Genomic DNA, 57,671 nt, shown 5'->3' on the forward strand with positions numbered 1-57,671 from the left:
CTAACCTTCTGATCCGTAGTCAGATGCTCTATCCGTTGAGCTACGGGCGCATTATGTTGTTATTCAGCGACTCTGGGTAATTCCCTCGGTCCCTGCAACGAATAGATACTTTACTCAACCTGCGAAGTTTTACAAAATCACCTGTTCAAGCAACCTTTTTGGGCACTTATTCAAGTACATATCCGTTGCACATTAACAACAGGTTTCGTTGCGGTTACCCCGGTCTAACCGGCCCCCGGAGGCCGGCACCGGCGCGGACCGGAGAAACCGAGGAACTACTCGCCGCGGACCCAGCGGACAGCGTTGCCGAAGATGTCCTGCTCACCAATGCCCGGAATGTTGCGCATCAGGCCTTCGCGGAAACGCTCCGGGTGGCCCATCTTGCCCAGAATCCTGCCGTCAGCACTGACAATGCCCTCAATGGCGTAGCAGGAACCGTTCGGGTTGGCTGGCGCTTCCATCGTCGGCACGCCCTCGGCATCGCCATCGGTATCGACGTACTGGAAAGCGACCTGACCGGCCTCGAACAGGCGGCGAGCCTCGTCCTCGGAAACCACGAAACGGCCCTCACCGTGAGAAACCGGCATGAGGTGGATCTGGCCCGGCTCGAAACCGCGCAGCCACGGGGAATCCACGGTAGTCACGCGGGTGGTGGCGATACGGGAAACGTGACGCAGCTGGCGATTGTGGGCCAGGGTCGGCGAATCCTCACGGAGCTGCGCCGGGTCGCCATACGGCAGGAAGCCGGACTTGACCAGCGCCTGGAAACCGTTACAAATACCGAGCACAAGACCGTTGTCGGCCACAAACTCCTTGACGGCGGCTGCGACATCGTCGGAACGCAGGAACGCGGCGGTGAACTTGGCGGACCCGTCCGGCTCATCACCCAGGGAGAAGCCGCCGGAGAAGGCGAGGATATCGGCGTCCTGAAGCTTCTCGATAAACGCCTTCGTGTCCTCCGCGAGCATTGCCGGGGTCAGGTTGCGGATCACGTGGAACTCATAGGTAGCGCCAGCCGCGACGAACGCCTCGGCCATGTCGTACTCGGAGTTGGTACCCGGAAAGACCGGCAGCAACACGTGGACATCCTTCTTGCCCGGGCTCTGCAGGTCGGTCTCAGTCGCGCTGACCTGATTAGCGAACTCCGGCAGGGCCTCGCCCTCGTACTCATTGAGCGGGAAGACCTCACTGTATCCGGACTCCATCGCTTCCAGAGCCTCAGCGACAGTGAAGGACTCCTCACCGAAGCGCAGCGTGCCCGACTCGTCCGTAGCGCCAATCTTCACGGCACCCTCAACAGCCTGACCAGCCGGAACAGCCACAACGATGGAGCCCAGCGGAGCCTCCGGCAACGATGCCTCCAGGCCCACGCCGTTGCCCACAGCCATGTTCACCAAGGTCGCAGCCAGATCCGCATTGGCAACAGCCGAAGCAGCAGCCGGACGCAGCTCGCGCACAGCAGCAAACAGCTCGTTGAGCTGCTCGTAGTTCGGTTCCCCGGACTCGAGCGGCTTGTGCGCAAACAGGTAGAGGTCGAAGTTACCGGCCGGGATTGCAGCGGACACAGCGTCGGTTTCGTCCATTGCAGCGACCGCAAAGGTCACCAGTGTCGCCGGCACGTGCAGGTCCTCGCCGTAGGTGCCGGACATGGAGTCCTTACCACCAATGGCCGCAACCTGGAAGCCGTCCTGAGCCTCGAGCAGGCCGAGCAGAGCCTGCGCAACCTCGCCCCAGCGCTGCGGATCCTGGTCCAGGCGCTGGAAGTACTCCTGCACACTCAGCCAGGCGCCGCGCGGATCGCCACCGGCCGCTGCGAGCTTAGCCAGAGCCTCCACCACGGAGTAGGAACCCATGAGGTACGGGGACTCGTCGGCAAGCGATGGCGAGTAACCCCAGGTCATGATGGATGCGGTGGTCGTGCCGCCATCGACCGGCAGTGTCTGGATCGACGCCTGCTCGTCGGTCTTCTGCGACGCGCCGCCGTACGGCATGAGCACGGTGGAGCGGCCGACGGTCGAGTCGAACTGCTCGATCATGCCCTCCTGGGAGCCCGCCGTCGCCGCACGCAGCGACTCAAGCACGCTCGCCGGAGCCTGCTTTACGACGCCGCCCTCCGCAGCAACCATCTCGACGTTCTGGGCGCGGTCAGCGCCGTTGGTGTCAATGAACTCACGGGAGAGGTCGAACACGACCTCGTCGCCCATGAACATGCGCAGTCGACCGGTGTCGGTGATGTCGGCCAGTGCGACGGCCTCAATGTTCTCTTCGGCAGCGGCGGCGATGATGAAGTCGGCGTCCTCCGGGCGTACGACCAGCGCCATGCGCTCCTGGGACTCGGAAATTGCAATCTCGCGGGCATTCAGACCGGCGTACTTCAGCGGCACGCGCTCGAGGTGAATGTCGATGGAGTCCGCCAGCTCACCGACCGCAACGGACACGCCACCAGCGCCGAAGTCATTACAGCGGACAATCTTGGTGGCGACATCCTCGCGGCGGAACAGGCGCTGAATCTTGCGCTCGTTGACCGGGTTACCCTTCTGCACCTCAGCACCGGAACGGCCCAGCGAGTCCTCATCGTGCGCCTTCGACGAACCGGTCGCACCGCCGACGCCGTCACGGCCGGTTCGGCCACCGAGCATGATCACCACATCGCCCGGCGCGGGTTCGAGGCGCTTGACGTTGTCTGCCGGAGCAGCGGCGACGACGGCTCCGAGCTCCATTCGCTTAGCGACGTATCCCGGGTGAACCAGCTCGCGCACACCAGTGGTGGCCAGACCGATCTGGTTGCCGTAGGAGGAGTAGCCGGCTGCGGCACGAGAGGAAATATCGCGCTGTGGCAGCTTGCCCTCGAGAGTCTGCTCGCGCGGGGTGTTGATGTCACCTGCGCCGGACAGACGCATGGCCTGGTAGACCCAGGAGCGACCCGACAGCGGGTCGCGGATTGCGCCCCCGAGACAGGTGGAGGCGCCACCGAAAGGCTCGATCTCGGTCGGGTGGTTGTGGGTCTCATTCTTGAACATGAGGAGCCACTTGCGGTCATCGCCCTCGACATCGACGTAGACGGAGCAGGCGTTAATTTCCTCGGAGACCTCCTGGTCCTCCATCACGCCCGTGCGACGCAGTTCGCGGCCCATGATGGTGCCCATGTCCATCAAGGTGCGTGGCTTGTGCGTGCGGCCGTTGAGCTCACGCAGCTCGTCGTAACGACGCAGCGCACGGTCGAGCTGCGCGGCAAAGCGCGGCTCGTTGTTCTCGATGGAGGTAAGCTCGGTATTGAAGGTGGTGTGGCGGCAGTGGTCCGACCAGTAGGTGTCCAGCGCGGACAGCTCAACTTCAGTCGGAGTGCGGCCCTCGGAGCGGAAGTAGTCCTGGATGGTCTTCAGGTCGGCCAGCGACATGGCCATGCCGTCGGCTGCGAGCAGCTCGGCCAAGCCTTCGTCATCCAGCTCGGTGAAGCCCGGGTACTCCTTCAGCGGCTCAATCTCGCCCATGCTCGGGCGACGCAGGACGCTCAGGTTCTTCTCCCCCGACTCGACCGGGTTAATGAGGAAGGAGCGCACGGCGTCATTCACCGGTGCGTCGAAAACGTAGAGCGTGGCCGAGGTGATCTGCGCGCGGGTTTCCGGGCGGAGCAGACGCAGGGCCTGCTCGGCGGCATCGGCACGCTGGTCGTACTGGCCAGGAAGTGGCTCGACAGCAAGGTAGTTCCCCAGCTCGGCGGGGGCCGGGAGCTCGGCCAGCTCGTCGACACGCGAATCAGCAACTACCGACTCACGCAGCGCGACGAGATCCTCCTCCGTCGCATCGAAAGCATCGTAGAGATAGTAGATTGCCACCTCACCGTCCTGGCCGATCGAGGACAGCAGCGTCGCTTCCTCATTGCGGAACTCGGGCTTACGGCGAACGGCTAGACGGGCGTCCATCAAGGCTCCTATCGAAATACGGGGAGGGCAACCGGGGTTCAAGTCTATTCCAACTGTTCAGGATAGGAAAATGTCCCTCGGTACGCGAGGTGGACGGCGCGGGGCGGAAGCCCCGATTGACCAAGTACAAGGCCAGGCTAATCGGATTCGGCCAGGCAAAGGCTGCGCGGGGGTGTTGGAGGTACGGCCGTGGCGGCTCAGGGAGGTGGTGAGTCGGGCGGCAGGTCCGGGTTGGTGCCTGTTATTGCACGTTGTTGCCTGTGCTGCGCGTTGCTACCTGTTGCTGCGCGTTGTTGCCTGTGCTGCGCGTTGCTGAAGCAAGGGAGCTGGTTCGTTGTCTTATCGATGCATAGTTCACCCATCGATTCGCTATAGCCTGGCCACAAGTGAACAGCGCATCGACAAGTGCATACGTAGCACCCACAGCGCGCGCATAAGTGGCGCAAAACCATCGACAGGTCACGAGAAACCATCGATAAGTGACCGAACCCTGGCCACAAGTGAAGGACCGCGCTGCCCCGCCCCGCAATGCCTCGGCTTGCGCTGCACTGCCAGGTAATAAATACAAAAAGACCCGCACCTACAAGGTACGGGTCTGAACTGGTGCGCCCGAAGGGATTCGAACCCCTAACCTTCTGATCCGTAGTCAGATGCTCTATCCGTTGAGCTACGGGCGCGTGTGGCGGAGGCGAGAGGATTCGAACCTCCGGCCCGTCGCAAGACAGGCAACTCCTTAGCAGGGAGCCCCATTCGGCCGCTCTGGCACGCCTCCAAAACCACTGGCATCGATCCCGCTTCAGCAAAGCTGTTCGCCATTGCGTTGACAAGACCAAATAACCGCAGCCAATCCTACAGAACACAAGAATTGAAAAGCAAAACACCCGCGAAGCCACCGAATACGGCACCACAAATAGCGACCACACCTTGGGATTTTGCGGGGATTTTGTACTGCCCAATCCGGGCCATGTTCTACAGTTAGGCCTATGACCAACGATGCATCTTCAGTTCAGCCCAAAACTCGCGCCGACCTCGAGCAGGTTCCGGCCTATGTCCCGGGCAAAGCTGTGCCCGGCGCGCTGAAGATCGCGTCCAATGAAATGACTCAGCCGCCGCTGCCCGCGGTGGTGAAGGCCATCTCGCAGACCATTTCCGACCCAACTACCAGCCCGAACCGCTACCCGGACATGGGCGCGGTTGACCTGCGCACTAAGCTCGGCGAGCACCTGGGGCTGCCTATGGAACAGGTCGCGGTCGGTTGCGGTTCCTCCGCTCTGTGCCTGCAGCTCGTGCAGGCGACCTGTGCGGATGGGGATGAGGTCGTGTTCCCGTGGCGCAGCTTCGAGGCCTACCCCATCCTCGCTCGCGTCGCCGGGGCTACTCCGGTGCCGGTGCCGCTGGATGCACAGGGCCGCAATGACCTCCCGGCAATGGCCGCCGCTATCACCGACCGCACGCGCCTGATTTTCGTCTGCAATCCCAACAACCCAACGGGCACGACCGTCACTCGCGAGACATTCGCGGAGTTCATGGCGCAGGTTCCGGGCGATGTTGTGGTCGCTCTCGACGAGGCCTACATCGAGCTGGTGGACGAGGCCACTCATGCCGCTACCCCGTTGGCACACGAGCTGCTGGATACCTACCCCAACCTGGTTGGCTTGCGCACATTCTCCAAGGTCTACGGCCTGGCCGGGCTCCGCGTGGGCTACATGTTCGGCCCGGAGCAGCTTGTGGAGGCCGTGAATAAGGTCGCTATCCCCTTCTCCGTAAACACTCTCGCGCAGATCGCCGCGCTCACTTCGCTGGACGCACAGGAAGAGCTCACCGCCCGCATCGCCGAGGTCCGCGCACAGCGCGTCGCCGTCACCGAGGCCATCAACGCCGCCACCGGCCGCGAGACGGTGCTGCCGAACTCGCAGGCCAACTTCATTTGGATCGGCGAGGATCGGATTGCCGATCTCTCTTTGCTTGACGACGTCTCCGTGGCCACCACCACGGATCTCGGTGACTTCCTGGCAAAGCGCAACATTCTCATCCGCTGCTTTGCCAGCGAAGGTGCCCGCATCACCATCACTACCGAAGAAGAGACTTCGAAGCTGCTGGCTGCGCTAGGAATTGAGCACTAGCAGCTATCGCTCAGCTAGCAGGTGCCAGCGCGGCCAGTGGTCGCGCCACCACTGCGCTCAATCGCCTTTGCGATGCGGTCGAGCATTTGCTGGCCGGTCTCATAGGTGCCGTCGTCAGGCTGGGCTGCGATAGCGACACCAACGAAGGTGCCCGGCTTTTTGCCCGGCAAGTAACCGAACTGTCGCACCAAATAGATACCCTCATCATCGGGACCCCAACCACCCTTGAAGTGGGCACCAGGGATGCGTCCGAGGCCGTAGGACTGTTCCTCGGCAATCTGCCCCATGAGGTCAGCGACCTGTGGTCCCGCCTCGATGCACTGCAGATTGGCGCCGAAGGTCGCCTGGTCACGCAAATCCCACTGCGTCTGTCCGAAGACTGTGTATTCCGCGCGGATGCGGTCAGTGCCCATGACGGTGCGGGTATCGTGCCCCTCTCGGAGAATCTCATCGGTGGTCGCGCCCGCGGTCGCGTCATCGCCCAGGGAGTACCACAAGGACTCAGCCGCGTCGTTGTCGGAAACCGTGACTGCAGCTTCCACCTGGGGGTCCACCCCGGATTGACGCACGTAGGCCACGGCGATTGGCACCTTGGAGGTCGACCAAGCCGGACCAGTCTTAAAGTCACCCGTCGAAACCACCTGGGAGTCGTTGTTCGGTGTTGCCAGAGCGGCGCCGGCCAGACCGCCGAATTCCTTTTGCGCGGACTTCACGGCCTCGACAACTTCGCGAGGCATCTCACCAGGCACAACTTTTCCATCGGAGGATGCGCCGCTGGGGCCGTCGTCAAGCGGATTGGACAGCGTCGGCGACGGCATGGCCGACGAGTCGGAGTCCGTGTCGATGGTGCAGGCGCTGAGGCCGAGCGTGACGACGGTGGTTACAGCGAGAGCTACTCGGAGGCGTTTAGACAATGTGCACCGTCGCATTCGTACCGCCGGTGCAGGTGACGACCTCGCCGTTATCGCGGCAGGTCATGGTGTAAGTCTTGCCAGTTGTTGGACTGCTAGCGGTGACGGTGCCGCTGAGCTGCTTTGTAAGCTGATAATGCTCAACGAAGGCATTGCGCACGTTGGTGGCAAACGGGCAGGTCGTGATATTACCGCCAACATCTTCTGCATATACCAAGTTCAAATCACCCGGATCACCAGAGCCGGAGCAGTGGCGCCAACTCGACGGCGGCTGGAACCCCTCAGCGCGATGCTTCTGCTCAGTGCCCGACGTGGTAGAGGAATCCTCGGTACTAGCGGACTGAGCTGGCTGGGATTGGGATGAGTTGCTGCTGGCCGAATTCACACCCCTCGAATCGGAGAAGTAGAAGTAGGCCATTGCGCCGACAAGGAGGGCGACCGCAATGATTGCCAGGACAATGACTGCGATGGTCAACCCCTTGTTGCCGCTGCTCGGGTCAGCAGCCGGACCAAGCTGCGGACCGGGGACATAGGGAGCGGGGCGGTATGGTTCCGACTGCAATGGCTGGAAGCTCTGCGTTTGACTCTCGGGTTGCCCCCACTGCGGTTCTTCCACCGCACTCCACGCATTTGCTGGCGCATCTGCAGAGGGTTGATCATCTGACGTGTACGGATTAATGCTCCACTCACCGAACGAGTCGTCCGAGTGGTTACTCCGATTCGTTGCCATTGTTCGACCTTTTCCCTCAATACCGTCCGCCATTATGACGCTGAAATTATGTTGCAGCAAGACCGAGCTTACCGGTTCTGGCAACCCGCCCATACTGTTCCGGGGTTGTCGGCAAAAATCCCGAAGGCCCGCCTACCCACCCCAATCTCAATACCCGCCCCAGCCTCAACACATATGTCAACTTTTGAGGGAAATGAGAAACCCCCAGTAGAACAACTACTGAGGGTTTCCATCTGCGGAAGCAGGGGGATTTGAACCCCCGGAGGTGTGACCCTCGCTGGTTTTCAAGACCAGTGCATTCGGCCGCTCTGCCATACTTCCAACGCCAACATCATAACCGCATACCGTCGTTAGGCAGCAAACGCCCTCATAACAGCCCTTGCCAGTACCTTTCACTAGCCCCTCATCCCAAACCACACCCCAAGCATCCACCTCTGCAGACATAACTATTTTTGCCAATTACAAAAGAGTCGGAAATACCGCGTGCAGAACTAGTTTTTGCATTACCTTTGAAGACTATGAAGGCAATCATTCAGACTGATCTTTCCAACCCCCGAGCCCTGGAATGGGCCGATGCTCCGGAGCCGACTCTCGAGGATGGGCAGGTACTGGTCAAGGTCAAGGCCGCTGGCGTAAACCGCGCTGACCTGCTGCAAGCCGCTGGCCACTACCCGCCGCCCAAGGGCGTGACCGACACCCTCGGCCTGGAGTGCGCCGGTGTCATTGAAGAGGTCAAGGGCGACTCTCAGGGCTGGAAGGTCGGCGACGAGGTCTGCTGCCTTCTCTCTGGTGGAGCTTACGCCGAGAAGGTCGCAGTGCCGGCCGGGCAGATTCTCCCGCTGCCGCATGGCTACTCCTTCACCGAGGCCGCATCCATCGTCGAGGTTGCCTGCACGGTGTTCTCGAATGTCGTGATGATTGCCGGCCTGAAGGAAGGCGATTTGCTGCTGGTTCACGGTGGCGCGGGCGGCATCGGCACCTTCGCCATTCAGATGGCCAAGCAGCTTGGCGCTCGCGTCGCAGTCACCGCCGGTTCGGCGGAGAAGTTGGCTAAGTGCAAGGAGCTCGGCGCCGACATCCTCATCAATTACAAGGAAGAGGACTTCGAGGAAATCATCACAGCTGAAGGCGGTGCCAATGTCATTCTGGACATCATGGGCGCAAAGTACCTCGACCGAAACGTCAAGGCTCTGGCGAAGGACGGCCACCTGGTGATCATCGGCATGCAGGGCGGCGTAAAGGGCGAGCTCAACATCGGCCGCCTGCTGAGCAAGCGCGGCTCGATTACCGCCACCGGTCTGCGCTACCGCGATCTCGCGGACAAGGCGCGCATCGTCAACGCCACCGAGGACACCGTCTGGCCAATGCTTGCCGACGGCACCGTCACCCCTCAAATTCATGAGGTCATGGAGATGCGCGACGCAGCCAAGGCCCACGAGCTGCTCGACAGCGGTGCGGTCAGCGGCAAAATCGTGCTGACCGTCTAACTAACCGAGTGAGGCAACAGCGCGCACAAGTTGGTCAATGTCGTGCGGCGTGTTGAACGGCTGGAGGCCGACCCCCACGGCACCTCCAGCCTCGTCAATGCCCATAGCCTCCAGCAGTGGAGATTCATATGCATCAACAATGCTGGTCACGAGGCCATTATCCAGCAGCCTGTCCACGACCACCTTCGCCGACACCCCATCGACGAGGAAGCTAATGCGCGGAATGTGCTGCGTCCGCGTCACACTCGCGAAAGAATCATCTTCGGTATCCATGCCGATGATGTACACCCGCGGCAGGGTCATCAGCGCCGCAATCAGGCGTTCCGACAGCGTCGTCAAGTAGCGAGAAACCTGCGGCATCGCTGTTTCAATGCGATGCCTACGCGAGCCCCTCGCCGCACTATCCAGCGACGCCAGGTGCAGCACCGACTCCGACACACCACCGAGCAGCGCCGGCGACACCGGCGAAACCTCGATCCGTTCGACACCGCGCGCATTCGGCACATAGCTTAACGACGTCATGCGCTCGAACATCTCAGGATTCTTGAATACCAATGCCGCGACCTCGGGCCCGCCCAGCACGGAGGTGTCGACCAACATAATGTCGGCGCCCAGTTTGCTCATCGATACATCGCGGTAAGCGGCAATATCTGACGCATCGACCAATACCCAGGCGTTGGACTTCGCATGCACACGCCGAGAAATATCAGCTACCGGCGCGACGGTGCCAACGTACGGATCCGCAGCCGGAACGACGACGAGGCGCGTGTGCTCATCCACAAGATCATCAAACTGCCAGGACGGCAACGCACCTGAGGACAAGTCCGCTTCAGCAACGCGGACCTTAGCGCCGTAGAGATTGGCAGCGCGACGCAGTGGCGCATGCACAACCTGCGAACCGATGCGGGAAATCACCAGATTAGAACCGAGCGATAGGCGGCGACTCATAGCGGACGCGAACTGCTCCATGAGCACCTCACGCGACGAGCCCAGCACCACACCTGCGACCGGACCACCAGTGAGGTCCGCAAAGGCCCGGCGCGCACTGGCGGTCAGCTCATCCGCAGCGGGAACGCCTGAGCTGCGCGACTGGCCATGAGCCCCCGCTCCGGTCTCACCGGGAAGGGACTTCTGTGCGCTGCGGAATGCAGAAATCATCGCAGCCTGGACACGCTCGGGCACCTGGGTGCGTTGACCCGCATTGAGGTACGTCCATCCGTCGGAAAGCGACGAGTATGCACCCCTGGTTGTTGGCACATCGAAGGCCATGAAAACCCTTTCCCGGTTTCGAATTCAAGCTGCGATATCTATTTCAGAATTAACTGTGCAATCACCCACACATCGAGCATCCACGCATCGAACCGTGTATCAATCGCCCATCTTAGTTAGAGCCAATTCTAACGAAGCAATCCCCCATAGGGGAACCCTTAATCCCTTTTAGTATCTACTTAAAATTAGCTGAATTTTTCCGGCTTCTAGCCACATGGAAGCGCACCCAAATGTAAACGATGTGCACCACCCACATGCCAAAAAGCAGTTACAGCGGCGATTGTATGTAAGTTTCCCAAGGGCTCATAACCGGCCACACAACCGGCCATATAAGCTCCACTTACAGCTACCAATGGTGACTGCCATTCAGCGCCGCTACGTGGAAGAATGGCGCGCCCGGCACCGTCGGAATTCAGTCTAGTCCGCCCTAGCTAGTAGTTTGGAGACGTGACTAACGCAGAAAACGATCGCCAACTCGCAGATACAGCCAACCGATCTGTCGAGACTGTGCGCAATGACTCCGCTCTCCGCACGGAGGAGACCCTCCGCCGCGACATTGCGCGAATGATTGATGCGACGGGTGAGGCACCGGCTTTCAAGTCGCGTTCCCGCACCATAGGCGCCGCCTGGCGCGACCTAGTTACCGGCTTCGGGCAGCGCGAGCTGTGGCTACAGCTGGGCTGGCAGGACATCAAGCAGCGGTACCGCCGTTCCACACTCGGCCCGCTGTGGATCACCATTGCCACCGGCGCCATGGCCCTGGCACTCGGCCTGCTGTACTCCCTGCTGTTCCAGCAGGACCTAGCGTTCTTCCTGCCACACGTGACCGTTGGCCTGATTATCTGGGGCTTCATCTCCGGCTGCGTGCGTGAGGGAGCAACCGTCTTCATTGAAAACGAAGGACTGATTAAACAGCTGCCCAGTGCGCTAAGCGTCCATGTTTACAGGCTGGTGTGGCGCCAACTGCTCTTCCTGGCTCACAACATGGTGATCTGGCTGATTCTCGTGCTGGTCTTCCGGCCGGATTTGGGCTGGAACTTCTTCCTGGTTATCCCGGCAATGGCGCTACTGGTGGTCAACGGTGTGTGGGTGACCATGTTCTTCGGCATCATCGCTACGCGCTACCGCGACGTGGCTCCCCTGCTGGATTCCCTGATTCAGCTGGTGTTTTACATGACTCCGATTGTGTGGACCACCAAGACGCTGGAGGAACAGGGCGGCGCCGTCGCTGAACGCGCACGCATCGCGGAGATTAACCCGCTGTTCCACTACCTCGAAATCATCCGCGCCCCACTGACCGGCCAGCCGGTGGATACCTACCACTGGTGGGTCGTCCTCGCCTGCACTGCAGTTGGCCTGCTACTGGCACTCGGGGCCATGCGGCTGTGGCGCTCCCGCGTGAGCTACTGGGTTTAGGCCGCAAGGGCCGTCGTAAAGCGAATAGAACTAGCAAGGGATAAGCATGGTCAGCATTGACACCTACAACGCGTGCGTTGACTTCCCCATTTTCGACGCCAAATCGCGGTCGATGAAGAAGGCGTTTCTCGGCGCCGCGGGTGGTGCGATTGGTCGCAATGACTCCAATGTCGTGGTCATTGAGGCGCTGAAGGACATCAACATCCACCTGCGCGAGGGCGACCGTGTCGGCCTGGTAGGTCACAACGGCGCGGGTAAGTCCACGTTGCTGCGACTGCTGTCGGGCATCTATGAGCCCACGCGCGGTGCTGCCGATGTGCGCGGACGCGTGGCTCCGGTGTTCGACCTCGGTGTCGGCATGGACCCGGAGATCTCGGGCATGGAGAACATCATCATTCGCGGCCTCTTCCTGGGGCAAACGCGCAAGCAAATGAAATCCAAGCTCGACGAAATTGCAGAATTCACCGAACTCGGCGACTACCTGCACATGCCGCTGCGCACCTACTCCACCGGAATGCGCGTGCGCCTGGCGCTCGGTGTGGTCACGTCCATCGAGCCGGAGATCTTGCTTCTCGACGAAGGCATCGGAGCCGTCGACGCCGCATTCATGGCGAAGGCCCGGACAAAGTTGACCGAATTGGTCGACCGCTCCGGTCTGCTGGTGTTTGCGTCGCACTCGAATGAGTTCCTGGCGCAGCTGTGCGACACGGCGCTGTGGATTGATCACGGTACGGTTCGACAGGCAGGGCTTGTCGACGAAGTGGTCGAGGCCTACGAAGGTAAAGAGGCCGCCGACCAGGTGCGCAACGTGCTCGCACAGCGGCGGCAGTAGCTCGGCGGTGGCTCGGCTGCGGTTCGCGGGTCGCTCGGCTGCGATGTGGCAGCGGCCGTGCGGGTGGCTCGCGGGTAGATTGCGGGTAGATTGCGGGCGGCGCGGGTGGTTAGTGAATTGCTCACCCGGGGCAACATGGCAAGATAGACAGCAATAAAAACAGTAATAAACGGTACGTCCCCGATGGAGAACGAAGTGAGCGAAAACTCGGCTGACCACCCAAAGCACGATGAGGCGACAACGGCCGCAATCGTGGTAACTCACAACCGCATCGAGGACCTGCGTCAATCGCTTCCCATCGTTGCCAGCCAGACCCACATGCCGAAGTGGCTCATCATTGTTGACAATGGCAATGATCCGAAGGTCAAGGAGCTCGCTGAGAAGGTGGTGGCGCGGCAGTCGTCGGCAAGCGGGTTAGCGCCAGAGATCCACTACTTCGGCTCCAAGACGAACCTCGGTGGTGCCGGCGGCTTCGCGCTGGGCATGCTAACTGCACTGTCACTGGGCGCGGAGTGGATTTGGTGTGCCGATGACGACGGCCGCCCGGAGGACTCCTACGTGCTGAAAGCGCTGCACAGCTGCGCGCGACGCCACCAGCTCGACGCTGTCTCGCCGGTGGTCTGCGACATTAAGGCCCCGAACAAGCTGGCATTCCCCCTGCGCCGCGGGCTGGTGTGGCGCCGTCAGCGCGAGGAACTTTTCGAAAGCGGCATCAACCCCAAGCTCCCGGCAGTGCACGACGCCGAAGGCACGAAGTGGTTCACCAACTTCGCAGTTCAGAAAGCTGCGACCGGGCTCGAACTGCCGAGCGACCTCGAGACCATCGACGGCAACCACGACCTTCTGCCCGGCATCGCGTCCCTGTTCAACGGCGCGCTGTTTAGTGCCCGCTCGCTGGAACAGCTCGGCGTTCCCGACTACCGCCTGTTCATCCGCGGCGACGAGGTCGAATTCCACCGCCGTCTGGTCCGCTCCGGCCTCCGGTTCGGCACATGCTTGACGACGGCCTACCTGCACCCCTCCGGATCGGGTGAATTTGTGCCCATTCTCGGTGGCAAGATGCACACGCAGTACCCGACCGATGACTTCAAGCGTTACTTCACCTACCGCAACCGCGGCTACCTGATGAGCCAGCCCGGCATGCGCAAGCTCATGCCACAGGAGTTCCTGCGTTTCGGCTGGTTCTTCCTGGTCCAGCGTCGCGATGTCCGCGGCTTCTACCGCTGGTTCAAGCTTTTGAAGCAAGGCCGCGCGGAGAACTTCGAGCGCTTTGATCCGAAGTCGACGTAGTTCGGGCTGTTGGGGGGGGGCTGGTTGGGGCTGACTGGGCTTGCGGCGCTGGCGTTGGGGTTGCGGCGCTGGGGTCGGTGGGGCCGAGGTTGCGGCGCTGGCGTTGGGATTGCGGCGCTGGGGCTGGTGTGGCTGGTGGGGCCGAGGTTGCGCTGGCCTGCATATTTGACCTCACCCGGGTCGTGTAGTCCGCATTTCGAGTGCTCAGTGCGCAAAAGTGTTACCTAACCCCTGGTTCCCTTCTACTCCACTGACATATCGATGAGGTATTCACTCATCGATGCGCTACAGCCTGCGCATAAGTGAATAGTCCTACGATAAGTGCGCGGGCCAGGCCAACAGCATGGCCATAAGTCCTGAAATGTCATCGACAAGTGACGGGAAGTTGGCCATAAGTCCCGGAAAAACATCGATAAGCTCCAGGAAATTGGCCATAAGTGAGCACGACGGCCAGAAAGCGTCGATGAGTCTTGAAAAACCGTCGATAAGTGGCGGGAAGTTGGCCATAAGTCGCTGGAAATCCGAGCCAATCCGCTCGAAATCGTTCCAAGCCTTGTCAGCGCAATCGCAACAGATCAGCAGCTGAACTTAGCTGGAGCCACGCGAGGTCGATGCATTTTCCAGAAGCTGCAAACGCTGCTTACGCTGCTGGATTCTGGACTCACGAAGCTGCCGATCTTTGTACGGGACAGCGGCTTGACGAAAACGCCCAACCTCGGGTGAAAATACCAATCCACCTGCCTGAATACGCTGCCTCTGCCGAATAGCGAACTGTCGCAAGACCTCCACGCAGTCCCCATTAATGACCTGTGACCATTGGAAGCGGAGTACATCTAAGTGGAGGTTCCTCAGACGCTTCTCGCGAGCTTGCTCTGCCAGAAGTACAGTCTCAGTGGCTGCTATCCCGCCACCGGAATACTTAGTCAGCCCATCGAACTCAATAATCAAATTCAGATGAGGCACATAGAAATCGACGCGCCCAATGAATCCTTCACTGTCATAGAACTCGACTTGCTGCATGAGCACGCATTTTTCGTCGTAAAGCGTGGCAATTCCTGAGTCGATTATGCATTTCTTTGTTATTGACTCACCGATGGTTTCGCTGTGTTCGCTGGCAGTTCGGAGTAGCTCACGGGCACGACGGGTCCCCGGCGAACGTGGGTAGTTTGTGAGGACTGTATGCAATTCTTCGAGGGCACACCACTGTCGTAGTGCGGTGTCAACGATGATTGGCCCGTTTTCGGACTCGCTGGTGCGGCAAATATCGATGACGGTTTTCGGCACATCGGTAACGCAGCGCCCACCAATGCGAACGATGTCTTGTTCGAGAATTTTGCCACCGACATGGCGCAATCCGCCGCCAGGTCGGCGCAGGCCGGAATTGGCAAGCGCGATTGTGGCATTTCGAACAAGCAACGGAATCCCATGCAACGCAGCGGCTGCTTCGCCTGTAATGATTGTCCCGGAACCCGGCTTGACCAGTGCCTTTATCTGCAGTTGAAAACGTTCAAATGCTGACAGCGCATTCCAGCGAGAGCACTCGATGTAGGTGCCGTGCGCCAGTCTGAGCAGGGATTTATCTCGAATACTTGTGCTTTCGACGTGGCCGTGCAGATTATCCAGCTCTGACTTGGCACTGACATATTCACAAGGATGCTTGATTTGCTTCTGCGCAGCCGCGTGGATGAGGCCATCGGCGTCGTAAGTCCAGATGGGCATTGGTATTCGGCACTCCCCGAGGCTAGTTGCAGCTTGGCTGCAGGAATTGGGTTCAGTGCCTTTAGTTATTGCCGACTCCGTGAAAATTGGCAGCAGAAAAGCCGCCGAATTGCCCGTTTCTGTGGACAATTTGGCGGCTGTGGATAACTAGCTGCAGATACCGAACTGTGGCTTACTTACCCCTTGGCGCCGTCCTCAGCTGCGAGTCCGAACGGAATTCCAGTGTCGGACGGCCAATACTTCTCGTCAGCGGAGAAGCTAATCGTTGCCTTTTCTCCGTCACTGTGGAGATTTGGGTTAATCACGACATGGTCAATAGTGCGTGTCTCAAGTTCATTACTTCCTGCGAGCTTGGCTGTCACTTCAGTTGGCTGGTCAAGAACCAAAATCGCAAATTGTCGATCGTCGGCAATATGGGGGTTGGGATCCTCAAGCTGCTGATAAGCGAGAACCTCGGCTCGATTCTGGAAAATCTTCACCGTGCCGGTCACCGTCTGCTGGCCACTGGTGCCATTGCTCGACCCCTGCGGACTAGAATCCGAAGCCCCAGACTGCGAACCCGAACCCGAGTCCGAGTCCGAACCAGACCCAGACCCCGCAGCCTGCTGCCCCGCCGTCGGATTCGGTCCACCGTTGGCACCGTCACCACCATCAGCGCCAGCACCCGCCCCCGAGCCCGAGCCCGGCGCGCAGTCATTACCAGCAGCAATGGCCTCGACGATATTCAGGTTGCCAGCCGGAATCCAGTTAAACTGTTCGAACTCCCCGGCACCCGGATTCGCAGGCGTTTCCACCAGCTCATTGCCCTGGCGCGTCACCAGCAAATCTTCCTGATTACGTCCGCCTCTCTCTGCAGAAAACGAGAACATACCCGGCTGCCCAGTAGCTCGCTGAAGGGCGCGACGTACACCGCCCGCAGAAGCCGCGCCGTCATGATAGGAATTCTGAAACTGAATTTCCTGGCCGTTTTCGTCGACGCCGTAGACACCAATCGCATCAATTTCGGCGCTCATCGCACTTGTGCCGTAGTTCAGCACCAGCTCGGGCACGCACCCATCATCAAGATGCACGAGCGCATACGACATCGCCCCACCAGGACTAACTTCACCGACAAAAGTCTGCAGCGGCGCCGGATTCGCCAGCACCTGCTTGTACACAACGACGGCCTTCTCCGCCTGCGCATCGCCATTTTCGCTTGACGACGACACACTGCTCTCAGCAGCCGCCGAATCGCCACCTCGATCCCTGGACATCGTGACAAACAGGAACACGACCATTGCAAGGATGATTAGTACCAGCAGCACCAGAATGGTGATGAGCTGTTTGCGTGTTTTGTCGCCTGTGTTATTCGGGGGCGTGGGAGTAGTCATGCGAGGCGAGACTCCGTTTGAAAATTTATGAACTTTTAAGGTGAATAAACAATATTAAAGCCAGAAGCTGGCGGACTTCCTGCTATCCGCCGATTTCTGCACTTTAGGGGTTAACCCCGCCCAGGCTCAGCCCAATCTCAGCAAGACTACTCGCCCTGGAAGAACTTCTCCCAGTTGTCTTCACTGGTCAAGGACGGCACGGCGGCGCGCCACTGCTCAGCAATGTCATCCCACTTGGAGGACAGTTCGCGCATGAGGCTGATGGTTTCGGCACGCATGGACTTTTCCTTAGCCAGGTCGCGGACCAGGTGACGCACACCGTTCTGGGAGGCGTCGGTGACCCAGACATCGTCGAAGGTGGAAATGTGCCACCAGAAGGAGTCCTCGAAGGCCACGGCCACCGGACCCGGGCGCTTCTTTCCCATCTGCGTGTACGCAAGCCGCTTGGCCATCGTCTTGTTTTCGCTGGAAATCTCGTGTGACGGCGGGCGAACCGGAGTCAGACCACCGGGCATCTCGTGCATCGGCAGCAGCTCAGTCTCCGAGAAGTTCTTTCGACCAGCAGAAATGCGGGCGAAGTCGCCCTGCGATGCGTTCTTCAGCACCTCCGGGCCACGCAGCAGGTCACGGACGGCTTCCATCTGAGTCCAGGCCAAGCCGTAGCGCATGGAGACCAGGTTCGAGAGGATTCGTCGTGAAGCGACGTTGACCATGTCCTTCGCGGTGACATCGCCGTGCATGGTGGCGGCGATGAGGGAGTTGCGCAAGCCGAAGTACTGGGCGGCGTTTTCGATGTCCTTCCAGTAGAAATCGGCGTGCCAGACGGCTGCGCCCGGAATGGTGTCGGTCGGGTAACCGGCCTTGGCAGCGCGGAAACCGTAGTCAATGTCGTCGTACTGGAAGAACAGCGGCAGCGCCAGGCCGATCTTTTCAATGACCTCGGACGGCACCAGGCAGGTCCACCAGGCGTTGTAGTCAACGCCCAGGCGACGCAGCTGGTGGTACTTGCGCACGTCCACGTCGGCGTAACCGAACTTGGGGTCGTTCTCCTCGACGGTTAGAGTCTTCCAGTTGTAGGTCTCGCCGGTACGGAAAAGGCTGGTCGGGTTGAATAGGAAGAGCATCTGCGCGCCGAGCAGCATCGGCTTTTCCGCGCACACAGCCAGAGCGGATAGGCGCAGGGTGGTTTCGGGCTCGGGGCGGATATCGTCGTCGGTAAGCAGCACCATGCAGTCGCCCGCAGCGGTGGCGTCGCGCATGCCGCGGGAGAAACCGCCGGCGCCGCCGAGGTTCGGCTGGTGGACAACGTTCAGGCGCTCGCCGAGAATCTCCTTGGCCTGGATGAAGTCGGCTTCATCGGCCGGGTGCTGTTCGCCCTGGTCAACGACGCGGATTGTGCGAACGCGCTCAAGAGCTGGCAGGTCCTCAGCCAGCGTGGCGACGGTTCGAGCACAGTCAACCGGTCGGTTGTAGGAGCAAATGACCAGGTCGGTCGGAATATCACGCTTGATAGCCGACTTGGGCACGACATAGCGGACATCTGAAATTTTTGCGCCCGCATCATCGGTGTCGAAGCGCAGGTGAATAGCACCGCCATCGGCGAAGCGATCCAGCGGAACAGTCAGACGTACCTCTTCATTTGCGGAGCCGGACATCGGCGAGTGCTCCCCGGTCCAGTTGCCATCGGCATCTGCGCCACCGGCTGCCCAGGAATCCTCAAGGCGGAGGTGCCCACCAATGTCCTCGGTGTAGGCCAGCACACGCGCGGAGCCAACCACGCGCGCACGGATTTCGACCTGCTTAATTGAGGTCCAGCGCTGCCAGTAAGAGGCTCGGAAGCGACCGAAGTAGGTATCGGTGCGCACTACGGTGTGGCGGCCCATCGTGATCGAGTTACGGGTGGCCTGCACAGAGCTGTCGTAGGCGCCAACGCCTTCGACTCGGTAGTACAAATCCGGCTCCACCCAGTCTGCGGGCGGAGCAAACAGCACGCGCTGAATAGTCAGCATGTCAACATCGGTTTCGGCGGTCAGCTGAGTGGATTCCTTATTAGAAGCAGTCGAAGTCACGTCCCCCAGCGTATCGCGCTATTTCACACGGAAGATGAATACACGCTGAATGATGAAGTTAATTACCGTCGCAACGCCCTGCGCAACGACGAACGCACCGAACTGTGCCCACTGCGCGTTCCAATCCCAGGCCTCAACAAGCCAGGGCTGCAACGCGTTAAAGATGCCGACCTGCGTCGCGTAAGTAATCAGGTACAGCACCGCAACTGCCAGCACCTTCTTCGCCGAGGACTTCGACTTGAATGTCCAGCGACTGTTGATGATGTACGCCGTAATCGTGCCGAAAATCCAGCCAACCGTCTTACCCCAGAAGTTGGTCGCCCCGAAGACATTGAGCATGATGAACGTCAGGCCGAAGTCCACCACCGCCGCAATAACGCCGGAGATAATAAAGCGCATCATCTGCACTTTTAGACCATGCTCGTCCTTGACATCCGTCGCCATCGGCACCGCGGCCGAGTCCTCTACGACAAAGCCACTTTCGTGGGAGCCGTTTCCGAGCTTGCCGTTTTCGCGGTTCCGGTTCTCATTTGCTGATTCATTCGCTGACACGCCTAGAAATTCTAGGCCACCGGCCAGCTAACAAACAGCCAGCGCGAGCATGAAGAGGCAATAAAGAGGCCGCAAAAACTAGCGCCGCAGCGCCTCACGCAGCAGGTCCAGCCGCTCCACCGGCGAGAGCGCATCCTCCCCAGCTAGCCCCAGCGCGCTCATCTCCGCCCAGCTAGCCGCCGCCAATTCCTCAACGTCCCCGCCGGATAGCGGGAGGCCCTCATCGCTCTCCCAGCCGAGACGCTCCATGACATGCGCCGCCACATCATGCCGCAGCTCATCCGAGGTCAGCGCCGCCAAACACAACAGCTCCACCAACGCCGCGTCGTGCCCGGCTGGGTCTTCCGCGGCGTCCTCTATAGGCAATGCACGCAATCGCTTGACGACGCTCTCCCCCGCCTCCCCGGTCAATTGCAGCGCGGTTGATCCCGACCTCTGCAGGTCCAAAGCCTGTAGCAAGGGCACGAATTCAAACACCCCCGACCTTTCGATGATGTCCACGACATCCGCGCGAGCGGTGGCCAACGTATTTTGAATAGAGTCCCGTCCGGTCAATTCCCTATTGATTGCGGCAATATCTACCGGCTCCTCCGCATCCACATCCCCCAGTGCGCGGATAGAACCCGAGCCACCGATGCACAGGGCATCCGGGGTGGCCCCATCACGGGCAAAAGCTTCCCTGACCTGCAGCGTATGCTCCCACAGGCCCCACTGCCAGATAAGGGTATCGCCGGGGCTTTGCAGCACCTCGGCAACTGTGGTGGACAGAGGAACATCAACGACTCCGACCGCTGTGGGTTTGCCGCCAGTCGCCAGCTGCGCCGCGGACTCCACCGCAGAGCCCGGCAGGTGAAACTTTGTCGGCACGCTTTCGTCGCCCCACCCAAAAATGACCGCTAACACGCGGGACAGGCTCCGCAAATCCATCTGATCATTGATGCCGAAGACGCGGTGCGCACTGCACGGTTCTTCTTCTAAAGAGGCACCGATAATGAGCGTAGCCGGTTCCGTGGCCACGCGAACGCCTGGGAAGGCGACAACGTTATCGGTCTGTGCTGCCATACCCCACAGCGTACGCAGGAAAAATAAGGTGGGCTGGAGCGCGAAAACTCGCTACAATGCGGGCGTTTTTACCAACGGAATCTGGCGCGGCTCCGCACCCCACGGCTCTGCCAAGTACTTGCGACGCAGGCGCTGCGACTCCACAGCCATCCACTGCGCCACCAGCTCCTCCACACCGCGGGCAAGCCCCAGCACCGGGCCTGCGACCTCTTCGCCAACATGCGGGAAGTCAATGACCTCCACGTCGTTGACCTTGGGAAACCGCGGCTCCGTCAGATTTCCCTTGCCGGGCTTGGCCTTCTCTTCCTTCGCGGCAGCGCGCAGCTGTCCGATGTGGTCACGAATACCGGCCACCGATGCCGGCAGGTCCACCACCGTGGCCCCCGCCTGCTCAATCGCCTTCGATAGTAGGTCCGCCCCCTCAGCCCCCTCAGCACTCTCAACCGCAGCCGCGGCACCGCCGTCACTATCGTCAGCTGTCACCAGCGCAACAAAGCAACCGGTGAGCAGATTGGTGGCGGTCTCCAGGGCTCCGTCGTCAAGCGGACCCACCAGCCATGCACCCGACAACCTCTCGCCTGCAAAGGACGGCGAGAGCTCCACATGCCAAATGACAACGGGCGATGTGGAACTACATACAGCAAGGGTCTGCGGAGTGGTAACAGGCGTGGACGTCATGAGGTTGATGGTATCGCGAGTGGCGGATTCGAAGCGGGGTAGCCTGTATCGCATGTTCGACTTTTTTAAGAAGAAGCCGCGCGAAACCATCAACATGGCCGCCGAGTACACCAATACCCCGCTGTCGAACCAGATGGTCATGCTGTTCGCCGAGGAACTGCCCATCCTCGACAGCGCAGAGCGCGCACAGGTCTACCGCGCACTCGAGGCCTACGACGGCCCGCAGATTACTTCGCAGGAAATGCTGCCGGAAGAGATCCGAAAAATTATGGATCTATAGCCCCTCCGTACATTTCGCTCGCTTTCCGACGGCCCGTGCGCGGCCTCAAGCGTGACCAACACCTCGGAGCGTCACGGGCGACGGAGCCGGTGCAAGGGGGTAGCCTAGCCTTGATGTCCACTAACACTAACGGCAAGTCCAGCACCGATGCTTCGAACGGTGCCTACGGAGCCGTACACACAGAAGCCAGGACCCTAACCGGTTGGGGTCGTACTGCCCCCGCTAAGTCCCAGGTGCTGTCGACGCCGGACTTGGATGAAATCGTTAACGCCGTCAAGGCTGTCGCAGACCAGAACTCCGACAAGCCTGCCCACCTGCGCCGCGGTGTGATTGCCCGCGGTATGGGCCGCTCCTACGGCGACCCCGCCCAGAACTCGGGCGGTCTTGTCATCGACATGCAGAAGCTCAACAAAATCCACTCCATTGATCAGGAGTCGGCGATTGTTGATGTCGACGGCGGTGTCACACTGGACCAGCTGATGAAGGCCGCGCTGCCCTACGGCCTGTGGGTGCCGGTACTGCCGGGTACTCGCCAGGTCACCATCGGTGGTGCCATTGGCCCGGATATTCACGGTAAAAACCACCACTCCGCAGGTTCCTTCGGCAACCATGTGCTGTCGATGGAGCTGCTGGTCGCCGACGGTCGTATTCTGCACCTCGAGCCGGAGGGCTCCGCGGATGACCCGGACGGCAAGCTGTTCTGGGCAACTGTCGGCGGCATGGGACTGACCGGCATTATTGTCCGCGCTCGGATCAAGATGACCAAGACCGAGACGGCCTACTTCATCGCCGATGGCGACATGACCCACACTCTGGACGAGACCATCGAGTTCCACTCCGATGGCTCCGAGGAGAACTTCACTTACTCCTCCGCGTGGTTCGATGCCATCTCGCCGGAGCCGAAGCTGGGACGCGCCGCAATCTCCCGCGGTTCGCTGGCAACCCTGGCTCAGCTGGAGGAATACGCCCCGAAGCTGGCCAAGGATCCGCTGAAGTTCAACGCTCCGCAGCTGGTGACCGTGCCGGATATCTTCCCGTCCTTCACCATGAACAAGCTGACAATGATCAGCATTGGTGAGCTGTGGTGGCTGAAGTCCGGTACCTACCGGAACCAGGTGCAAAACCTCACGCAGTTCTACCAGCCGCTGGATCTCATCGGTGAGTGGAACCGCGGCTATGGCTCCAAGGGCTTCCTGCAGTACCAGTTCGTTGTTCCGCGCGAGGCCGTCGAGCCGTTCAAGGAGATTGTCCGCGATATCCAGCGCTCCGGCCACTACTCGGCACTGAATGTGTTCAAGCTGTTCGGCGAGGGTAACCGCGCTCCGCTGTCTTATCCGATGCCGGGTTGGAACGTCTGCGTGGACTTCCCGATTAAGCCGGGTCTCGGCCAGTTCCTGGACGACCTCGACCGTCGCGTCATGGAGTTCGGCGGCCGCCTCTACCTGGCCAAGGAGTCGCGCACTTCCGCCGCTAACTTCCACCAGATGTACCCCGAGATGCAGAGCTGGCTGGACACCCGCAATGCGATTGACCCGCACGGTGTCTTCGCCTCTGACATGTCTCGTCGCCTGGAACTGCACTAAAAGAACCGAGAGGATTTGAGCCCCAATGATTAATGCTGTAGGCGCTGCCCAGTCCATCCTGCTGCTCGGCGGCACCAGTGAAATCGGTCTGGCTATTACCGCCGAGTTCCTGAAGAAGGGCCCGGCCAAGGTCATCCTGGCTTCCCTGCCAAACGATCCGCTGCGCGAGGCCTCCGCTGAGAAGATGAAGGCCGCCGGCGCTTCCGAGGTGGTCACCCTCGACTTCGACGCAACGGACTTCGACTCCCACCAGGAGGTCGTCGATAAGGCATTTGCCGACGGCGACGTGGACATCTGCATCGTCGCGTTCGGCATGCTTGGCGACGCCGAGGAGCTCTGGCAGAACCAGCGCAAGGCTGTCCTGGCTGCGAACATCAACTACACCGGCGCGGTGTCGATGGGTGTTCTGGTTGGTCAGAAGTTCAAGGCACAGGGTCATGGCCAGTTCATTGCCATGTCCTCCGTTGCTGGTGAGCGCGTGCGTCGCTCCAACTTTGTCTACGGTTCCACCAAGGCCGGTCTGGATGGTTTCTACCTGAACCTGGGTGAGGCCCTGGAGGAGTACGGTGTCAAGACCCTGGTTATCCGCCCTGGTCAGGTCCGTACCCGTATGTCCGCTGACGTGGACGAGGCTCCGTTGACCGTGAACAAGGAAGATGTCGCCAAGCTCGCAGTGAAATCCGTCGAGGCCGGTAAAACCCTGGTCTGGGCTCCGCCGGCATTCCAGCTAGTGATGATGGTGCTGAAGCACATCCCACGCCCGATCTTCAAGAAGCTGCCGATTTAAGAGCGCGTTTGGTCGACTCAATGGAACTCGGCGGGGCTAGGCAAGCTGGCCTACCCACCTTTAGCTCCGCCGTTCGTCGGAGTCCGGTTCCTGTGCAAAACTTGAGGGCATGGTAGACAAGCAGGCCGAAACCTCGAGCGCTGACACCACGGGTGCCGACACCGCTAGCGTCAACACAACGGGCACACAATCCTATAGTGAGCTGGTCGACGAAGACCGTTATGAGATCTTCAATGATGACCAGCTCTCCCTCAAGGCTGCCCTCCTCTACCTGATTGCTGCGTTTTTGGGCGGTTCAGTTATCGCTCTAGCGTCCTGGTTTGTGTTCCACCGCCTGTCGCTGCCGGCCTTTGGCGGCTCGCAGCTGACCAGAGCGGTGGCGACAGCGATGATTGTCATCACGCTGACACTCACCACCGTCCTGCTGTATTTCTTCGCCACCAAGGGCAAAGACAATCGCCCCCGGTGGCTAACGTGGTTGACGTACCTGATGGCTTACATGTCACCGGCCATTTTGGTGGTCTCTGCCGTCGGCTTACCGCTGGGCTCGACCAAGCTGTGGCTGGACGGCCTTTCTGTCGACCAGGAGTTCCGCACTGAATACCTCACCAGGATGGCCGCGGAGCCTGGCCTGCATGACATGTCGTACATCGACATCCCGTCTTTCTACCCCGCTGGTTGGTTCTTCCTGGGCGGACGCCTGGCCAATATCCTGGGCATCGCCGGCTGGGAGGTCTTCCAGCCCTGGGCGTTGATGACACTCGCCGCTGCTGGCTGTGTTTTGGTTCCAGTGTGGCAACGCCTGAGTGGCTCCCTGCCAGTAGCCACTGGCATTGCGCTGACAACCACGGCCGTCGCCCTGGCCACTGTCGCCGATGAGCCCTACGCCGCAGTCGTTGCTATGGGTCTTCCGGCGATGACCGTGATGGCCTGGCGCGGTCTCACCGGCGCTTGGTCCGCCATGTTTGGCGTGCTCGTCTTCCTGGGTATTTCTGCGACTTTCTACACTCTTTACACTGCCGTAGGCGCGCTTATCGTGGTCGTGTTGGCCGTGGTCGCGTGGACGTCGTCAAGCTCGTGGATGCCTGTAGTGCGCCTGATCATTATGGGCGTGGGATCGATGCTGATTGCGGCGACGGTGTGGGGCCCGTACATGCTGGCGGTTGCGACGGGGGCACCGCGCTCGGGCGCGACAGCGACGCATTACCTGCCGCCGGAGGGCGCGCAGTTGCCTTTGCCGATGCTCGCCGCCAGCGTGATCGGTGTGCTGTGTTTCATCGGTGTCGTGCGCATGCTGGTCAGCGCTACAGAGCCGGATGCCCGCGCGCTCGGCCTGGGCACGCTGGTGCTCTATGGCTGGGTAGTGGCCTCGATGGTGGCGACACTGCTCGGACGCACGCTGCTGGGGTTTCGCCTCACCGCACCGATTACGTTCATGTTGATCGCGGCTGGTGTGGTCGCGCTTGCCGACGCCCGTCTCAACGGAATCGAGAAGTACTGGCCGCAGGCGGCACCAGCTCACATTGCCAAGCGTGTTTCCGCGGTAATGGCGGCAGTCTTGCTGCTGGCGGGCATTGGCTACGCGCAGTCGATTCCGAATAAGTTGCATGGCGCCATCGACTTGGCGCATACCGACACCGACGGTAACGGCGAGCGCGCGGACCGCTTCCCACCGAATGCCGGGGCGTGGTACTCAGCGGTGGACCAAACGCTGAAGGAGGCTGGGCTCGATCCGGCCCAGACAGTGGTGTTGACGGATGAGAAGAATTTCCAGGCACTCTATCCCTGGTACGGATTCCAGGCACTGACCAGCCACTACGCTAACCCTCTGGGTGAGTTTGACCGCCGTAATCAGGCATTGGAGGAATGGTCGGAGATTCGCGACCCCGATGAGCTCGTGCAGGCAATGGACGAAACGCCGTGGCGCGGACCAGATGCCATTGTGCTGCGAGGCGAGGTTGAGACGCCTGATGGCGAGGATGCCGCTCCGCTGACGTTGGACATCGCGGATGATATCTATCCGAACAATCCGAATGTGGTCTTCCGGAGCTTGAATTTTGCCCGCTCTGCATTTGAGAAGCACTGGGAGCTAAACCAGGTCGGCCCGTTTGTAGTGGCGGTTCGCAAGTAGGTGTTGGCAAGTAGGTATTGGGCGACTGTCCCCTGCCACAAACGTGATTCCTGTTACTAATGTGGAAACTGTGATGTAACTTTCGCGTTGCAAACTCAAAGAAAAAGGCCAATTACCGTAGTATCTTTCCTTGTGACTGCCGAAACTAAAGAAATCAAAGAAAGTGTCGACGGCTCACCCGAAGTGACCATCGACCGCGTGGAGAGACCGCCTATGGACGGCCCCTCTCCTACGACGCTGACTCGTTGGACAGCGATTATCGCTGGAATCGTCGGTTTCATTTGCTTTGTCATCACACCGTTCCTCCCGGTCGTGAATACTCAGTCCTCCGTGTCTTGGCCTCAGCGCGACACACTGAACTCAGTGGATGCGCCACTCATGGCGCAGGCACCGTTGGACCTGAGCGTCGATTTGCCTCTGTCGCTGACGGATGAACTTTCCGACAAGCGGACAATCCTGTTGTCGACTATCCCGCCGACCGCGGATAAGCCGACCAAACGGGGCTTGATGGTGCGTTCGGGCAAGGACGGCCTCGACGTCATTCTGCGCGACAGCGTGGTGATGAGCCTGGATAAGAAGGAGCTTGCCAACAACAAGGGCAAGATCCTGGAGATCCGCTCAAACGAGCATGAGACCACCGTCAACATCGACGGCGCCAAGAACTCAGATGGTGAGAAGCTCACCGCCACCGCACAGGGCGATTACCGCCCGCAGGTCACCGGTATCTACACTGACCTGCCCGCTGACGGCGACGTGGCCAAGGCCGTAGCCGATGGGCTCAATGTCCACATGAACATCGACTCCCGCTACACCTCACACCCGACTGTGGTGAAGTACATCGTCATGTACTTGGGGCTGCTTCTGACGCTGGCTTCCCTGGTCGCGTTAGCTCGCATTGACCGTATCGACGGTTCCCCCTTCACTCCGCTGTTCAAGCGCGGTGCGTTGAAGCCGACTCCGCTGGACATCCTGGTTGGCACGATTTTGGTTGTTTGGCACTTCATCGGTGGCAACACCTCCGATGACGGTTACATCTTCACCATGGCGCGCGTCTCCGACGAGTCGGGCTACATGGCGAACTACTACCGTTGGTTCGGCGCTCCTGAGTCACCGTTCGGCAGCCCCTACTACGACCTGCTGTCGCTGATGGTGAAGGTGTCGACCTCGTCTCTGTGGATGCGACTGCCGGCGCTGCTGTCCGCACTGCTGGTGTGGTTCATTATTTCCCGAATGGTTATCCCGCGCCTCGGCGAGAAGATTGCCCAGCGCCGGGTGGCCTACTGGTCTGCTGCTGGTGTGCTGTTGGCCTTCTGGCTGCCGTACAACAACGGACTGCGACCGGAGCCGGTCATTGCTCTGGGATCCCTGCTGACCTGGGTATTTATCGAGCGCGCAATTCTAACTCGACGCCTGCTGCCAGCTGCAGTCGCAGTGGTTATCGCCACGCTGGCACTGGGCTCGGGCCCGACGGGCCTAATGGCAGTTGCTGCCCTGCTCGCAGGCATCCCGATGCTGGTGCGCATTGTCGTTGAGCGCCATAAGGCTCTCGGTGGTGGTTGGCAGGCCCCACTGATGCAGATTGCACCGTTCCTGGCTGCGGGCACCGCCATCTTGGTCGGTGTCTTCGGCGACCAGACTTTGGCCACGGTCCGCGAGTCCATTCGCGTCCGCAGCATCATCGGCCCGTCGGAGCCTTGGTACAACGAGTACGTCCGCTACTACTGGCTGGTGCTGCAGTCCGTCGACGGCGCCTTCCCGCGTCGTTTCCCGGTTTTGATTGCACTGGCGTGCTTGAGCATCACGATTGCCGCTCTGCTTCGTCACCGCACCGTTCCGGGGGCTCTGGCCGGTCCGTCGGCACGCCTGGTGTTCATGTTCATCGGCACCATGTTCTTCCTGACCTTCACGCCGACAAAGTGGACGCACCACTTCGGCGTATACGCGGGCATCGCGGCTTCCCTGGCAGCACTTGCCGCCATGGCCATTAGCCATTGGGTAGCAGGTAACCCGCGCAACCAGCTGTTCTTTGCCGGTGGTATCACCTTCATCCTCGCTTTCTCGCTGATGGGTATTAACGGCTGGTGGTATGTGTCGTCCTACGGTGTGCCGTGGTTCGACAAGACCATTCAGTTGCGCGGCCACCAGCTGGGTTCAGCGGTATTGGCTCTGGCCTTGCTACTGCTGCTGGCTGGTGCCGTAATGAACTTCGTCCAGGAGTTCCGTACCAAGCCGAAGTCGCAGGAAAAGTCGGCACGCGTGCGCCGCATCAATGCAGTTGCATCGTCCCCGATTGCGGTGACGACACTGTTGGTGACAATGTTCATGGTGGCTTCGCTGGGCAAGGGCGCAGTATCGCAGTACCCGGCCTACTCGGTCGCCGCGGGTAATATCCGCTCCTTGGCTGGTCAGACATGTAATCTGGCGAGCGATGTGCTGATGGAAACCGATCCGAACGATGGCTTCCTGAATACCGTCGATGGCAAGCCGCTAGCGGAATCGCTGCGCGGTGGCGACAAGAGCCGTGGCTTCGACCCGAACGGCGTCCCGTCAAACATGAAGGCCGAAGCTGTGGACACCAGCCAGAGCCAGGCAAGTACTGCCGACACTGATGATCAATCTTCTGATCCGGAAGCCACAGTTGAGGGCGGTTCCGCGTCGGGCACCGACGGCGGTAAGCGCGCCGACAAGGGTGTCAACGGCTCGCAGGTCGAGCTGCCATTTGGCTTGAATCCGGATAAGGTGCCGGTGCTTGGCTCCTACTCCGAGGACATTCAGCGTCCGGCAAGCCTGGAAACTTCCTGGTTCCAGCTGCCTGAGATTGACGAGGACCACCCGCTACTCGTCGTATCGGCGGCCGGCCGTATCTTCCACCACGACATCAACGGTGTTGCTCAGCCGGGTCGCAAGCTGGTGGCACAGTACGGTCGCAAGGGCGGCGACGAGGACGGCTTCGAGGTCCTCTCCGAGTCGGAGCCGATTGATATCGGCCCTGCTCCGACCTGGCGTAACCTGCGCTTCCTGACCGAGGAGATCCCAGAGGGAGCCACCGCTGTGCGACTGGTCGCGGAGGACAATGATGTCTCCGAGGATCAGTGGCTGGCGCTGACCCCGCCTCGCCTGGCCGAACTGCAGTCGATGACTGATGTCATCTCACCGGAAACTGCGACTATCCCGGACTGGCCGGTTGCCTTCCAGTTCCCGTGCCAGCGTCCGTTCGACCACTACGCCGGTGTCGCGGAACTTCCGGAGTACCGCATCACTCCGGACCGTGGTCTGAAGGTCGTCGGCTCAGATGTCTGGCAGTCGGTCGATGGCGGTGGTCCGCTCGGATTCTCCGACGCTGTGAATGAGGCTACGTCCGTACCGACTTACCTCAAGAACGACTGGCGCCGCGACTGGGGTTCCGTCGAGAAGCTCTCGCCGCGTCCGAATAAGGACAAGGTCAAGCCGGATGTCGCCGAAATTGAGTATGAAGATATCACTCGCTCGGGTCTATACTCGCCCGGGAAGATGATTGTGAAGGATCCCTAGGCGAAAGAGCCTCGGCGCTTCCTTCACCTAAGGAGCCCGAGTGACTGCACAAACCCGTTCCATCGTTGTCGCCGCAATGGTTGTGACTGACCCGGTGGGGCGGGTTTTGTGCGTTCGTAAGCGGGGTACGGATACGTTCATGCTGCCCGGCGGCAAGTTCGAGCCGGGTGAGTCCGTCGATAACCCGGAGGTCACTGCCGCGCGCGAGGTCTCCGAGGAGCTCGGCGTGGATATCGAGCGATCGCAACTGCGTCCGTGGAATATCGCCCGCGCAGCCGCCGCCAACGAGGCGGGCTTCGAGGTCGTCGGCCACCATGTGCGCTATGTCGGCGAGTTCACCGATGAGCTGGCGAACGTTCAGCCCCACGCCGAGATTGAAGAGGTCCGCTGGCTCGACCCCTGGCTGCCGACCGGGAAAATCGCCCCTATGCTGGCCGAGACCACTCTGCCGAAGCTCCGTGAAGAGCTGCCGCAGCTTGCCGCTGGCCGTGAACAGCCACAGCGCGCACTGTCGTCACTAACTGTTTTCTGCGGCTCCGGCTTCGGCAACGATCCCGCCTGGCGCGTCACCGCCGAACGCCTCGGCCAGACACTCGCGAAAAATCGGGTGGAGCTCGTCTACGGTGGCGCGGCGATTGGTCTTATGGGCACGGTTGCTAACGCAGCGCTTGACGACGGCGGCAGTGTCACCGGTGTCATCCCCGAGGTCCTGGTCAAGAAGGAAATTGCCCATCCGCGGCTGACTCACCTGGAAACTGTTGCGACTATGGCCGATCGAAAGTCGCGTATGTATGAGCTCGGCGATGCTTTTGTTGCGCTCCCCGGCGGTGCGGGCACACTGGAAGAGTTCTTCGAGGTGTGGACCCAGCAGCACCTGGGGATTCATGCCAAGCCAGTGGCGTTGCTGGGGCCTTCGGGATTTTGGGAGCCCCTGTTGGTGCTCCTGCGCAATGTTGTGGATGCGGGCTTTGTGCGGCCGGAGCTTCTCGATGCGCTTATCGTCGTCGACGACGTCGACAAGCTCCTACCTGCGTTGATTGCGTGGCGTGCGGGGCGGACGAAGTTTTAGCCCGGCCCCAGACCCCACAACACACTGCTAGTGAGCAGCAGCCAGCTGCTGCAGCTCAGCTTCGGTGCCGTTGAAGACGTCCTCGTCCACGATGGTCGGGATGCCATCGATGCGGCCGGTGGAGGAACGCTGCCAGAAGGTCATGCTCTGCCAACCGCCCGGCAGCGAGGTCGGAGCGCTGTCTTCGTAGGCGGCGAGCCACAGCGGGTAGTCGGTGAAGTCGGTGGAGTTACCCATCGGGTTCTGCCAAAACCAGCGGTAGGTGTAAATCATCGGGGTTTCGCCGGTCTTTTCCTCGACACGCTCGAGGAAGTCCTTGGTCCACTTCTGCAGCTGGGTCGGGTTGAGACCATTGTCCAGCTCGATGTCCAGCACCGGTGGCAGGGTCTTGTCCGTGGAGATCTGCTCATCGCGCTGCTGCAGGGCTTCTACGTACTGGTCAGCCTGCGAGATTGCGGAGCGATCCGGGTGCGCCTTGTGATAGCTGCCCACGTACAGACCGGCCTTCGCTGCAGCGATGGAGTCCTCGAGGAAGTACTTCTGGTGGCCCTCGACTCCATCAGTGGCCTTGATGAAGGCGAACTTCTGGCCGTTGGCTGCAACCTTGTCCCACTTGAGTGCAACGCCACCTGGACGCTGCCACTTGGAGACATCCACACCGGTCGGCCCCATGTAGAAGCCGGTGCGCGCCGAGTTCGACGATGCATTCTCGGTGGATTGAGCCGCAGCACTCGACTCAGAGTTAGTGGACGAACCGTTGGCGCGAGAATCCTGCGGCTCCTGAACATCCGGCACAAACGGTGCGCCAGTGATGCTCGGTGATTCGGTCAAAAAGTCGAGCGAGCCCTTCGAGCCAGCGGACTGATTGGCGTATGCGAATGCCTCCTGAGGCTGTGCTCCTGCTGGCGAAATTACGCCCAAGGTCAGCGGGGCAACGGCCACGATGCCTGCCAATGCGGCGCGGCTCGGGCGTCGCTTCAGCACCGCGGTCGCGGAAAGTGGAAGAAAATTCATGGTTTGCACCTTACCCCCTAAATCACTTTAGCCCCATTCGTAAGGCTAAACTTATCCCGCCCCTCCAGTCACAGCTTCAATCCGCCCTTGCCCCTAGACTGGCGGCATGACAAATAGCACTAATACTGAGGCCCAGTCCGCAACGTCCCAATTCTCAACCACACCTCGCCTGCAGGATGACCTCTACTTGGCCACCAACGGTGAGTGGATTAGCAATCACGTCATCCCGGCTGACCGCCCGATCGATGGCGCCTTTTACAAACTGAGGGATGAGGCGGAGGAAAACGTCCGCGAGCTCATCACCACTGCCGCCGACGCAGACCCGAATTCCCGCGTCGCTCGCTTGTACAACTCTTTTATGGACGAAGGCGCTATTAATGACGCCGGCGCTGCTCCGCTCGCGCAGGATTTAGAAATGATTGCCTCCGCCGAGACCGCGCATGAACTGGCATTGGCGCTCGGTCGCCTCGACCGCCTTGGTGTCGGCGGCGCGCTCGGGTACTGGGTGGAGAAGGATTCCGGCTCGGATCTGGATGCTCTCTACCTGCTGCAGTCGGGCCTCGGTCTCCCGGATGAGGCTTACTACCGCGAGTCTGGTCACGCCGACACTCTCGCTGCCTATGAGCAGCATGTTGCCGCTATGTTGAAGCTCCTCTCCTCGCATGACGACGGCACGGGGGATCTCTCCACCGCGCTTGCTGCATTCGAGTTGGTGGACCCAGCCGCTGCGGCGGCGCGCATCGTGGCTTTTGAAAAGCGCATTGCCGCTGGTCACTGGAATGTGGTCGATACCCGCGACGCACTGAAGACCTATAACAAGACCGCTATTGCCGACCTCCCCACCGGCTTCCCGGTCGCGGAATGGCTCGCGGCTACCGGCGTGAATGAGACGAACCAGACTGCCATCGACACCATCGTGGTGATGATGCCGTCGTACTTCGAGCACTTGAGCAAGCTGTGGCAGGACACTGACCTGGCAGATCTGCGCCTGTGGGCGCTGTGGCGCGTTCTCCACCAGCGTGCTGCCTACCTGTCGGATGACTTCTCTGCGGAGAGCTTTAACTTCTATGGTCGCACCTTGCAGGGTTCGACTGAGCAGCGTGCACGCTGGAAGCGTGGTGTTGCCTTTGCCGACGGTGCGGTTGGACATGACGTCGGCAAGCTGTATGTGGAAAAGCACTTCCCGCCGGAGTACAAGGAGCAGGTCCTGGAACTGGTGGACTACCTGCTGGCGGCATACCGAGAGCGTATTTCGAAGCTGCCGTGGATGACGAAGGCGACGCAGGAACGGGCGCTGGAGAAGCTGTCGTTGTTTAAGGCCAAAATTGGCTACCCAGAGCGCTGGCGTGATTACTCGGCGATGGAACTCGGGGATTCGCTAATGGAAAATGCTCGTGCTGCCAGCGCTTTTGCGCACGATTATGAGGTGGCGAAGCTGGGCACTCCGGCCGATCGCGATGAGTGGCATGGCACTCCGCAGACGGTCAACGCCTTCTACAATCCGGTGGTCAATGACATCACGTTCCCAGCTGCGATTTTGCAGTCGCCGTTCTTCTCTCCGGACGCATCGCCAGCGGAGAACTTTGGTGGTATCGGCGCGGTTATTGGGCACGAGATTGGGCATGGTTTTGATGACCAGGGCTCGCAGTATGACGGCCACGGCAATCTTCACCAGTGGTGGACCGATGAGGATCGCGCAGCTTTTGAGAAGCTGACCGCCGCGCTGGTGGACCAGTACGAGGGTTTGGTGCCGCAGGCCCTGCGCGAACAGGCCGAGGAAGGCGCTGACCTGCCCGGCGTCAATGGCCGCTTCACCCTGGGCGAGAACATCGGTGACTTGGGCGGGCTCGGCATTGCCGTCGTCGCTTTCCGACGTTTCCTCGCTGCCCGCGGTGAGGAACTCGGGCTGGAGGACACCCCAGAGACCTACCGTGACCTGTTCAAGCAGTGGGCGCTGGTTTGGCGTTCTAAGATTCGCCCGGAGTTCGCGCGTCAGCTGCTTGCGATTGACCCGCACTCACCAGCGGAGTTCCGCTGCAACGTCATTGCCAGCAACATCGATGAGTTCCATGAGGCCTTCAGCACTTCAGCGGGCGACGGCATGTGGCGTGAGTCGAGCGAGCGCGTGAATATCTGGTAGCGCTGCGGAAGCCCAACCTGCGCTGCGTTCCCCTCCGAGACCTTCGGGGCCCTCCGATGCCTTCCGACACCCTCCGGGGAAAGCCAACGCCTCACCGTTTACTACAAATGCAAAAGCTGACTTTTTGTTTTTGCAAACGTGGAATTAAAATCACAGGTGAGGCGCACGCTTTCCCGATGATCAAGTCGGGCAGGGCCACAATCAAGCGAGGTTCCTGTTACAAGTGCGCTTGCTAAGTGCTCTTGTTGGAGGAGGCCGCTGTGGACAGTCGCGACATCCAAGCACTCACCGCCGTCAAACTCTATTACGGCGAGGGGCTCACACAGTCTCAGGTTGCAACCGAACTCGGGGTTTCCCGCCCAACGGTCTCTAAACTGCTCAATCTCGGTCGTGAGCGCGGATACGTACGCATTGAAATCCACGATCCGCGCGAGGAAGCCTCAGAAACCGCCACACAGATGCGGGAACGCTACCAGCTCAACGATGTCCGCTTGGCGCAACCGGCACGCGCTGGCAACGCAGTCCTGCTCCGCGAGCTGGGGCGTGTGGGCGCCGAGCTTCTCGACGAGCTGGTGGTCGACGGTACCCTTCTCGGTGTTTCGTGGGGTAAGACCATGTACTCCGTATCCACGCAGCTGAAGTCCAAGGATGTCTCGGGCGTGGAAATTGTGCAGCTCAAGGGTGGCATGAGTCATTCCGATAAGTCCACGAACGACATCCGCACGATCGGCGCTTTCTGCCACGCTTTCCACGCCTATGCCCGCACACTGCCGCTGCCGGTGATTTTCGATTCCGTCGAGACCAAGCGAATCGTGGAACAAGATCGGTTCATCGCCAGCGTGTTGGCGCTCGGCCGGACGGTGGACATTGCGGTTTTCACTGTCGGTGCCGTCGACCAGGATTCGCTGGCCTTGAATTTGGGACAGTTGTCGGCAACCGAAAAGGACTTGCTTGTCGAACGCGCCGTGGGCGATGCCTGCTCGCGGTTCTATCGCGCTGACGGTGGCATCGCGCTGCCAGAGGTCGATGCCCGCACGGTAGGCATCAGTCTTTCTGACCTGCGCCGGATTCCAACGCGCGTACTCGTCGCCGGTGGCGCACACAAGGCCGAGGCCATCGATGTGGCACTCCGAACGAATTTGGCCACTCATCTGGTCATCGATGATGCCACTGCAGAACGGCTGCTTGCGCTCGACTCACCGGCTGCACCGGCTTCACCGGGCTCCCTCGCTAGCCCCACTCCTCCCCCTGCCACGGAATAACCGTCCCGGGACGCATCAGTACAAAGAACTGACACCCGGGCCCGAGAAGAGTCTTTGTCCTCTTCGACCGATAGACTTAAGCGAGCCTGCATGTCAGCGCATATGCCGCAGCCGCTGTTCGGTCGGAGAGGACGATTCTTTAGGTGTCACCAGCACAGCAGATCAAGCACACACTCCAGGCCTACGAGTCGGCGGATGCATCATTCGCCCAATCCACGAAGAAGCTGCCACCCGTGGGGTGGAAAGGGGCGTGCTATGCCCTCAAGCGTGCGGGTATTGAGTTTTTCCTGGAGCTCGGCCTCGATGCGGCAGCGAAGTTGACCTACTACACGGTGCTGACCTTCGCGCCTGCGCTGCTGGCGATTTACTCGATTGCCACGCTGATGTTGGCCGGTTACACCGATGACCTAAACCGTCTGACTGACGACTTCATTGAAGGCTATGTCCCGTCTGAGTATGCCGATACGATTCGCAATGTCATCTCGACAATTACTGGTTCCGCCACTGGCGGTCTTGTAGCGCTGATCATTGGTATTGCCTTTGCGCTTATTTCATCGTCGGCTTATACGCGCGCTTTTTCGCGCACGGCTAACTCCATCTATGGTGTTTCCGAAGGTCGCACGCTGATTCGCTACCACCTGCTTATGGTCGCAATTACGCTGTTGCTGCTATTCGGCACGGTGGTGTTGCTCATTTCAATCATCGTCAACGACCAACTGATTATCACCATCGTGGAACCAATCGCGCGACCGTTGGGTATTGAGTCGACTACGCGCCAAATTATTGATTTCTCCGTCTCCGTCTGGAGTTGGGTGCGCTGGCCGGTCATTATCTTGATGTCGATGATTCTGATTGGCTCGTTGTACTACTTCACGCCAAACGTGCGGATGCGTAGATTCCGCTGGTTGAGCGCCGGTTCGGCGTTGGCGATTATCAGCTCGCTGATTATTGGCAAGGCGCTCCAGCTGTACCTGTTCAATTTTGCAGCCTCGAACCCCTATGGCGCCATGGGTGCGGTTATCGCGCTGATGACCGCACTCTGGAGCATTAATGTGGTCGTGGTCTTCGGCTTCAAACTGGATGCCGAGGTTGAGCGGATGCGTCAACTGCGCGCAGGTTTGCCAGCTGAGCGCTACATCCTGCTGCCACCTCGGGCTATCGCTGCTGCTGAGGGCGAGCAGAAGATCCACCAGAACCTAGAGCAGCAGGCGGTCGAATTCCGAACTGAGGAAGAGCTATAGCGCAATTACACCCACGATTGCTGCGTTGAGCAGGTTGGTGCACAGCCCCGCGATCAGCGCCAGTGGACCGTTCTTGGCAATCTCACCGCGGCGCTCCGGCGACAGCGCGCCGAAGGAACCAATCTGAATTGCAATCGACGACAGGTTGGCGAACCCAGCCAGGGCGAAGGTTGCCAGCATGATGGACTTCGGATCCAGCGAGTCGACGTGCTCAGAGAACGAGGTGTAGCCGACGAACTCGTTCAGGATCGTCTTCTCACCAATGAAGCTACCGACTAGCCCTGCGTTCTCCCACGGCACACCAATCAGCCATGCAATTGGCGCAAAGATCAGGCCGAACAGTCCTTCCAGAGACCAGTTATCCTGACCGAACCAGCCGCCAATGCCGCCGATCATCGCCGACAGCATCGCAATCACAGCGATGAACGCAATCAACAGACATGCCACAACCACAGCGATACGTCCGCCGGCCAGCGCACCCGATCCAAGTGCATCAATGACGTTCTTCGACTCGGTATCGCGGACATCCTTCACCGACGCATCCAGATCGGATTCCTCTGTCTCCGGCCAGAAAGTCTTCGCAATCAGCAGCGAGCCCGGCGCGTTCATTACCGATGCCGCCAGCAGGTATTCCAACGGCGCACCGAGCAGGGAGTAACCGATCAAGGTCGATCCGGCCACCGACGCAAAACCGCCCGACATACATGCGAACAGCTCCGACTTGGTCAGTTTCGGAATATACGGCTTGACGACGAGCGGAGCCTCCGACTGTCCGAGGAAAATCACCGTGGAAGCGAATACGGACTCCACCTTCGACGTTCCCATGATGAACTTCAGCGCGGAACCGACATATTCAACGAAGTACTGCACTACCCGCAGGTAGTAGAGGGCACCGAGGACGGCGCCCAGGAAGATAATCACTGGCAACACGTTGAGCACGAAGACGAAGTTCTTACCCGTGTCGTCGAAAAGATTACCGAACACAAAAGAGGTGCCCTCATTTGTAAAGTCGATCATCTTCTCAATGGCACCGGCCACACTCTTCAGCGCCTGGAAGCCAGGTTCCCACTTCAGCACTACCAGCGCGAATACCGCTTGCAGCAGCAGGCCAACACCGAGTGTGCGCCAGTTGATGGCCTTCTTATTCTTTGAGATAGCGATGGCAAATCCGATGATGAGGATGATGCCCAGTAACCCTTGCAGTCTATCCATGGCTTAGGTCTTCTTTCTGATAAACGAGACTGTGGCGGCGGCGCCTACAGATCCTCGGGGCCAAAGGCGTAGGGGAGAATTTTTTCGAAATCAATGCTGGTCGGAGTGCCCCGTCCCCAATCTGAGGGGCGCTCGGACTCCACTATGACGCGCTTGCACCCAAACTCGTGCAAGACCTGCCGACAGGCACCGCATGGGTGGCAGGGAGCCGCCTTGGCGCCGACAATGGCGCAAGCAGCAATCCTATGGTTGCCGCCATGCTCCGCGACCATGCGGAACACCGCTGTGCGCTCTGCGCAGTTGGTCACCCCATAGGACGCATTTTCGACGTTGCAGCCGGCGACCACCGTGCCGTCGTCAAGCAAAAGTGCGGCACCGACAGGAAAACCTGAATAGGGAACGTACGAGTTTTCCGTGGCGGCGTATGCCTTGGCCAGCAGTTCATCGTCTGAGATGTGGGCCATTGTGCTCTCCCTCCCCGAACCTGTTCGAGGTGTTTATGCGAACATACTTATGTGGGTACAAATGGAAAGTTATCCATTGACATTTGTTCTAGTACTGATGATAATCGGAATCAGCAGAGTTCACAAGACCAATATCGCTAAGCACAATCGCCAATAAAAGGAGCGAACAATGGCTGAAAAGTTCGATGTAGTTGACATCATCAAGGTAAAGCGTGATGGCGGTGAACTCGGTTCGGAAGAAATCGCCTGGGTCATTGACGCCTACACTCGCGGTGTCGTGGGCGACGAACAGATGGCGGCGCTGAACATGGCCATCTTCATCCGCGGCATGAATCGCCGTGAGATTGTGGATTGGACTCAGGCGATGATTGATTCGGGTGAGACCATGAGCTTCGCATCGCTGAGCAAGCCCACCACGGACAAGCACTCCACCGGCGGTGTCGGTGACAAGATCACACTGCCGCTGGGCCCACTGGTGTCCTCCTACGGCGTGGCCGTCCCGCAGCTGTCCGGCCGCGGCCTCGGGCACACTGGCGGCACCCTGGACAAGCTCGAGTCAATTCCGGGCTGGCAGGCCGATGTTCCGAATGATCGCTTGATGCAGATTCTGGAGGATTCCGGCGCCGTCGTCGCAGCAGCCGGTGCGGGTCTGGCACCTGCGGATAAGAAGATTTACGCGCTGCGTGACATCACCTCGACGGTGGACTGCATTCCGCTGATCGCCTCGTCGATCATGTCCAAGAAGATTGCGGAGGGCACTTCCAGCCTGGTGCTGGATGTCAAGGTCGGTTCGGGCGCTTTTATGAAGGACCTGGATCAGGCCCGCGAGTTGGCTCGCACCATGGTTGACCTGGGTAACGATGCGGGAGTTAACACCCGTGCACTGCTGACGGACATGTCCACTCCGCTGGGTCTGACCATCGGCAATGCCCTCGAGGTCCGCGAATCGGTGGAAGTGCTCGCTGGCGGCGGTCCTGCAGACGTCGTAGAGCTGACCTGTGAACTGGCCCGAAACATGCTGGAGCTGGCTGGCATCCACGACGCCGACGTGGAGCAGGCTCTGAAGGACGGCCGCGCTATGGATTCGTGGAAGAAGATGATCCGCGCTCAGGGCGGCGACCCGGATGCCGCGCTGCCGGTGGCGCCTCACACGCACGATGTGGTTGCACAAGCCGATGGTTACCTGACCAAGCTGGATGCACTGGCTCTCGGCGTTGGCTCCTGGCGCCTGGGTGCGGGGCGTGCTCGTAAGGATGATCCGGTGCAGGCCACGGCCGGCATTGAGATCTTCGCCAAGCCGGGCGACAAGGTGGTCAAGGGCCAGAAGCTGCTGACGCTGCACACTGAATCTCCGGATAAGTTCGAGCGCGCCCTCGAGTCTGTCGAGTCAGGCATTGAAATCGGTGACACTGCACCGACTGCCGAGCGTCAGATTATCCTCGATCGCGTGTCCTAAAAAAACTTGACGGGCTCACGCGTCCCCTCGAACTCGCCTCGGGCCCGCCGCCTATTTCCACTCATCCTCTTACGCTTTCCCAAATCTCCGAAAGGACTTGGTTTCTCCCATGACTTCCCGCGCTGATGTTGCCAAGATGATTGACCACACCCTGCTCAAGCCAGAGGCCACTTCTGACCAGGTCAGGGCTCTTATCGACGAAGCCGCGAAGCTCGGCACCTACTCCATCTGCATCTCCCCATCGCAGCTCCCGGTCGAGGTTCCGGAGGGCCTACACATCGCCACTGTTGTCGGCTTCCCCTCCGGTGCGGTGAAGGCCGAAGTCAAGGCCACCGAGGCCGCCCGCGCCGTAATCGAAGGTGCTGAAGAAATCGACATGGTCATCAACATCGCCTTCGCCAAGGAGCACCGCTTCGACGACCTTGAGGACGAAATCAAGACCGTTCGCGATGCCATTCCGGGCAAGATCCTGAAGGTCATCATCGAATCCGCCGCCCTGACCGATGAGGAAATCATCGCCGCTTGCAAGGCCTCCGAGTCCGCAGGCGCAGACTTCGTCAAGACCTCGACGGGCTTCCACCCAGCCGGCGGCGCTTCCGCCCACGCTGTGAAGCTCATGCGTGAAACCGTGGGCGATCGCCTGGGAGTCAAGGCCTCCGGTGGTATCCGCGATGCCGCCGCCGCTGAGGAAATGATCGCCGCTGGCGCCTCCCGCCTGGGCCTTTCCTCCTCCGCCGCCGTTCTCGACGGTCTGAAGTAGGCGAACCCAGATGCTCTCCGAACAGCTACAAGCCACCATCACCGACTGGATTGCCCACGATCCGGACGAGGCCACCGCCGCCGAGCTCTCCTCGCTTTACGACGAAGCCAAGGCCGCCAACCCCGATGCGATCGCTGAGCTGCAAAGCCGCTTTGCCGGTCTACTCGAGTTCGGTACCGCAGGTCTTCGCGGCGTCGTTGCCGCCGGCCAGTCCCGCATGAACCGCGCCACGGTCATCCGCGCCACCGCTGGACTGGTTGCTCATCTGAAGAACATTGTGGGCGACGACTTCACCGTGGTCATCGGTTGCGATGCCCGCCACGGCTCCGCTGATTTCCACCGCGATGCCGCAGCAGTGGTCGCCGCCGCTGGTGGCAAGGCCCTGGCCCTGCCACAGCAGCTGCCCACTCCGGTGACCGCCTTTGCAGTGCGCCACCTCAATGCCGATGCCGGCATTATGGTCACGGCCAGCCACAATCCGCCGAAGGACAATGGCTACAAGGTTTACCTCGGTGGCCGCGCGGTAGAGTCGGATTCCCGCCGAGGCGTCCAGATTATCGCGCCCCATGACAAGCAAATTGCCGAGGCCATCGCCGCTGCTCCACCAGCTGATGAAGTCCCGTGTGACTTCGACGCTGTCGAGCAGGTTGGTCCTGAACTGCTGGATGCCTATGTGGCGCGGGCGGCTGCGCTCGCAACGACGTCGTCAAGCGAAGAGAAGCAGGCAGCGAAGATTGTCCTCACCCCGATGCATGGCGTCGGCGGCGAGACTATCGTGCGCACGCTGAACGCGGCAGGTTTCTCGAACGTCAGCGTCGTGGAAAAGCAGTTTGCGCCAGACCCGGAGTTCCCGACGGTGTCGTTCCCGAACCCGGAGGAAGCCGGTGCGCTGGACCTCGCGTTTGAGCTGGCGCGTGCCGAAGACGCGGATGTCATTATCGCGGCTGATCCGGATGCGGACCGCTGCTCGGTAGCTATTCCGGACGGCCATGTCGACGGCGGCTGGCGACAGCTCTCCGGCGATGACATCGGTGCGTTTCTGGGTGAAGTCATCGGCTCGGATGCCGAGGCTCGTGGGATTACAGCCGTGACCAATGATGAGGGCGCAGAGTTCCCGGCCACAATGGCTAACTCGATTGTGTCCTCACGCCTGCTGGGCAAGATTGCTGCAGGTCATGGGCTGAATTACCGTGCTACCCTGACCGGCTTCAAGTGGATTGCTGGCGTGGACGGGCTCATCTTCGGCTACGAGGAGGCCATTGGCTACTGCACTGACCCGGCAGTCGTTCGCGACAAGGACGGTGTGTCTGCGGCGGTGCGTGTCGCCGATGCCGTGGCCCGGCTGAAGGGCCAGGGGCTGGGCATTCAGGACCTGCTGGACGATGTCGCCCGCGCCCACGGCCTCTACAAAACCGCCCCGCTTACCTTCCGCGTCGAGGACCGCTCGCTGATTACCAAGGGCATGGACACTCTGCGCGCTAACCCGCCTGCACAGCTGGCCGGATCGAAGGTCACGCAGGTCATGGACATGAATGACGGCCTGGACATGGTCGATGCCAAGGGCGAGAGCTACCACATCCCGCCTACCGACGGCATTCTCATCCTCACCGAGGCCAACGACCGCGTCATTGCCCGGCCTTCTGGCACGGAGCCGAAGCTGAAGTGCTACCTGGAGGTGGTGCTGCCGGTTGATGGTGATGACGGAAATGACGATGGTGGCACCGGCAAGGACACCGGCAGTGCGGCTGTCGCGCCGGTCGCGATTCCGCACGTGGCTGCGGCCGAGCGGCTCGACCAGATTAAGGCCGAGCTCAAGGAAATCCTGGGGATGTAGCCACTAACCGCTGACCGCTAACCACTTGGTAGCTACCAGCCCCACCTCGCAACAAACTGGGGTGCTCATGAACGAAACGGTCGAAAAGTGGCCATGAAGTCTCATGCGCATCCCAGTTTCGCATGTGCAGTCCCGGTGTCTCGGGCCAGCTCATAAGTCGGGTCATAAGTTAGTGACTGCGTTTATGACAAAAACAAGCAAAAATTAATGCCGAAACTGTCATAAACTTACGCAGTTTCTCGATGGCCGCGCCCTCATTTGAGGCTCACCACCTCATTTCGGGTCTAGCTAAACGCATCCTTGCCGCATTTTGGGATGACATGCGCCCCATAACATGCTTTAAAGTTTTCCCGGTAATACAATAAAAGACGTTAACCGAGTCCCCAAGGATGGAATACCGTTCGCTAAGCGGGTTGGTCTCATCACAGGGGAACATCCCCTCCTCGTGATTGGTACGTCCAGCATGCCGTATAACGAGTTCCCCAACTCAGACCCCAACTACAATTCGAATCCTTCCACCGGCTCGTTCGGTCCCGTGTACCCAAACCAGGCGCCCCAACCCCAACCTCAACAGCAGCCCCAATTCGCTGCGCAGCCAGCACCAACTTTCGCTTACGCAGCCCCGGCGTATCCGCAGCAGAACTCACGCACTTCCGGTGCCTTGATTGCGCTCATCTCAGTGCTGTGTGTGGTGTTGTTAGGTCTGATTGGCGCGGTACTTTATGTCACCCTAGGCAAAGATGACTCGGTGACTGCGGCCGACACACAGACGGCTGCCACTACACAGGTCGCTGCCGATGCTTCGAGTCAGCCCAACCCACCGGTCACGCAGACTGAGACCGTGGTCGTTCCAAACTCCGCGAACTCCGGTGGCTCTGCTGGGTCCTCGGGCTCGTCACGTGGCCTGGCTGGCGGCAACCTCTCCAGCGCATGGAAGGGCACGTCCTCAACGAGCGATCCGTTCGTCCGCAATGTCCACAGCGCCTACGTCCGCTACCGCAATTCCACTGGTGTGGAATCCGGCACCATCACGGCCTACAGCCCGACGACTGGTCTGACCTACAACATGTGGTGCCGCCCATCTGGCAGCAACATCAAGTGCACGGGTGGTCGTAATGCAGTGGTGTACATCGGCTAACGCCCACCACCCACAACCACCGTCGCAACACTCCAGTCCGCGACCTACGCCGCAACCTACGCCACGGCGTCGTCGCGACCGCCGTCTAGGTCGTGAAAAATCGCCCGATTCAGGCGAAATGCCTTCTTAGCCTCTTTCACAACAGCATCTTTGTCGGCATCCGAGATACCCAGTTCAGATAGACGCTGCCGGTAGCCATCGCGGTAGGGCTTAATTTTTCCAATCGCGGAGAAGTCATAGAACCGGGTTCCCTCCGCACCGATGCCGTAGTGCTTGGCCAGCATGGACGCAATCACCTGACCACCAGAAAGGTCACCCAGGTAGCGAACGTAATGGTGCGCCAACGCGGCATTGGCATTGCCATCACGTTCGATTTCACGAAGCTCGGCCACGTAGTTCCTGGTCGCCTCCACAGGCGAGATCTTTTCCCGCCAATCAGACCCCACCAAATGCTCGAGGTCGGCGGCTAGCGCCTCCAGACGCTCCAGTTGCGCATCATAGACCGCACTCACCTGCGTCGACTCCGCAGTGGACCGCACTGCCTGCTCCAAGGCTTCGTATACAAAGTAGAGCTGACCAGTTAAATCGATGGCCGCCTGCGCATTCAACTCCCCCGCAAGCAGTCTCGACATGAAGTCCGAGTTCTCCGCTTCACTGTGGACACCCGCAGTCTCCACCTTAAGCCGCTCTGCCAGAGGCTGAGCAGCCTGCTTGCCACCCTCTTTAATCGTGTTTTCAACCATGATTTTCTTCTTTCTCTGTGAGGTTCGGAGACTGGGGTGAGAGATTGTGGCCCGCGCGCTGAGGCACCAGCACGGGGTTGCCCGCGGAGTCCTGAAGCACTTCCACACCGATGCCGTAGACTTCGCTGACGGTCTGTGCATCCAGGGTTTCCGCCGGCGGACCTTGCTTTACGACGCGCCCCTGCGCCACCACCACAACGTGATCGGCATACGCCGCTGCGGCGGACAAATCGTGCAGGACCACGACCACGGCTTTGCCCGCCGCCGCGCGGGCGCGCATCATTCCCATGATTTTTTCGGCGTGGTGGAGGTCCAGGGCCGCGGTCGGTTCGTCGAGAAGCACGACGGGAGTGTCCTGGTAGAAGACGCGCGCGCAGTGGACGCGGGCGCGCTCACCTCCGGAGAGGGTCGGGACTTCCCGGTCAAGGAGGTGCGCGACGTCGCATTCGGTGATGACTTCCGCGAGCAGCTCTTCGTTCGCGCAGCCCCAGGGGTTGCGTCCGAAGTCGATGACCTCGCGGCTAGTGAATGGCACGGTCAGTTCTTGGCTCTGCACTAAGACAGCGCGGTAGCGGGCCAGGTCGGCGATGGAGAGCTTGGCAATAGAGTGCTCGCCAATCCGGACGTCGCCGCAGCTGAGCTCATGGTCGCCGGACAGCGCTGCGAGCAGCGTCGACTTTCCGGCACCGTTGGGGCCGACCAGCGCGGTGACTTTGCCGGGCTCGGCAAGCACGGAAATATTGTTCAGGATGCGGTGCCCGCCCAGGGTGATGCTGACATTGTCGGCAGAAATACCCAGACCAGGGTGAATTTCCATTAGTGCACCGCCCTCTTTGAGCGCAGGAGCAGCCAGAAGAACAGCGGACCACCGACAATCGAGGTGAGCATTCCCAGCGGCAAGTCAGCACCGGTAATCATGGTGCGAGCGGCAAGGTCAGCCAGCGTTGTGGCCAGCGCTCCGCCGAGGATGCATGCGGGAATCAGCGTGCGATGAGCTGGCCCCAGCAGCAGCCGCGCGGCGTGCGGCACAACCAGACCGATGAAGACGATGATGCCGGAAAACGCCACTCCCGCCGCCACGACCAGAGACGTGCCAAAAATGATGACGCGACGAAGCGTGACTACGTTAATACCCAGGTGACGCGCCTGCGTTTCACCCAGGCTCAGAATGTCCAGCTTGCGATAGCTGACCCACATGGCAATCACGGCCGGAACTGTCACCAGCGTAATGATGACAACCTGCATCCAGGTGGCGCTGGCAAAAGAGCCCATCTGCCAGAACACGATGCGGTCCCGAGCCGCCGTGGAGGCCACGAATGTCAGAAGCGACACCAGGCCACCACAAATGGAGTTCACAGCCACACCGACCAGAATGATTCGGGCGATGTCACGGCCACCATGCGCATTGGCGGCCACGACAGCCGTGGCCACCGCGCCACCAACAAAAGCCGAGACCGCAATGGCCCAGCTGCTGGCGAAGATGCCCAACGCTCCGCCGAACACCCCGGAGAGTCCGGCAGCGGTGCCCAACACAGTGGCGGTAGCAGCACCAACGGCGGCGCCGGAGGAAACGCCGATGAGACCGGGTTCGGCAAGCGGGTTGCCGAACACCGCCTGCAGTGCTACACCCGCAAGGGCTAGTCCCGCACCAACGAGGCAGGCCAGCGCGATGCGAGGCAGTCTCACCTGCCACAGCACGGTATCGATGGGCTCCGGTGTGTCACCGAGACCGCCGTTGAACACTAACCTCACCATTGAGCTCAGTGATTCCCCGATGGTGGCACCGAACTGCCCCACGGAGGCCGACCAGCCAATTGCCAGCACCAGCGCTAGGACGAGCCCGATGAAAACGGCTGCCTGTCTGAACGGACTAGTTTTGTTCGCGGTTGTCTGCATTGCTCAGCCGGTCACTTCCCCGCAGTCTTGTCAGCACTCGCACCAGCACCATTATCAGCACCAGAACCAGCGCCACCACCGTAGAGAGCATCCGCAATGGCGCGGATGGCACGCGGCGACTGCGAGTCAAAGGACAGCAGCTGCGAATCCGGCACGTCCACAATGGACTCATTTTGTCCCGCCGGGGTTTGCGCGATGCCCGGGATTTCCTTCAAACCTTCAATCCCACCGACGGACTCGAGGCCACCAGACATAACCAAGATGGTGTCGGGCGCCGCAGCAATCAGCGACTCCGGCGTAATAGGCGTGAACGCACCCTGGATACCAACACCCTCACCAGCATCAACACCGCCGAGGCGTGTAATCAGGGAACGCCCACCGGAGTCCGGTCCCGCAATCATAGCCACACCGGTTCCACGCACATACAGAATCATCATCTTGCGGCCATCGGCCTTAGCCTGCGCATATTCCGTCGCAGCTGCCAGCTCCTTGTCCAGGTACTCCTTCACAGGGCCAACTTGGTCAGCCAGGCCAACGGCATCCGCAACTTCGTCGATAAGCGTATTGATAGTCTCCGGAGTGCGCTCATCCGACACATGCACGACGGTGATGCCCGCCTTTTCAAACGTGTCGAACACGCGGCTAGGGCCAATGGAACCATCGGTAATGATGAGCTCCGGCTTCAGCTTCATAACCGACTCGGCATTGACCGCATGCCCGCCGATAGTGAGGTTCGGCAGATCCTTTACCGACGGGAAATCGGAGGTGGAGTCGCGCCCCACCAAGCGGTCCCCGAGACCAAGCGTGTAGACCGCACGGCTGAGCGCTCCCGCCCGGTCAAGGGTGAGAATACGCTGGTAGTCCTTGTCCGCCGCCGGTTTCGGGTCCTTTAGCAGCACCTCGGGGTTTTCCGAAGGTAGATTCGCATGCGCGGCGCCGTGAGCGGAAATGTTGTCGGCGCGCGGTACCGTCGTCACGCCAGCGCTTGACGACGATGCCTCCTGCGGCGCGGCATCATCGGAACCGCAGGCGACTAACCCTGCGACCAGGACAACACTCAGCAGTGTTCCGGCAAGGCTGCGAACGCGACAGGCAGGCACGGTGAACATACTCCCCCTCTGTGAGCTAACGCTGCACGGAGATAGACGACGAAAAATAATGGCTAAATAACGACTAACACTAGTAACAAAGACCCTAGAACGGACTTTACCCACTTACCCAAAGAATCTTAGGCTATCTTTTGGTTCTAGGTTAGCCTACCCTTAAATAAAGATAGTAATTTCTACAATCTTCGGAAGGACGTTACCTCCCATGACTACTCGCACACTCCAGCGCCGCGCAGCTCTCCTAGCTATCCCGGCCGTCGCCGCGCTGCCGCTTCTCGCCGCCTGTGGCGCAGATGACGCAGACGATACCGCGCAGGGCGCTGCCAGCGGCTCGGAAACCACCAGCTCAACTGAGGCTCAAGACACCGACGCTGACACGGACACCACCGCCGGCGAAGTAACCATGGAGGCCGAGCCGGTCAACGATCTATCCGAGGGCGATGTCATCTCCGTCGAGCTCTCCGGTCTCGACCCTGACTACGGCTACTACGCCGCCCTCTGCGCCGCCGAGAAGGCTCCAGGCAACCCTGTCCCAGACTGCACCGGTGACCGCAGTGCCGGCACCCAGTCGCAGCAGTGGATTACCAAGAAGTCCGGTGGCACCACCACCATCGCCGACGACAACACCGCACACTTCGAACTCAGTGTCGTCCCCACCGGCGAGGCCGTGGACTGTACTCAGCAGGACTGCGTGCTGAAGCTCTTCGGCGACCACAGCGAGGGCTTCGAGGACGTCACCGAAATCCCGGTTACCTTCGCAAAGTAGGCCAAACCACACACGCGCAGGCGTCGCAGTCCTAGGCTAAGAGCCATGGAAACCGACCAACCTGCGACTGCCAAAGACGCGACAACCCGCCGCATCACACTCCTGCCCGGCGACGGCATCGGCCCCGAAATCACCGATGCCTGCCGAGGGCTCATCGCCGATGTCTTCCCCCACTGGGAGCTAACAGAGGCACAAATTGGCTGGTCACAGTGGTGCGCGCACGGCAATCCCGTCCCGCAGGAAACCTGGGAAGCACTCGGACGCAGCGATGCTGCTCTGCTCGCGGCGATTACCTCCAAGCCCGCTCGCGAGGCTGAGGGTGAACTAGCACCTCATCTGCGCGGCACCGGCCTGACCTACCGCTCCCCTGTTCTCCAACTGCGCCAGCGCCTCGACCTCTTCGCCAACATCCGCCCGGTCACCCTGCCCGGCGCGGCTGCCGACTTCACCATCGTCCGAGAAAACACCGAGGGCCTCTACAGTCACGACTATCTCCTTCCGCCTCACGACGCCCCGGCCGACTCCCCGCACCACCACCTGTGGGCAGAGGTGGCGGAGGACTCGACGGTGGCTCGCGCCGTCGATAAGCGTGGCGACGTTGCGGTTTCTCTGCGCGTGACGACGTCCTTTGCGTGGCACCGCCTTGCGCAAGCGGCGGCCAAGTTGGCTCTCGCGCGGCAGGCGGCGCACCCGGATTCGGAGGCCACTCCGACGGTGACGGTGGCGGACAAGCCGAATATCCTGCGGGACTCTGCGCGTGTGATTCGCGGGGCGATTGAAGAGGTGGCGGAAGAGTATCCGCAGGTCACATTCGATTTTGCGAATGCGGATGCCGTGGCGATGCAGCTAGTGACCGACCCGGCGCGCTTTGATGTCATCATCGCGGAGAACCTCATCGGCGACATCCTCAGTGACATCGGCGCTGGGCTGATTGGCGGGCTGGGGCTGGCGGCGTCAGCGAATGTGGGCGACAACTTCGCGGTGTTCGAGCCGGTGCACGGTTCAGCGCCTGACATTGCGGGGCGCGGCGTTGCTAACCCAGCTGCGTTTTTGCTCTCTGCGGCAATGTGCGCGGAGCACCTTGGGGCACCGGCCTCAGAGCTTGCGCCCGCAGCCAAGCTGTGCAAGGCCGTCTACGCCGCGACTCGCACCGCGCCGACGCTGGACCTGGGTGGTACCGCGACTACCAGTGAGTTTGTGACTGCAGTGCGGGCAGAGCTGGGGTTGTAGGCCCCTCAGCTCCTACTGGAACTGGCTGAGGTCAATGCCTTCCAGCGGGTCGGACTCGCGGATGTCCTCCTCCGGCGGCAGCGGCACCTCGCAGAGCACAACTGCCGCACCACACGGGTCCTGCACGGTTGCCAACGGACCAAACTCGGTGGCCTGCGGGGCAACGAGCACGGAACCGCCCAGTTCCTCAGCCTTGGCGACAGCGGTGTCGATGTTCTCCACGCCGAGGTACGCCAGCCAGCCGACGAAGCTCTTATCGGCCGCATCGGTCTGTGCGGCAACCGAGCTGGCTACCAAGCCAGCGAATGGCGCCCCGTCTTCCATCGCGACTGCGAAAGTGCCGTGCTCGTTCTTGTTGCGCACTGCAATTTCCCAGCCAAAGAAGTTGTGGTAGAAGTCCGCGACCTGCTCAAAGGTCTCCTCCGGGCCTGCAACCAGCTCGAACCACACCGGGGTGCCTGGCTCGCCCGCTGCGATGAAGGCCTGTTCACCCGGCTGTTCCAGCAGCCCAATGAGGCCACCGGCGGGGTCGGAAACGACGGCCATCGTGGATCCGTCGACAAGCGGGGTCGGCTCTTGGAAGACCTCGGCGCCGAGCTCGCGCGCCTTGTCGACGGCACCAGCGGCGGAGTCGACATGGAAGTTCACGCGCCACTGGTTGACGAAGGCATCCTCAGCGTCCTTATCGGCCTCAAGCAGTACCGACACTGGCATTCCAGACAGCATGGCAACGCGGCGACCCGCGGAAGCCTCGCGGGCATCCTCATGGATTGGCGCAGTGTTGCGGTAAGCCCACCCGAGAACGCCACGGTAGAAGCGCTCGGTCTTACGCGGTGCGGCGGAGAGCAGATCTACGCGCAGGGGCATGCCAAATTCGGCGGGAAATGCAGGCATGAGTTACAGGTTCCTCCACTTTTCAGGATCAAAGTCATCATCGGCGGTGGCCTCATCAAAGTAGTCATCGTCGACTTCATCGGCGGTGGCCACGCGTGCCGACATACCGGCAACAGAGACGACGTCCCCTGGACGCAGCACCTTGCCACGACGAGTATCGACCTCACCGTTCACGCTGACCTGGCCCTCAGCAATGAGTTCCTTGGCCAGACCGCCCGTTTCCACCAGGTTTGCCAACTTCAGGAATTGCCCGAGACGGATGGACTCATCCCGGATTGCGACATCGATAGGCTCCATGCCCTTAAGTGTGTCATATCCGGTAATAATCTCGAACCGCCACACAGATGAGGCAGCACACCTTAACATCTTTCTCATGTCTAATTCACGGTCTCCGAAGCGGCCCCGAATCGCCAGCGAAGCGCCACCCCGCCCGCCGCTGCGTCATATTGTCGCCGCTTCAGTAGCTGTGAGTTTGCCGCTTATGACAATGGCGCTCATCTCAAACTCCATTTCCGACCTGCTGTTTTTGCCCCCTATTGGGGCCGCCATGGCACTCATCGTCGGTGCGCCGAACTTGCCTTTGGCACAGCCACGAAATGTCGTGGTTGGACACCTGATCGGCTGCATAACTGGCATCCTAATCTCGCGACTTTTTGGCGTCTCCATCATCACCGCGGCAATCGCCGCCGGTATCGCATTCGCACTTATGCTCATCGCTCGGGCAGCTCACTCCCCGGCCACCGCTACCGCGATTGTCACCGCACTGATGCCGCACGGCCCCGACATCGGCAACGACTTCCGCCTCCTTGGCTTCGTTTTCGCCTCTTCAATCATGATCGTGGCGCTGGGAATCCTCGCCAACCGGCTGCGCGGCCTTCGCTATCCGACGTACTGGTGGTAATTAAATGTATTTTTGAACACCAACGGCATTCAATAACACTCCCTGAGCCTGTTTAAAATGGAAGATAACGATTATGTGTTTCTAGATGATGTGGCAAAGAGGTTTTTCTGCTGTCTAAGTTGAGAATAAAGTGCTCTAGTTCGGCAGTTTTATCCTGTCTATACTTTATCCACTCTTCGTCCATCTCTTCACGCTTGAGAAAAATATTAATTGGATTAACATCTCCTTCATCGTTGACATAAGGGAGTTCACATATGAATGATCTAATATGTTTTCTTTGACTTAAAATCGGCCCAAACAGGATATTCTTAACCGCTTTTACGGTATATACCTTTAGCGATTCTGACGAACCTAAAGTGAGGTTCCTCCCGGCTTTCCAGATACATTCAATCGCGTTTGCAATACAAACCACAAGCCCCAAATCCTGCTCTGCAAGGGTTTGGGTTAGACTATAAAAGCTCGACTCCCCTTTACGTACACCAGGCTGACGCTGTTCATGCAAATATATAAATGGGTGCCCTGACAGCATTGGAAGCTCATCGTCTCCAACCTTCAAGACCATTTCGCTATCACTTTCTGGATAAATTGCTGATAATCCATGCTTAACCGAATTGTATAGAAATGACTCATCTAAATACCTTCCTGCTACAAACTTAAGAAGGATGCGAAAAGACTCAACCGCTTCAACCATGCGAGAGTCTGAATAATCGACCTCATTTACCCCCAAAAAGACTCGGCAAACTTCTTGCTCGTCAAAACCACAATTGAATTCCTTTAGAATCTTTTTCTTGAAAGCGGCGAAATCTTTATCTTTCGAAATAGCTACCCATGGTGCAGATGAAAAATCCCTATGCGAAAAATAGAATCTAAGAAGAGTTTCCGCTGCATGGTGAAATAAAACGACCGCCTCAGTCGCAAGCATACGCTCCCGCAATACCCGACGTGGCACCGGACTTCCACCTATAGTGACAGAACCCAGTTTTCGTTCATTTTTAAATATATTCTCTAATTCCTGGTCATCCACCACTAAAAGAGAGAGCATTTCCGTTTTCATAATAAAGTATTCACTCGGATTGGATTTATAGAATATGTTGTTCAGCTCATATTCTAACCCTCCAGGAAGATTGTTCTTTGTCTTCTTTTTACTATTCTTCCTACTCTTTCGAGACACTTTTCATTCTCTCCTTCATCCCTCATCGCACACATAGGTACGGATTTCTCCATCTACTCGTAGACTCGTGGTACCGCGTCTTACTTGTGACCCCGCGGATAGGTGCATTTTCAGCACTGCGACTAACTGCCCGGCGCAGATTTGCTTTGCCATCATCACGCACACCCAGGCCGAGCAGATGTATCAGTAAATTTTGCATCAACCCATCGTGTGATTTCCGCTAAGACAGCGTCGCCCAACAGTTCAACTGTGATCTCACTTGGAGAAATCACGCCGAAAACGTCAGCTCATCGTTCAACAGGGTAGCTCCGAACGTCACCATGATTGGATCCTTCAACAACTTCTTCCATAGCTTCACGAGTCCAGTATTAGTCTCTGCGTCATTTAACTGCTGGTTCATGTAACGCGTCATTCCATCATGAATCCTCTCGGAAAGCCTCGTTCGCGAACGACGTTGCTAGACAATCGTCGACAGCATATTGGTTACGACAACACAACTTCAACAGGAACGTTGCGGTGACCACAACTTGCTCAATGTTTCTCTTTAAAAGAGCCTAATGACACGAATGCTCCAGGGAACAGCATCTCCCGAGCTTCCTGGTAGCTGTGAGCATGGACGACAAGCGATACACCAATTCGGTCAGGCTCGTAGGGTTTCCAAGCTTAGTCTCGTCCAACCATGTCACAGCTTCACAGGCCTCGAAATTCAGTTGAGTAACTTTCTCCGGAGAGGACTCAGCTGGCTATAACGACTCCAGGAATGCAGCATCGCTGCCAAGGGGATAATTTTTGCGCCACACCGTTACCAATGGAGGCTACACATCCACTAAATCGGCGATTCACTGCTTCGAAAACACTCGCATGGGCATCATTATTCACCCCACCCGCGAAACTGGATTTCGTATTTGTTCGTCTACGATAGAGGGGAGCTCAGTTTCAGAATAGCGAATTATACAATCCAGCTAGACAGTGTTAACGCAATTGACACCCAGTAATGCCACTAGAAAGAAAGCAAATTCGAACCGTCACTTTGGTACCGCACTGCCATACGGGTCTTTACCTAGAACTCATTTCCCTGCTGGGTGAACAGAAGTCTTATAGCATCTCGTCAGCTTTAACGCTCCGTACACTGGACAATCTGAGTTTGAGAAATAGAATAAATAGAATGGACTTAACGCCGCCTGTTACGACAGGTTGGAAGACGCCCCTCAGAACCCCAGCCGGACGGTTGGATCTGGGGGTTGTCGCTTTTCACGCTCGCTAGTTGGAATCCGAGGTCTTTGTCAGCACCACAATGCTTTCTGCCAAAAACTCCCAACACTCAGCATGACCCTTTCCCGTAGGTTTAGTGCACCGAGAACGGCATCTGGAATCCACAAAAGAGGTTCATCTCCTCCACGCTTATGCTCGATTCTCATATTCTGAAACAGCCCTCGCCCCTGCAGCGCGACAATGTGTCCACGGTCCTTCGCATCTTGATGCTTAGATCGGCTCTCCATCACTACTCGATTAATGCCCATCTGGTCTAACTCGTAGTAAATCTGCTCTAGACACTTGCGGCGGAATCGTTCCTCTTTTCCAGATGCCTCACCATAATGCGACACGATTGCATTCATATTGTCGTGGTCAGCTATCGCCTTAGCGATATCCAATTTCCGGCTAATGCTCTCGTCAGTCCAGTGCAGCTTCTTTTGCCCTGGCGGTGACGCTATACGGCATGGGACAATTGTGCTCATGCCAAAGCAGTGGATCAACAACACGACGACCGAAAAGATTGTCATCGTCGGCGCTGGTGGTTTTGGGCGAAACGTGGTCAGCTTCATCAAGGACATCAACGACTACGCCGTGGAAAACGGAATGCCAAAGCAGTGGGAGATCCTAGGCATTATTGATGATGGCGCCCCGGATATGACATTTTTCCACAAAATGGGCGTGCAGTTTTTAGGTAAGACCGACATCTTCGCGGACTTGCCCAAGGGGGCCTACTACACAGTCGCAATCGGCAGCGGTGCTGCTCGACGTTCGATTGCGCAACGCGCAGATGCCGCGGGGCTCGTGCCCGCAACCCTGGTCCACCCAGACACCAGCATTGGCGCGTTGGTCACGCTCGGCGAGGGCACGGTCATCTGCCCCGGAGCACGCCTGACCTGCAATATTGAGATTGGCAAGCATGCCCAAATCAATATGAATGTCACAATCGGCCACGATGCGGTGCTGCGGGATTACTGCACAATCTTCCCACTCAATGCCGTGTCGGGCTTTGTCACACTTGGCGAAGCCTGCACACTAGGAGCCAATTCCGTAATCAACCCCGGCCTCACTGTCGGCGAGGGAGCGTACGTCGGATCCGGAGCCGCAGTTACCAGAGACGTCGATGACTACTCCGTTGTCGCCGGTGTTCCCGCAAGTGTGATTAAGAATCTGCGTTAGCCGAGACGTCCTTATCCGACGCCCCCTTGTCCGACGAACCGGTGAACTCGGTCATAGTCACTTGGCCCTCTTCTGAGATGCCTTCGCGCCTCAGCACCACCAAGATTGTGTCGAGGAGAATCTTCGCATCGAGCAGTAGCGACCAATTATCCACGTACTGCACGTCGTACTCGAAACGCTCTTCCCAGGTGATGCCATTGCGGCCCGACACCTGAGCAAGCCCCGTAATTCCCGGTGGCACCTCATGGCGGCGAGCTTGGCGCGGCGAATAACGTTCTAGATACTTCATGCGCAGCGGCCGCGGGCCAACGAGGCTCATATCGCCACGCAGAACATTGATGAGCTCCGGAAGCTCATCCAAGCTTGTGGAACGAAGGAATTTTCCTACCTCCGTGAGGCGGGACGCATCGTCGACAAGCCCCTTTGCCGGATTGACGTGGTGCATCGTCCGGAACTTGAGGATATTAAACGGCTCACCATCCTGACCCGGGCGTTCCTGGCGGAATAGGACTGGCTTCCCCATGGAAAGCCGTACTGCCAGCGCCGTAGCACCCATAACTGGGGACAGCACAATCAGGCCTGCTGCAGACGCCGCGACGTCGATGCCACGCTTAATTACCCGTTGCGCGCGGATGCTCAGTGAATCCATTGGTCATCTCCTACTTCTCGTTGAACATTTCGCGCAAGAGCTTTTCGGCACGCGCATCGACTTCCGCATTTGAACGGTTCCCAACCAGCCAACCGACCGCACCGACCGCACCGGCCGCCGCAAACGCAGCTGCCGCAACGCGCAGCTTCTTGTTGTCATCCTTGTTGTCAGGCGCACTTTGCTTGACGACGGCCACCGCTGGCCTCGACTCCGGAACAACCGGCTCTGCGGTATCGGTGACCATGACTGGTTCGGGCTCAGCTGCGGGTTCTGGTTTCGCTTCCGGCTGCGGCTCCAGCTCTGGTTCTGCCGATGCTGTGTCCTGTGCGCGGCGCCGTAGGCTCAGCATTGCAAATGCTGCTGCAAAACCAAATAGCCATAACGAACGGGAATCGTAGTAGTAACCAGAAAAAACCTGTGCCACAAGAACCGCGAATGCCACAGCTGCGGTTAGACCAGCTTGAAGAAACTTGAATAAGTGGCGACAGGCGATTGCCAACACAACCAGCACGATCACAAGCAGGCCGATACCTATGACACCCGCTTCAGATCCGACTGTGTAGAAGATATTGTGCGGATGTTCCAGCGGGCGTGAAGACCTCGGTGTCGACAGCACAACGAAACTGTGTAGACCACCACCAAAGATGCGGTGTTCTCCCATGATTCGGAAAGCTTCATCGTGAAGATAACCGCGCCCAGAATCATGTTCTTTTTCGAAGGTCAACTGGATAAAGCGCGTCTTAAAGTACTCTTCAATCTCCGTACCCGCGATGAACCGCGAGTATCCATATGCAATCGCTGCGACTACAGCGACATAAAATACAGTCGCCCACTTCCAACCCCAGTGAAAAAATACAGCTATAGCGGTAAAGAGGACTACTACCGTGGTGGCAACCAGTACACCGCGGCTTCCCGAAGCGACGAGACCGTAAGCAAATGGCGCTGCGAACAAGAGAGCTGCCCACATGAACTTACGCCACAGCATAAAAAACACAGCTGCCGCGATGCCATACAGCATGAAACGGGCAAACACATTCGGACCCCCGCCGAACGCAGTCATACGTCCAACATATTTCGGACCAGTAATGCCACCGTAGAGAAAAATAAGTGAGCAAATGGCTACGGCTAACCACAGCCACACCAGTGCCTGCGGATGCAAATAAAACAGTATTGCTGACATCGTGGCGATGAGCTCAAGCATTATCAACGCAGCAACGACAGGAGCTACTTCGGCGGCTTCAGGAGCCCATAGTCCGGACAGCATCATCCAAAACAGCCAGGCGTAGAACGCCACTAATGCCCATACGGCCATCGGCCACTGCTTTATATCGCCAGCGCGTTTCATCGCATTCAGTAAACTCTGGCGCTGCGCTTCTGGAGTGCCGACGGTGGTAAGGATTGCAACAATCACCAAAATCGGCAATGCCAAAGATAAATCAGGAAGCGCTGCGGAGACATCCTTCATCGTCGTGTCGCCAACGTAGAGGACACCAGCAAACATTCCGGCGGCCACCACAATAAGCAGCGACTGCAGTATTGGTTTTCGCTGTTTTACAGCTTCTCCAGCTACCTCAGTAGAAGTCATCCCAGCACTTCCTTCAAAACACCAATCACCCGCGCGACGTCATCATCATCCAACGCAGGACCACTAGGAAGAGTAATGCCACGGGAGAAAAGATTCTCAGCGGTGCCGTTGATGGTCGCCCGCGCGCCCTCGTACACCGGCTGCAGGTGCATCGGCTTCCACAGATGACGAGCCTCAATGTTGGCCTCACCCAGCGCCGCAATCACGCTGTCCGGGCTCAGCACGCCCTTATCGACGGCCTCCTGTGGCAGCACAATCGAGGTCAGCCAGCAGTTCTCGGTGAAACGCTCATCGGAGTCAGAGAGCAAGCGAGTACCTTTACCAGGGGCATCGTCGTCAAGCGAGGCAAGCAAATCGATGTACGCATTACGAATCTGGCGACGGCGAGCAATCATGTCGTCCAGACGCGAGTGCTGCGCTCGCCCCAGTGCGGCAAGCAAATTGGAAAGGCGGTAGTTGTAGCCGATTTCGGTGTGCTCGTACCAAGCGACGGGCTGACGCGCCTGCGTGGACAGGTAGCGCGCGTGGGCGATGAGCTCAGCATCGTTGGACAGCAACATGCCACCGCCGGAGGTGGTCATAATCTTGTTGCCGTTGAACGACAGCGCAGCGGCACGGCCAAAGCTGCCAGCCGACTGACCATCGACACTGGCACCGAGCGCCTCGGCGGCGTCCTCAATCAGCGCGACGCCCAGTTCTTCCAGGCGTGGCGCGAAGGCCGGGTAGTCAGCGCAGCGGCCGAAGAGGTCCACGACCATCACGGCGGGAACGTTCTTGCCCTCGGCAAGCAGCTCATCGACGGTGCGGAGCAGCAGCTCAGGATCGATGTTTCCATCCTCTGTGGCATCGACAAACACCGGCGTTGCGCCGACATAAGCAATGGCGTTGGTCGTGGCCGCAAAGGTCATGGTGGACACCGGGATGTAGTCGCCTTCCCCAATGCCCAACGCAAGCAGTGCCAAGTGCA

The 57,671-nt window shown here is 59.5% G+C and carries 48 protein-coding genes and 3 tRNA genes (1 of these 51 running past the window's edge); 22 read left to right on the forward strand and 29 right to left on the reverse strand.

Annotation, left to right across the window (positions count from 1 at the left end; translation table 11 throughout):
- Window positions 1–275 precede the first annotated feature (275 nt).
- The 3 genes from ADA16_RS09795 to ADA16_RS09805 all read right to left on the reverse strand — a co-directional run bounded on the left by ADA16_RS09795 (window position 276) and on the right by ADA16_RS09805 (window position 4,695).
- Complete coding sequence (locus tag ADA16_RS09795; protein WP_048761512.1) at window positions 276–3,923, reverse strand: phosphoribosylformylglycinamidine synthase; 3,648 nt, start codon at window positions 3,921–3,923, stop codon at window positions 276–278.
- A gap of 601 nt (window positions 3,924–4,524) precedes the next feature.
- Window positions 4,525–4,600: transfer RNA gene (locus ADA16_RS09800), tRNA-Arg, on the reverse strand.
- 3 nt (window positions 4,601–4,603) lie between these two features.
- Window positions 4,604–4,695: transfer RNA gene (locus tag ADA16_RS09805), tRNA-Ser, on the reverse strand.
- 211 nt (window positions 4,696–4,906) lie between these two features.
- Here ADA16_RS09805 and ADA16_RS09810 point away from each other — a divergent pair.
- Window positions 4,907–6,046, forward strand: a complete 1,140-nt coding sequence (locus ADA16_RS09810; RefSeq protein ID WP_048761514.1) for a histidinol-phosphate transaminase — start codon at window positions 4,907–4,909, stop codon at window positions 6,044–6,046.
- Between the two features lie 14 nt (window positions 6,047–6,060).
- On the opposite strand, the gene ADA16_RS09815 is transcribed toward ADA16_RS09810, so the two are convergent.
- From ADA16_RS09815 to ADA16_RS09825, 3 genes are all read right to left on the reverse strand, one after another.
- Window positions 6,061–6,960, reverse strand: coding sequence for a hypothetical protein (locus tag ADA16_RS09815; RefSeq protein ID WP_239659439.1), 900 nt, complete (start codon window positions 6,958–6,960; stop codon window positions 6,061–6,063).
- The gene (locus tag ADA16_RS09820; RefSeq protein WP_048761520.1) at window positions 6,953–7,687 is read right to left on the reverse strand and encodes a hypothetical protein; all 735 of its coding nucleotides are present in this window, start codon (window positions 7,685–7,687) and stop codon (window positions 6,953–6,955) included. The genes ADA16_RS09815 and ADA16_RS09820 overlap by 8 nt, the downstream gene beginning before the upstream one ends.
- 236 nt (window positions 7,688–7,923) lie before the next feature.
- Window positions 7,924–8,008, reverse strand: a tRNA-Ser gene (locus tag ADA16_RS09825).
- A 197-nt stretch (window positions 8,009–8,205) separates the two neighbouring features.
- On the opposite strand from ADA16_RS09825, the gene ADA16_RS09830 reads away from it, so the two are divergent.
- Window positions 8,206–9,174, forward strand: a complete 969-nt coding sequence (locus ADA16_RS09830; protein ID WP_048761523.1) for an NAD(P)H-quinone oxidoreductase — start codon at window positions 8,206–8,208, stop codon at window positions 9,172–9,174.
- On the opposite strand, the gene ADA16_RS09835 is transcribed toward ADA16_RS09830, so the two are convergent.
- Window positions 9,175–10,443 (reverse strand): aminotransferase class V-fold PLP-dependent enzyme, encoded by a 1,269-nt coding sequence (locus tag ADA16_RS09835; protein WP_048761526.1) that lies wholly within the window; start codon window positions 10,441–10,443, stop codon window positions 9,175–9,177. It lies immediately after the preceding gene.
- Window positions 10,444–11,007: 564 nt separating this feature from the next.
- Here ADA16_RS09835 and ADA16_RS09840 point away from each other — a divergent pair.
- The 3 genes from ADA16_RS09840 (at window position 11,008) to ADA16_RS09850 (ending at window position 13,981) form a co-directional block, all read left to right on the forward strand.
- Window positions 11,008–11,859: an ABC transporter permease gene (locus tag ADA16_RS09840; protein WP_048761760.1), complete on the forward strand. Its 852-nt coding sequence runs from the start codon at window positions 11,008–11,010 to the stop codon at window positions 11,857–11,859.
- A gap of 46 nt (window positions 11,860–11,905) precedes the next feature.
- Window positions 11,906–12,691: an ABC transporter ATP-binding protein gene (locus ADA16_RS09845; protein WP_048761530.1), complete on the forward strand. Its 786-nt coding sequence runs from the start codon at window positions 11,906–11,908 to the stop codon at window positions 12,689–12,691.
- Window positions 12,692–12,874: 183 nt separating this feature from the next.
- Window positions 12,875–13,981 carry a glycosyltransferase gene (locus ADA16_RS09850; RefSeq protein ID WP_048761532.1) on the forward strand — a complete coding sequence of 369 codons (1,107 nt, stop codon included), beginning with the start codon at window positions 12,875–12,877 and terminating at the stop codon, window positions 13,979–13,981.
- Window positions 13,982–14,293: 312 nt separating this feature from the next.
- Here ADA16_RS09850 and ADA16_RS09855 read toward each other — a convergent pair whose 3' ends face one another.
- The 7 genes from ADA16_RS09855 to ADA16_RS09885 all read right to left on the reverse strand — a co-directional run bounded on the left by ADA16_RS09855 (window position 14,294) and on the right by ADA16_RS09885 (window position 21,431).
- The gene (locus ADA16_RS09855; RefSeq protein WP_048761535.1) at window positions 14,294–14,488 is read right to left on the reverse strand and encodes a hypothetical protein; all 195 of its coding nucleotides are present in this window, start codon (window positions 14,486–14,488) and stop codon (window positions 14,294–14,296) included.
- An 81-nt stretch (window positions 14,489–14,569) separates the two neighbouring features.
- Entirely contained in the window at window positions 14,570–15,700 is a 1,131-nt protein-coding gene (locus ADA16_RS09860; protein WP_048761539.1) for a hypothetical protein, read from the reverse strand.
- 176 nt (window positions 15,701–15,876) lie between these two features.
- Window positions 15,877–17,070, reverse strand: coding sequence for a hypothetical protein (locus ADA16_RS09865; RefSeq protein WP_048761542.1), 1,194 nt, complete (start codon window positions 17,068–17,070; stop codon window positions 15,877–15,879).
- Window positions 17,071–17,216: 146 nt separating this feature from the next.
- Window positions 17,217–19,139, reverse strand: coding sequence for a glycosyltransferase (locus ADA16_RS09870; RefSeq protein ID WP_048761546.1), 1,923 nt, complete (start codon window positions 19,137–19,139; stop codon window positions 17,217–17,219).
- Window positions 19,140–19,157: 18 nt separating this feature from the next.
- A complete protein-coding gene (locus tag ADA16_RS09875) occupies window positions 19,158–19,691 on the reverse strand; it encodes a GtrA family protein (RefSeq protein ID WP_053084317.1) in 534 nt (177 codons plus the stop codon).
- 78 nt (window positions 19,692–19,769) lie between these two features.
- Window positions 19,770–20,753: a hypothetical protein gene (locus tag ADA16_RS09880; protein ID WP_048761547.1), complete on the reverse strand. Its 984-nt coding sequence runs from the start codon at window positions 20,751–20,753 to the stop codon at window positions 19,770–19,772.
- Window positions 20,754–20,804: 51 nt separating this feature from the next.
- The gene (locus ADA16_RS09885; protein WP_239659440.1) at window positions 20,805–21,431 is read right to left on the reverse strand and encodes a hypothetical protein; all 627 of its coding nucleotides are present in this window, start codon (window positions 21,429–21,431) and stop codon (window positions 20,805–20,807) included.
- Between the two features lie 52 nt (window positions 21,432–21,483).
- Here ADA16_RS09885 and ADA16_RS09890 point away from each other — a divergent pair, with 52 nt between their 5' ends.
- The 6 genes from ADA16_RS09890 to ADA16_RS09915 all read left to right on the forward strand — a co-directional run bounded on the left by ADA16_RS09890 (window position 21,484) and on the right by ADA16_RS09915 (window position 30,812).
- Window positions 21,484–21,711, forward strand: a complete 228-nt coding sequence (locus tag ADA16_RS09890) for a hypothetical protein (protein WP_048761551.1) — start codon at window positions 21,484–21,486, stop codon at window positions 21,709–21,711.
- A gap of 113 nt (window positions 21,712–21,824) precedes the next feature.
- Window positions 21,825–23,294: an FAD-binding oxidoreductase gene (locus ADA16_RS09895; RefSeq protein ID WP_048761552.1), complete on the forward strand. Its 1,470-nt coding sequence runs from the start codon at window positions 21,825–21,827 to the stop codon at window positions 23,292–23,294.
- A 25-nt stretch (window positions 23,295–23,319) separates the two neighbouring features.
- Window positions 23,320–24,081, forward strand: a complete 762-nt coding sequence (locus ADA16_RS09900) for a decaprenylphospho-beta-D-erythro-pentofuranosid-2-ulose 2-reductase (protein WP_048761554.1) — start codon at window positions 23,320–23,322, stop codon at window positions 24,079–24,081.
- A gap of 109 nt (window positions 24,082–24,190) precedes the next feature.
- Complete coding sequence (locus tag ADA16_RS09905) at window positions 24,191–26,212, forward strand: galactan 5-O-arabinofuranosyltransferase (protein ID WP_048761557.1); 2,022 nt, start codon at window positions 24,191–24,193, stop codon at window positions 26,210–26,212.
- A 132-nt stretch (window positions 26,213–26,344) separates the two neighbouring features.
- The gene (locus ADA16_RS09910; RefSeq protein ID WP_048761560.1) at window positions 26,345–29,743 is read left to right on the forward strand and encodes an arabinosyltransferase domain-containing protein; all 3,399 of its coding nucleotides are present in this window, start codon (window positions 26,345–26,347) and stop codon (window positions 29,741–29,743) included.
- Between the two features lie 40 nt (window positions 29,744–29,783).
- Window positions 29,784–30,812, forward strand: coding sequence for a TIGR00730 family Rossman fold protein (locus ADA16_RS09915; protein WP_048761563.1), 1,029 nt, complete (start codon window positions 29,784–29,786; stop codon window positions 30,810–30,812).
- A gap of 27 nt (window positions 30,813–30,839) precedes the next feature.
- Here ADA16_RS09915 and ADA16_RS09920 read toward each other — a convergent pair whose 3' ends face one another.
- On the reverse strand, window positions 30,840–31,826 hold the full coding sequence (locus ADA16_RS09920) for a glycoside hydrolase family 25 protein (RefSeq protein ID WP_048761566.1): 987 nt from the start codon (window positions 31,824–31,826) through the stop codon (window positions 30,840–30,842).
- Window positions 31,827–31,932: 106 nt separating this feature from the next.
- On the opposite strand from ADA16_RS09920, the gene ADA16_RS09925 reads away from it, so the two are divergent.
- The 3 genes from ADA16_RS09925 (at window position 31,933) to ADA16_RS09935 (ending at window position 36,469) form a co-directional block, all read left to right on the forward strand.
- Complete coding sequence (locus tag ADA16_RS09925) at window positions 31,933–33,966, forward strand: M13 family metallopeptidase (protein WP_048761567.1); 2,034 nt, start codon at window positions 31,933–31,935, stop codon at window positions 33,964–33,966.
- Between the two features lie 260 nt (window positions 33,967–34,226).
- Window positions 34,227–35,228 carry a sugar-binding transcriptional regulator gene (locus ADA16_RS09930; RefSeq protein ID WP_048761570.1) on the forward strand — a complete coding sequence of 334 codons (1,002 nt, stop codon included), beginning with the start codon at window positions 34,227–34,229 and terminating at the stop codon, window positions 35,226–35,228.
- Window positions 35,229–35,371: 143 nt separating this feature from the next.
- The gene (locus tag ADA16_RS09935) at window positions 35,372–36,469 is read left to right on the forward strand and encodes a YihY/virulence factor BrkB family protein (protein WP_048761573.1); all 1,098 of its coding nucleotides are present in this window, start codon (window positions 35,372–35,374) and stop codon (window positions 36,467–36,469) included.
- On the opposite strand, the gene ADA16_RS09940 is transcribed toward ADA16_RS09935, so the two are convergent.
- Both ADA16_RS09940 and ADA16_RS09945 read right to left on the reverse strand, forming a co-directional pair.
- Window positions 36,464–37,681, reverse strand: coding sequence for a NupC/NupG family nucleoside CNT transporter (locus ADA16_RS09940; RefSeq protein WP_048761577.1), 1,218 nt, complete (start codon window positions 37,679–37,681; stop codon window positions 36,464–36,466). The two genes, ADA16_RS09935 and ADA16_RS09940, sit on opposite strands and share 6 nt — an antisense overlap.
- A gap of 44 nt (window positions 37,682–37,725) precedes the next feature.
- A complete protein-coding gene (locus ADA16_RS09945; protein WP_048761579.1) occupies window positions 37,726–38,145 on the reverse strand; it encodes a cytidine deaminase in 420 nt (139 codons plus the stop codon).
- Window positions 38,146–38,314: 169 nt separating this feature from the next.
- Between ADA16_RS09945 and ADA16_RS09950 the strand changes: the two genes are divergently transcribed.
- The 4 genes from ADA16_RS09950 to ADA16_RS09965 all read left to right on the forward strand — a co-directional run bounded on the left by ADA16_RS09950 (window position 38,315) and on the right by ADA16_RS09965 (window position 43,333).
- Window positions 38,315–39,601 carry a thymidine phosphorylase gene (locus tag ADA16_RS09950; RefSeq protein ID WP_048761582.1) on the forward strand — a complete coding sequence of 429 codons (1,287 nt, stop codon included), beginning with the start codon at window positions 38,315–38,317 and terminating at the stop codon, window positions 39,599–39,601.
- Window positions 39,602–39,710: 109 nt separating this feature from the next.
- On the forward strand, window positions 39,711–40,361 hold the full coding sequence (gene deoC / locus ADA16_RS09955) for a deoxyribose-phosphate aldolase (protein WP_048761585.1): 651 nt from the start codon (window positions 39,711–39,713) through the stop codon (window positions 40,359–40,361).
- A 10-nt stretch (window positions 40,362–40,371) separates the two neighbouring features.
- Window positions 40,372–42,195, forward strand: a complete 1,824-nt coding sequence (locus ADA16_RS09960) for a phospho-sugar mutase (RefSeq protein WP_048761588.1) — start codon at window positions 40,372–40,374, stop codon at window positions 42,193–42,195.
- A 445-nt stretch (window positions 42,196–42,640) separates the two neighbouring features.
- The gene (locus ADA16_RS09965; protein WP_048761590.1) at window positions 42,641–43,333 is read left to right on the forward strand and encodes a hypothetical protein; all 693 of its coding nucleotides are present in this window, start codon (window positions 42,641–42,643) and stop codon (window positions 43,331–43,333) included.
- 56 nt (window positions 43,334–43,389) lie between these two features.
- On the opposite strand, the gene ADA16_RS09970 is transcribed toward ADA16_RS09965, so the two are convergent.
- From ADA16_RS09970 to ADA16_RS09985, 4 genes are read right to left on the reverse strand one after another with little or no spacing between them, the layout of a single operon-like run.
- Window positions 43,390–44,076, reverse strand: a complete 687-nt coding sequence (locus ADA16_RS09970) for a heme oxygenase (biliverdin-producing) (protein ID WP_048761593.1) — start codon at window positions 44,074–44,076, stop codon at window positions 43,390–43,392.
- Complete coding sequence (locus tag ADA16_RS09975; RefSeq protein WP_048761596.1) at window positions 44,069–44,893, reverse strand: heme ABC transporter ATP-binding protein; 825 nt, start codon at window positions 44,891–44,893, stop codon at window positions 44,069–44,071. The genes ADA16_RS09970 and ADA16_RS09975 overlap by 8 nt, the downstream gene beginning before the upstream one ends.
- Window positions 44,893–45,972 carry a FecCD family ABC transporter permease gene (locus ADA16_RS09980; RefSeq protein ID WP_048761599.1) on the reverse strand — a complete coding sequence of 360 codons (1,080 nt, stop codon included), beginning with the start codon at window positions 45,970–45,972 and terminating at the stop codon, window positions 44,893–44,895. The genes ADA16_RS09975 and ADA16_RS09980 overlap by 1 nt, the downstream gene beginning before the upstream one ends.
- Before the next feature lie 11 nt (window positions 45,973–45,983).
- Window positions 45,984–47,081: a heme/hemin ABC transporter substrate-binding protein gene (locus tag ADA16_RS09985; protein ID WP_048761603.1), complete on the reverse strand. Its 1,098-nt coding sequence runs from the start codon at window positions 47,079–47,081 to the stop codon at window positions 45,984–45,986.
- Between the two features lie 202 nt (window positions 47,082–47,283).
- On the opposite strand from ADA16_RS09985, the gene ADA16_RS09990 reads away from it, so the two are divergent.
- Entirely contained in the window at window positions 47,284–47,844 is a 561-nt protein-coding gene (locus ADA16_RS09990; RefSeq protein WP_048761606.1) for a neocarzinostatin apoprotein domain-containing protein, read from the forward strand.
- 45 nt (window positions 47,845–47,889) lie between these two features.
- The gene (locus ADA16_RS09995) at window positions 47,890–49,074 is read left to right on the forward strand and encodes an isocitrate/isopropylmalate family dehydrogenase (RefSeq protein WP_048761609.1); all 1,185 of its coding nucleotides are present in this window, start codon (window positions 47,890–47,892) and stop codon (window positions 49,072–49,074) included.
- 12 nt (window positions 49,075–49,086) lie between these two features.
- On the opposite strand, the gene ADA16_RS10000 is transcribed toward ADA16_RS09995, so the two are convergent.
- Together ADA16_RS10000 and ADA16_RS10005 are read right to left on the reverse strand one after the other, a co-directional pair.
- Window positions 49,087–49,968, reverse strand: coding sequence for a VOC family protein (locus ADA16_RS10000; RefSeq protein ID WP_038627226.1), 882 nt, complete (start codon window positions 49,966–49,968; stop codon window positions 49,087–49,089).
- Window positions 49,969–49,971: 3 nt separating this feature from the next.
- Window positions 49,972–50,265 (reverse strand): RNA-binding S4 domain-containing protein, encoded by a 294-nt coding sequence (locus ADA16_RS10005; RefSeq protein WP_005510922.1) that lies wholly within the window; start codon window positions 50,263–50,265, stop codon window positions 49,972–49,974.
- 76 nt (window positions 50,266–50,341) lie between these two features.
- Between ADA16_RS10005 and ADA16_RS10010 the strand changes: the two genes are divergently transcribed.
- Complete coding sequence (locus ADA16_RS10010) at window positions 50,342–50,869, forward strand: HPP family protein (protein ID WP_048761612.1); 528 nt, start codon at window positions 50,342–50,344, stop codon at window positions 50,867–50,869.
- Between the two features lie 52 nt (window positions 50,870–50,921).
- On the opposite strand, the gene ADA16_RS10015 is transcribed toward ADA16_RS10010, so the two are convergent.
- The 3 genes from ADA16_RS10015 to ADA16_RS10020 form a co-directional block, all read right to left on the reverse strand.
- Window positions 50,922–52,040: a hypothetical protein gene (locus tag ADA16_RS10015; protein ID WP_048761616.1), complete on the reverse strand. Its 1,119-nt coding sequence runs from the start codon at window positions 52,038–52,040 to the stop codon at window positions 50,922–50,924.
- Window positions 52,041–52,308: 268 nt separating this feature from the next.
- Window positions 52,309–52,452, reverse strand: coding sequence for a hypothetical protein (locus ADA16_RS11200; RefSeq protein WP_161797599.1), 144 nt, complete (start codon window positions 52,450–52,452; stop codon window positions 52,309–52,311).
- An 871-nt stretch (window positions 52,453–53,323) separates the two neighbouring features.
- Window positions 53,324–53,776, reverse strand: a complete 453-nt coding sequence (locus tag ADA16_RS10020; RefSeq protein ID WP_048761619.1) for a hypothetical protein — start codon at window positions 53,774–53,776, stop codon at window positions 53,324–53,326.
- Here ADA16_RS10020 and ADA16_RS10025 point away from each other — a divergent pair.
- Window positions 53,775–54,470: an acetyltransferase gene (locus tag ADA16_RS10025; protein ID WP_048761622.1), complete on the forward strand. Its 696-nt coding sequence runs from the start codon at window positions 53,775–53,777 to the stop codon at window positions 54,468–54,470. The genes ADA16_RS10020 and ADA16_RS10025 overlap by 2 nt on opposite strands.
- Here the strand turns inward: ADA16_RS10025 and ADA16_RS10030 are convergent.
- The 3 genes in view from ADA16_RS10030 to ADA16_RS10040 are tightly spaced (at most 10 nt apart) and all read right to left on the reverse strand, a layout consistent with a single transcriptional unit that may run on beyond the window.
- Entirely contained in the window at window positions 54,454–55,119 is a 666-nt protein-coding gene (locus ADA16_RS10030) for a sugar transferase (protein ID WP_048761624.1), read from the reverse strand. The genes ADA16_RS10025 and ADA16_RS10030 overlap by 17 nt on opposite strands.
- Window positions 55,120–55,129: 10 nt before the next feature.
- The gene (locus ADA16_RS10035) at window positions 55,130–56,704 is read right to left on the reverse strand and encodes an O-antigen ligase family protein (protein ID WP_048761626.1); all 1,575 of its coding nucleotides are present in this window, start codon (window positions 56,702–56,704) and stop codon (window positions 55,130–55,132) included.
- A protein-coding gene (locus tag ADA16_RS10040) for a DegT/DnrJ/EryC1/StrS family aminotransferase (protein ID WP_048761630.1) crosses the window boundary here: on the reverse strand, window positions 56,701–57,671 show its 3' portion. Its footprint extends 208 nt past the window's final position; 971 of the gene's 1,179 nt are visible here — the last part of the coding sequence; the start codon falls outside the window, past its right edge — the gene reads right to left on this strand; its stop codon occupies window positions 56,701–56,703. Before ADA16_RS10040 ends, ADA16_RS10035 begins: the two co-directional genes overlap by 4 nt.

This window comes from Corynebacterium vitaeruminis (genome assembly GCF_001054325.1).
Taxonomy (GTDB): Bacteria; Actinomycetota; Actinomycetes; order Mycobacteriales; family Mycobacteriaceae; genus Corynebacterium; species Corynebacterium vitaeruminis_A.

Coding starts and splice junctions, on each gene's coding strand:
- ADA16_RS09795 (WP_048761512.1), bottom strand. CDS start 3,923: ATGGACGCCCGTCTAGCCGTTCGCCGTAAGCCCGAGTTCCGCAATGAG.
- ADA16_RS09810 (WP_048761514.1), top strand. CDS start 4,907: ATGACCAACGATGCATCTTCAGTTCAGCCCAAAACTCGCGCCGACCTC.
- ADA16_RS09820 (WP_048761520.1), bottom strand. CDS start 7,687: ATGGCAACGAATCGGAGTAACCACTCGGACGACTCGTTCGGTGAGTGG.
- ADA16_RS09830 (WP_048761523.1), top strand. CDS start 8,206: ATGAAGGCAATCATTCAGACTGATCTTTCCAACCCCCGAGCCCTGGAA.
- ADA16_RS09835 (WP_048761526.1), bottom strand. CDS start 10,443: ATGGCCTTCGATGTGCCAACAACCAGGGGTGCATACTCGTCGCTTTCC.
- ADA16_RS09840 (WP_048761760.1), top strand. CDS start 11,008: ATGATTGATGCGACGGGTGAGGCACCGGCTTTCAAGTCGCGTTCCCGC.
- ADA16_RS09845 (WP_048761530.1), top strand. CDS start 11,906: ATGGTCAGCATTGACACCTACAACGCGTGCGTTGACTTCCCCATTTTC.
- ADA16_RS09850 (WP_048761532.1), top strand. CDS start 12,875: ATGGAGAACGAAGTGAGCGAAAACTCGGCTGACCACCCAAAGCACGAT.
- ADA16_RS09855 (WP_048761535.1), bottom strand. CDS start 14,488: ATGGCCAACTTCCCGCCACTTATCGACGGTTTTTCAAGACTCATCGAC.
- ADA16_RS09860 (WP_048761539.1), bottom strand. CDS start 15,700: ATGCCCATCTGGACTTACGACGCCGATGGCCTCATCCACGCGGCTGCG.
- ADA16_RS09865 (WP_048761542.1), bottom strand. CDS start 17,070: ATGACTACTCCCACGCCCCCGAATAACACAGGCGACAAAACACGCAAA.
- ADA16_RS09880 (WP_048761547.1), bottom strand. CDS start 20,753: ATGGCAGCACAGACCGATAACGTTGTCGCCTTCCCAGGCGTTCGCGTG.
- ADA16_RS09885 (WP_239659440.1), bottom strand. CDS start 21,431: ATGACGTCCACGCCTGTTACCACTCCGCAGACCCTTGCTGTATGTAGT.
- ADA16_RS09890 (WP_048761551.1), top strand. CDS start 21,484: ATGTTCGACTTTTTTAAGAAGAAGCCGCGCGAAACCATCAACATGGCC.
- ADA16_RS09895 (WP_048761552.1), top strand. CDS start 21,825: ATGTCCACTAACACTAACGGCAAGTCCAGCACCGATGCTTCGAACGGT.
- ADA16_RS09900 (WP_048761554.1), top strand. CDS start 23,320: ATGATTAATGCTGTAGGCGCTGCCCAGTCCATCCTGCTGCTCGGCGGC.
- ADA16_RS09905 (WP_048761557.1), top strand. CDS start 24,191: ATGGTAGACAAGCAGGCCGAAACCTCGAGCGCTGACACCACGGGTGCC.
- ADA16_RS09920 (WP_048761566.1), bottom strand. CDS start 31,826: ATGAATTTTCTTCCACTTTCCGCGACCGCGGTGCTGAAGCGACGCCCG.
- ADA16_RS09925 (WP_048761567.1), top strand. CDS start 31,933: ATGACAAATAGCACTAATACTGAGGCCCAGTCCGCAACGTCCCAATTC.
- ADA16_RS09940 (WP_048761577.1), bottom strand. CDS start 37,681: ATGGATAGACTGCAAGGGTTACTGGGCATCATCCTCATCATCGGATTT.
- ADA16_RS09945 (WP_048761579.1), bottom strand. CDS start 38,145: ATGGCCCACATCTCAGACGATGAACTGCTGGCCAAGGCATACGCCGCC.
- ADA16_RS09950 (WP_048761582.1), top strand. CDS start 38,315: ATGGCTGAAAAGTTCGATGTAGTTGACATCATCAAGGTAAAGCGTGAT.
- deoC (WP_048761585.1), top strand. CDS start 39,711: ATGACTTCCCGCGCTGATGTTGCCAAGATGATTGACCACACCCTGCTC.
- ADA16_RS09960 (WP_048761588.1), top strand. CDS start 40,372: ATGCTCTCCGAACAGCTACAAGCCACCATCACCGACTGGATTGCCCAC.
- ADA16_RS09970 (WP_048761593.1), bottom strand. CDS start 44,076: ATGGTTGAAAACACGATTAAAGAGGGTGGCAAGCAGGCTGCTCAGCCT.
- ADA16_RS09975 (WP_048761596.1), bottom strand. CDS start 44,893: ATGGAAATTCACCCTGGTCTGGGTATTTCTGCCGACAATGTCAGCATC.
- ADA16_RS09980 (WP_048761599.1), bottom strand. CDS start 45,972: ATGCAGACAACCGCGAACAAAACTAGTCCGTTCAGACAGGCAGCCGTT.
- ADA16_RS09985 (WP_048761603.1), bottom strand. CDS start 47,081: ATGTTCACCGTGCCTGCCTGTCGCGTTCGCAGCCTTGCCGGAACACTG.
- ADA16_RS09990 (WP_048761606.1), top strand. CDS start 47,284: ATGACTACTCGCACACTCCAGCGCCGCGCAGCTCTCCTAGCTATCCCG.
- ADA16_RS09995 (WP_048761609.1), top strand. CDS start 47,890: ATGGAAACCGACCAACCTGCGACTGCCAAAGACGCGACAACCCGCCGC.
- ADA16_RS10000 (WP_038627226.1), bottom strand. CDS start 49,968: ATGCCTGCATTTCCCGCCGAATTTGGCATGCCCCTGCGCGTAGATCTG.
- ADA16_RS10005 (WP_005510922.1), bottom strand. CDS start 50,265: ATGGAGCCTATCGATGTCGCAATCCGGGATGAGTCCATCCGTCTCGGG.
- ADA16_RS10010 (WP_048761612.1), top strand. CDS start 50,342: ATGTCTAATTCACGGTCTCCGAAGCGGCCCCGAATCGCCAGCGAAGCG.
- ADA16_RS11200 (WP_161797599.1), bottom strand. CDS start 52,452: ATGACGCGTTACATGAACCAGCAGTTAAATGACGCAGAGACTAATACT.
- ADA16_RS10025 (WP_048761622.1), top strand. CDS start 53,775: ATGCCAAAGCAGTGGATCAACAACACGACGACCGAAAAGATTGTCATC.
- ADA16_RS10020 (WP_048761619.1), bottom strand. CDS start 53,776: ATGAGCACAATTGTCCCATGCCGTATAGCGTCACCGCCAGGGCAAAAG.
- ADA16_RS10030 (WP_048761624.1), bottom strand. CDS start 55,119: ATGGATTCACTGAGCATCCGCGCGCAACGGGTAATTAAGCGTGGCATC.
- ADA16_RS10035 (WP_048761626.1), bottom strand. CDS start 56,704: ATGACTTCTACTGAGGTAGCTGGAGAAGCTGTAAAACAGCGAAAACCA.